The 44,695-nt window shown below is 72.4% G+C and carries 43 protein-coding genes; 24 read left to right on the top strand and 19 right to left on the bottom strand.

The window, feature by feature from the left end; all coding sequences use genetic code 11:
- Nucleotides 1-143: 143 nt before the first annotated feature.
- From ABT116_RS10395 to lgoX, 4 genes are all read right to left on the bottom strand, one after another.
- Nucleotides 144-1,637, bottom strand: a complete 1,494-nt coding sequence (locus ABT116_RS10395; protein ID WP_351630579.1) for a tripartite tricarboxylate transporter permease — start codon at nt 1,635-1,637, stop codon at nt 144-146.
- Between the two features lies 1 nt (nt 1,638).
- Nucleotides 1,639-2,178, bottom strand: a complete 540-nt coding sequence (locus tag ABT116_RS10390) for a tripartite tricarboxylate transporter TctB family protein (RefSeq protein WP_351630577.1) — start codon at nt 2,176-2,178, stop codon at nt 1,639-1,641.
- Entirely contained in the window at nt 2,175-3,158 is a 984-nt protein-coding gene (locus tag ABT116_RS10385; RefSeq protein ID WP_351630584.1) for a Bug family tripartite tricarboxylate transporter substrate binding protein, read from the bottom strand. Before ABT116_RS10385 ends, ABT116_RS10390 begins: the two co-directional genes overlap by 4 nt.
- Before the next feature lie 215 nt (nt 3,159-3,373).
- Nucleotides 3,374-5,386: an L-glutamate oxidase LgoX gene (gene lgoX / locus ABT116_RS10380; RefSeq protein ID WP_351630575.1), complete on the bottom strand. Its 2,013-nt coding sequence runs from the start codon at nt 5,384-5,386 to the stop codon at nt 3,374-3,376.
- A gap of 288 nt (nt 5,387-5,674) precedes the next feature.
- On the opposite strand from lgoX, the gene ABT116_RS10375 reads away from it, so the two are divergent.
- The 3 genes from ABT116_RS10375 to ABT116_RS10365 all read left to right on the top strand — a co-directional run bounded on the left by ABT116_RS10375 (nt 5,675) and on the right by ABT116_RS10365 (nt 8,463).
- Nucleotides 5,675-7,573, top strand: coding sequence for a CASTOR/POLLUX-related putative ion channel (locus tag ABT116_RS10375; protein ID WP_351630573.1), 1,899 nt, complete (start codon nt 5,675-5,677; stop codon nt 7,571-7,573).
- Nucleotides 7,574-7,703: 130 nt separating this feature from the next.
- Nucleotides 7,704-7,874: a DUF5670 family protein gene (locus ABT116_RS10370; RefSeq protein ID WP_184567467.1), complete on the top strand. Its 171-nt coding sequence runs from the start codon at nt 7,704-7,706 to the stop codon at nt 7,872-7,874.
- Between the two features lie 97 nt (nt 7,875-7,971).
- Complete coding sequence (locus ABT116_RS10365) at nt 7,972-8,463, top strand: hemerythrin domain-containing protein (protein WP_351630568.1); 492 nt, start codon at nt 7,972-7,974, stop codon at nt 8,461-8,463.
- A 94-nt stretch (nt 8,464-8,557) separates the two neighbouring features.
- Here ABT116_RS10365 and ABT116_RS10360 read toward each other — a convergent pair whose 3' ends face one another.
- Entirely contained in the window at nt 8,558-9,451 is an 894-nt protein-coding gene (locus ABT116_RS10360) for a DUF4436 family protein (protein WP_351630566.1), read from the bottom strand.
- A 429-nt stretch (nt 9,452-9,880) separates the two neighbouring features.
- On the opposite strand from ABT116_RS10360, the gene ABT116_RS10355 reads away from it, so the two are divergent.
- From ABT116_RS10355 to ABT116_RS10320, 8 genes are all read left to right on the top strand, one after another.
- Entirely contained in the window at nt 9,881-10,996 is a 1,116-nt protein-coding gene (locus tag ABT116_RS10355; RefSeq protein WP_351630564.1) for a Gfo/Idh/MocA family protein, read from the top strand.
- A complete protein-coding gene (locus ABT116_RS10350; RefSeq protein WP_351630562.1) occupies nt 10,993-11,916 on the top strand; it encodes a DUF6807 domain-containing protein in 924 nt (307 codons plus the stop codon). Before ABT116_RS10355 ends, ABT116_RS10350 begins: the two co-directional genes overlap by 4 nt.
- Complete coding sequence (locus ABT116_RS10345) at nt 11,910-12,674, top strand: cupin domain-containing protein (RefSeq protein ID WP_351630559.1); 765 nt, start codon at nt 11,910-11,912, stop codon at nt 12,672-12,674. Before ABT116_RS10350 ends, ABT116_RS10345 begins: the two co-directional genes overlap by 7 nt.
- A gap of 56 nt (nt 12,675-12,730) precedes the next feature.
- The gene (locus ABT116_RS10340) at nt 12,731-14,014 is read left to right on the top strand and encodes an ABC transporter substrate-binding protein (RefSeq protein ID WP_351630556.1); all 1,284 of its coding nucleotides are present in this window, start codon (nt 12,731-12,733) and stop codon (nt 14,012-14,014) included.
- Nucleotides 14,011-14,949, top strand: coding sequence for a carbohydrate ABC transporter permease (locus tag ABT116_RS10335; protein ID WP_351630555.1), 939 nt, complete (start codon nt 14,011-14,013; stop codon nt 14,947-14,949). Before ABT116_RS10340 ends, ABT116_RS10335 begins: the two co-directional genes overlap by 4 nt.
- Nucleotides 14,946-15,806, top strand: coding sequence for a carbohydrate ABC transporter permease (locus tag ABT116_RS10330; protein ID WP_351630552.1), 861 nt, complete (start codon nt 14,946-14,948; stop codon nt 15,804-15,806). Before ABT116_RS10335 ends, ABT116_RS10330 begins: the two co-directional genes overlap by 4 nt.
- 5 nt (nt 15,807-15,811) lie before the next feature.
- On the top strand, nt 15,812-16,405 hold the full coding sequence (locus tag ABT116_RS10325; protein WP_351630550.1) for a hypothetical protein: 594 nt from the start codon (nt 15,812-15,814) through the stop codon (nt 16,403-16,405).
- Nucleotides 16,406-16,521: 116 nt separating this feature from the next.
- On the top strand, nt 16,522-16,974 hold the full coding sequence (locus ABT116_RS10320; RefSeq protein ID WP_351630548.1) for a phospholipase: 453 nt from the start codon (nt 16,522-16,524) through the stop codon (nt 16,972-16,974).
- 62 nt (nt 16,975-17,036) lie between these two features.
- Here ABT116_RS10320 and ABT116_RS10315 read toward each other — a convergent pair whose 3' ends face one another.
- Complete coding sequence (locus ABT116_RS10315; protein WP_351630545.1) at nt 17,037-17,738, bottom strand: phosphatase PAP2 family protein; 702 nt, start codon at nt 17,736-17,738, stop codon at nt 17,037-17,039.
- A 136-nt stretch (nt 17,739-17,874) separates the two neighbouring features.
- Between ABT116_RS10315 and ABT116_RS10310 the strand changes: the two genes are divergently transcribed.
- The gene (locus ABT116_RS10310; RefSeq protein WP_351630543.1) at nt 17,875-18,531 is read left to right on the top strand and encodes a class I SAM-dependent methyltransferase; all 657 of its coding nucleotides are present in this window, start codon (nt 17,875-17,877) and stop codon (nt 18,529-18,531) included.
- Nucleotides 18,532-18,543: 12 nt separating this feature from the next.
- Here the strand turns inward: ABT116_RS10310 and ABT116_RS10305 are convergent, their stop codons facing one another.
- Together ABT116_RS10305 and ABT116_RS10300 are read right to left on the bottom strand one after the other, a co-directional pair.
- Nucleotides 18,544-20,790 carry a heavy metal translocating P-type ATPase gene (locus tag ABT116_RS10305; protein ID WP_351630540.1) on the bottom strand — a complete coding sequence of 749 codons (2,247 nt, stop codon included), beginning with the start codon at nt 20,788-20,790 and terminating at the stop codon, nt 18,544-18,546.
- 3 nt (nt 20,791-20,793) lie between these two features.
- Nucleotides 20,794-21,006, bottom strand: coding sequence for a heavy-metal-associated domain-containing protein (locus ABT116_RS10300; protein ID WP_351630538.1), 213 nt, complete (start codon nt 21,004-21,006; stop codon nt 20,794-20,796).
- A gap of 199 nt (nt 21,007-21,205) precedes the next feature.
- Here ABT116_RS10300 and ABT116_RS10295 point away from each other — a divergent pair, with 199 nt between their 5' ends.
- Nucleotides 21,206-22,165, top strand: a complete 960-nt coding sequence (locus ABT116_RS10295) for a DUF8832 domain-containing protein (protein WP_351630535.1) — start codon at nt 21,206-21,208, stop codon at nt 22,163-22,165.
- 4 nt (nt 22,166-22,169) lie between these two features.
- Here the strand turns inward: ABT116_RS10295 and ABT116_RS10290 are convergent, their stop codons facing one another.
- Complete coding sequence (locus ABT116_RS10290; protein ID WP_351630533.1) at nt 22,170-23,996, bottom strand: glycoside hydrolase family 15 protein; 1,827 nt, start codon at nt 23,994-23,996, stop codon at nt 22,170-22,172.
- 102 nt (nt 23,997-24,098) lie between these two features.
- Nucleotides 24,099-24,878 (bottom strand): DeoR/GlpR family DNA-binding transcription regulator, encoded by a 780-nt coding sequence (locus tag ABT116_RS10285; RefSeq protein WP_351630531.1) that lies wholly within the window; start codon nt 24,876-24,878, stop codon nt 24,099-24,101.
- 134 nt (nt 24,879-25,012) lie between these two features.
- Between ABT116_RS10285 and ABT116_RS10280 the strand changes: the two genes are divergently transcribed.
- Nucleotides 25,013-25,894, top strand: coding sequence for an SIS domain-containing protein (locus ABT116_RS10280; protein ID WP_351630528.1), 882 nt, complete (start codon nt 25,013-25,015; stop codon nt 25,892-25,894).
- A 118-nt stretch (nt 25,895-26,012) separates the two neighbouring features.
- On the top strand, nt 26,013-26,873 hold the full coding sequence (locus tag ABT116_RS10275; RefSeq protein WP_351630525.1) for a class II fructose-bisphosphate aldolase: 861 nt from the start codon (nt 26,013-26,015) through the stop codon (nt 26,871-26,873).
- Here ABT116_RS10275 and ABT116_RS10270 read toward each other — a convergent pair.
- Nucleotides 26,863-27,993, bottom strand: coding sequence for a methyltransferase (locus ABT116_RS10270; RefSeq protein ID WP_351630523.1), 1,131 nt, complete (start codon nt 27,991-27,993; stop codon nt 26,863-26,865). The two genes, ABT116_RS10275 and ABT116_RS10270, sit on opposite strands and share 11 nt — an antisense overlap.
- Nucleotides 27,994-28,061: 68 nt before the next feature.
- Between ABT116_RS10270 and ABT116_RS10265 the strand changes: the two genes are divergently transcribed.
- The 4 genes from ABT116_RS10265 to ABT116_RS10250 all read left to right on the top strand — a co-directional run bounded on the left by ABT116_RS10265 (nt 28,062) and on the right by ABT116_RS10250 (nt 31,507).
- Nucleotides 28,062-28,796 carry an alpha-ketoglutarate-dependent dioxygenase AlkB family protein gene (locus ABT116_RS10265; protein WP_351630520.1) on the top strand — a complete coding sequence of 245 codons (735 nt, stop codon included), beginning with the start codon at nt 28,062-28,064 and terminating at the stop codon, nt 28,794-28,796.
- Nucleotides 28,793-30,040: an ROK family protein gene (locus ABT116_RS10260; RefSeq protein WP_351630518.1), complete on the top strand. Its 1,248-nt coding sequence runs from the start codon at nt 28,793-28,795 to the stop codon at nt 30,038-30,040. The genes ABT116_RS10265 and ABT116_RS10260 overlap by 4 nt, the downstream gene beginning before the upstream one ends.
- Before the next feature lie 142 nt (nt 30,041-30,182).
- On the top strand, nt 30,183-31,073 hold the full coding sequence (locus ABT116_RS10255; RefSeq protein WP_351630515.1) for an NAD(P)-dependent oxidoreductase: 891 nt from the start codon (nt 30,183-30,185) through the stop codon (nt 31,071-31,073).
- Nucleotides 31,074-31,084: 11 nt separating this feature from the next.
- Nucleotides 31,085-31,507 carry a PPOX class F420-dependent oxidoreductase gene (locus ABT116_RS10250; protein WP_351630512.1) on the top strand — a complete coding sequence of 141 codons (423 nt, stop codon included), beginning with the start codon at nt 31,085-31,087 and terminating at the stop codon, nt 31,505-31,507.
- An 18-nt stretch (nt 31,508-31,525) separates the two neighbouring features.
- Here ABT116_RS10250 and ABT116_RS10245 read toward each other — a convergent pair whose 3' ends face one another.
- From ABT116_RS10245 to ABT116_RS10235, 3 genes are read right to left on the bottom strand one after another with little or no spacing between them, the layout of a single operon-like run.
- Nucleotides 31,526-32,434 carry a phosphotriesterase family protein gene (locus tag ABT116_RS10245; protein WP_351630510.1) on the bottom strand — a complete coding sequence of 303 codons (909 nt, stop codon included), beginning with the start codon at nt 32,432-32,434 and terminating at the stop codon, nt 31,526-31,528.
- Nucleotides 32,431-33,012 carry a DUF4865 family protein gene (locus tag ABT116_RS10240; RefSeq protein ID WP_351630507.1) on the bottom strand — a complete coding sequence of 194 codons (582 nt, stop codon included), beginning with the start codon at nt 33,010-33,012 and terminating at the stop codon, nt 32,431-32,433. The genes ABT116_RS10245 and ABT116_RS10240 overlap by 4 nt, the downstream gene beginning before the upstream one ends.
- A 10-nt stretch (nt 33,013-33,022) precedes the next feature.
- Nucleotides 33,023-33,601, bottom strand: coding sequence for a TetR/AcrR family transcriptional regulator (locus ABT116_RS10235; RefSeq protein WP_351630505.1), 579 nt, complete (start codon nt 33,599-33,601; stop codon nt 33,023-33,025).
- Nucleotides 33,602-33,765: 164 nt separating this feature from the next.
- Between ABT116_RS10235 and ABT116_RS10230 the strand changes: the two genes are divergently transcribed.
- Nucleotides 33,766-34,050, top strand: coding sequence for an SHOCT domain-containing protein (locus ABT116_RS10230; RefSeq protein WP_351630503.1), 285 nt, complete (start codon nt 33,766-33,768; stop codon nt 34,048-34,050).
- 163 nt (nt 34,051-34,213) lie between these two features.
- Here the strand turns inward: ABT116_RS10230 and ABT116_RS10225 are convergent, their stop codons facing one another.
- Together ABT116_RS10225 and ABT116_RS10220 are read right to left on the bottom strand one after the other, a co-directional pair.
- Nucleotides 34,214-34,756: an ATP-binding protein gene (locus ABT116_RS10225; protein ID WP_351630501.1), complete on the bottom strand. Its 543-nt coding sequence runs from the start codon at nt 34,754-34,756 to the stop codon at nt 34,214-34,216.
- Nucleotides 34,757-34,939: 183 nt separating this feature from the next.
- Nucleotides 34,940-35,263 carry a hypothetical protein gene (locus tag ABT116_RS10220; protein WP_351630499.1) on the bottom strand — a complete coding sequence of 108 codons (324 nt, stop codon included), beginning with the start codon at nt 35,261-35,263 and terminating at the stop codon, nt 34,940-34,942.
- A 504-nt stretch (nt 35,264-35,767) separates the two neighbouring features.
- Here ABT116_RS10220 and cds1 point away from each other — a divergent pair.
- Nucleotides 35,768-36,892 (top strand): L-cysteine desulfhydrase Cds1, encoded by a 1,125-nt coding sequence (gene cds1, locus ABT116_RS10215; protein WP_351630496.1) that lies wholly within the window; start codon nt 35,768-35,770, stop codon nt 36,890-36,892.
- A gap of 83 nt (nt 36,893-36,975) precedes the next feature.
- Here cds1 and ABT116_RS10210 read toward each other — a convergent pair whose 3' ends face one another.
- Entirely contained in the window at nt 36,976-37,806 is an 831-nt protein-coding gene (locus ABT116_RS10210; protein WP_053668592.1) for a DeoR/GlpR family DNA-binding transcription regulator, read from the bottom strand.
- 293 nt (nt 37,807-38,099) lie between these two features.
- Between ABT116_RS10210 and ABT116_RS10205 the strand changes: the two genes are divergently transcribed.
- Nucleotides 38,100-40,508, top strand: a complete 2,409-nt coding sequence (locus ABT116_RS10205) for a hypothetical protein (RefSeq protein WP_351630494.1) — start codon at nt 38,100-38,102, stop codon at nt 40,506-40,508.
- Nucleotides 40,509-40,516: 8 nt separating this feature from the next.
- On the opposite strand, the gene ABT116_RS10200 is transcribed toward ABT116_RS10205, so the two are convergent.
- The gene (locus ABT116_RS10200) at nt 40,517-42,952 is read right to left on the bottom strand and encodes a right-handed parallel beta-helix repeat-containing protein (RefSeq protein ID WP_351630492.1); all 2,436 of its coding nucleotides are present in this window, start codon (nt 42,950-42,952) and stop codon (nt 40,517-40,519) included.
- Between the two features lie 227 nt (nt 42,953-43,179).
- Nucleotides 43,180-43,785, bottom strand: coding sequence for an Rv1733c family protein (locus ABT116_RS10195; RefSeq protein ID WP_351630490.1), 606 nt, complete (start codon nt 43,783-43,785; stop codon nt 43,180-43,182).
- Nucleotides 43,786-43,999: 214 nt separating this feature from the next.
- Here ABT116_RS10195 and ABT116_RS10190 point away from each other — a divergent pair, with 214 nt between their 5' ends.
- Together ABT116_RS10190 and ABT116_RS10185 are read left to right on the top strand one after the other, a co-directional pair.
- Nucleotides 44,000-44,152 (top strand): anthrone oxygenase family protein, encoded by a 153-nt coding sequence (locus ABT116_RS10190; RefSeq protein WP_351630488.1) that lies wholly within the window; start codon nt 44,000-44,002, stop codon nt 44,150-44,152.
- Nucleotides 44,153-44,163: 11 nt separating this feature from the next.
- On the top strand, nt 44,164-44,695 hold a 532-nt coding region (locus ABT116_RS10185), incomplete at its 3' end, for an OB-fold nucleic acid binding domain-containing protein (RefSeq protein WP_351630581.1).

Genomic DNA, 44,695 nt, shown 5'->3' with positions numbered 1-44,695 from the left:
TGGGGAGTTGTGCTTGGCCTGGTTCTCGGCAAGCTCCTCGGCATCGGAGCAGCCACATACATCGCTGTCCGACTCGGAGCGGGCCGATTTCCGGATCCGCCGCCCTCACGGCCCCCGGCAACGGGCGCCCTGAGGGCCGGATCTCAGGCCTCGGCGCTGCTGCGTGTCACCGCTTTCCGCAGGAGCGGCCACACCAGCAGCAGCACGATCACCGCGTACACGGTCACCGCGAACGGCGTGTTGACCAGACCCGTGACACTGCCGTCACTGATCTGCAGGGCGCGCCGCAACTGCTGCTCGGCGTTCGGGCCGAGGATGACGCCGATCACGGCGGGCAGCACGGGCAGCCCGTAGCGGCGCATGCCGAAACCGATCAGGCCGATGATCAGCAGGATCACCAGGTCGATCACCTCGCCGCCGACGGCGTACGCGCCGACCGCCGCGAAGAACATGATCCCGGCGTACAGGTACGGCCGCGGGATGCGCAGCAGCTTCGCCCACACCGGCGCCAGCGGCAGATTGAGCGCGAGCAGCAGCACCATGCCGACGAACAGGGAGGCGATCAGGCCCCACACCAGGTCGGGCTCGCGCTCGAAGAGGAGCGGGCCCGGCTGGATGCCGTACTGCTGGAAGGCGGCCAGCATCACGGCCGCGACCGCCGTGGTCGGCAGGCCCAGGGTCAGCATCGACACCAGGGTGCCCGCCGCCGAGGCCGACGCCGCCGACTCCGGGCCCGCGACGCCCTCGATGGCGCCCTTGCCCCACTCGTCCTTGTGCTTCGACAGGCGCTTCTCCGTCACGTACGACAGGAAGGTCGGGATCTCCGCGCCGCCCGCCGGGATCGCTCCGAACGGGAAGCCGATGAACGGGCCGCGCAGCCACGACTTCCAGGTCCGGCTCACATCCCCGCGCCCCAGCCAGGGACGCCCCACCGGAATCGGCTCGGGCGGCCTGCGCCGCAGGTGCGCCGCCACCCACAGGGCCTCGCCGATCGCGAAGAGCCCGACCGCGACGATCACCACGTCGATGCCATCGGCCAGTTGCAGCGAGCCGAACGTCAGGCGCTGCTGGCCCGTCATCTGGTCCAGGCCCACCAGGCCCAGGGTGAGGCCGATCAGCAGGGAGGCGAGACCGCGGATGCGTGACGAGCCCAGCACCGAGGTCACCGCGATGAATGCCAGCACCATGATGGCGAAGTAGTCCGGCGCGCCGATGTCGACGGCGAGTTTCGCGACCGTCGGCGCGAGCGCCACCAGCAGCAGCGTGCCGATCAGGCCGCCCGCGAAGTGTCCGACGGCGGCCGCCGCCAGGGCCTGGGCGCCGCGCCCGGACTTGGCCATGGGGTTGCCCTCCATGGCCGCCACCACCGCCGCGCTCTCACCGGGCGTGTTGAGCAGGATGGAGGTGGTCGAACCGCCGAACATCGCGCCGTAGTAGATGCCCGCGAACATGATGAACGCGCCGATCGGGTCGAGCCCGTACGTCACCGGCAGCAGCAGTGCCACCGCCATGGCCGGGCCGATGCCCGGCAGCACGCCGATCGCCGTGCCGAGCAGCACACCGATCACGGCCCACAGGAGGTTGACCGGCGTGAGGGCCGTACCGAAGCCGTCCAGAAGGGAGTTGAAGGCATCCATGTCACAGCACTCCCATCAGCGGACCACCGGGCAGGGGCACTCCGAGCAGATTGTTGAAGACGGTGTAGGTGACGAGGGAGAGCCCGGCCGCGATGAGCGGATCGCGGTCGATCCTGCGGCTGCCCAGCGCGAAGGCCGCACCCCAGAAGAGCAGCGCGCCCGCGATGGGGAAGCCGAGCGGTTCGATCAGCACGGCCGCGCCGAGGAACACCCCGGCGAGCAGCAGCACGGTGCGCCAGTCGGCGGGCTCGGACAGGTCGATGTCCTCACCGCCCTCGGCCTGGCCCCGGCCGCCCCGCAGCACGTCCAGGGCGAGCAGGGCGGCGATGACCAGCAGGCCGGCGCCGACCACGATCGGCACGGTCTTCGGGCCGACCGGGCCGCGCTGGGCGATGTCGACGTCCATGGTGAGCGCGTCGGTCAGGACGAGGACGCCCAGTGCCAGCAGCAGGACGCACACGCCGAGTTCGGAGTGCTCCCGCAGCCATGAGCGCCGCTCGCCACCGGTCTCGGCGGGGGGAATGTCGGTCTGCGTCGTCACAGTCCCAGCTCCTTCAGCACCGAAACCACGCGCTTGTCCTCGGCGTCGAGGAACGCGCCGAACTTCTCGCCGGTGAGGAAGGCGTCGTCCCAGCCGTTCTGCTCCAGGGACCCCCGCCACTCGTCCGAGTCATGCAGCTCCTCGACGAGCTTCACGAGCTTGTCGCGCTCCCCGTCGTTCAGGCCGGGCGGGGCGACGATGCCGCGCCAGTTGGTGAAGTTCACGTCGTAGCCCGCCTCCTTCAGCGTGGGCGCGTCGAGCCCGCCGACGCGCTTCGGGCCGGTGACCGCGAGGAGGCGCAGCTCGCCCGCCTTGATCTGGTCCAGGTACTCGCCGACCCCGGAGACCCCGAAGGCGACCTTGTTGCCGAGGATCGAGGCGAGCAGTTCGCCGCCGCCGTCGAAGGGGATGTAGTTGACCTGCTTCGGGGGGATCCCGGCGGCCCGGGCCATCAGCATCGGCGCGAGGTGGTCGGGCCCGCCGGGCGACGAGCCGCCGCCCACCGGGAGCTTGCCGGGGTTCTCCTTCCAGGCGCCGATCAGGTCGTCGATCGTCTTGTACGGCGAGTCCTTCGCCACGACCACCACGTCCTGCTCCTCGGTGAGCCGGGCGATCGGCGTGGTGTCCTGGAGCGTCTTCGGCGCGTCGTTGGAGCGGACGGCGCCCACGACTCCGAGGCCCATGGACATGGCGAGCTTGCCGTTGCCGTGCTCGCTCACCAGCCGGCTCAGGCCCACCGTGCCGCCGGCGCCGGGCAGGTTGAACACCTCGATGTTGTGGGTGAGTCCGGCGTCCTCGGCGTTCTTCGCGGCCGTGCGGGCCGTGATGTCGTAGCCGCCGCCGGGCGTGTTGGGGACCATGAAACGCAGGCCGGGGATCTGTGTGCCGGTCTCGGAGCCGCTGCCGGTGGTCAGCAGCGGCGGTCCGACGAGCACGAGCACGGCGGCCCCGAGCAGGGCGAGGGGAGTGCGCAGGCGCACGAGTGCCACCACCTGTCGGTACGTCGATGCGGGTAGGGATACGCCCTGTGGGGGAGGGTGACGTGGGCCACATGGTGCCCGGGCTCCGGCGGGCTGTCTGCCTTCCGGAAGCAACGGAGGTTTTGGTCATTGCGGTCGCAGGAAGCGCCGCCACGTGCGAGCCGAACGCACGAGGGGCCCCGGCGCGTGCAGCGCCGGGGCCCCTCGATCAACGGTCACTGATCCGTGTGGACCTCCAGGGCGGTCCGCACGGCCGACTCCAGGGCCCCCTCGATCCACGCCGGTTTGACGGACGTGTGGTCCCCGGCGAAGTGCAGCGGCCCCTCACGCTCGGGGATGACGGGCAACAGCTCCGTGTGCTGCCCGGGCAGCAGCACCGACGCCTCCCCGTAGGCGTACGGGTCGCGCAGCCAGCTCTGGGTACGCCCGGCGCCGGTGTAGAACACCTCGATGCGCCGGCCGTAGACCTGCTGGAGACCGCACAGCGCGTGCGGATACCGCGCCTCGTCGTCCAGGGAGTCCCAGCGCAGGGCGTCGTCGGCCCAGCTGTAGGACGCCAGGACCACACCCCCCGCGCTGCCCGGGACCGGGTGGGACGGGTTGAACATGAAGCGGTTGGCGTTGTCCGACACCGAGCCGCCACCCACGACACCGGCCGCCTCAGGCTGGTCGCGGCCGATCGCGCGGTTCGCTGCGTAGTGGGTGCGCTGAGCCTGCGTGATGTGCCCGCCGGGCACCGAGGGGTGCGCGCCGAGCAGACTTCCGTCCGCGGGGGCCTTGCCGGTGCGGTAGGCGTCGTACAGGCCCGGGTCGACGGCGTTCAGCTCGCGCTTCCAGTCGTCCTCGTCGAACTGCCACCATCGGCGGCTGAACTCGAGCAGCACCTTGGTCGCGCTGTCGTAGTGCAGCTCGCAGACCGCGCGGCGCTTGCGGTAGGACAGGGGCGGGTCGATCTGCACATGGCGCAGCCCGGAGAACGGCACCGTGACCACGGCGACGTCGGCGGTGAACTGCTCGCGCACGACCGGGCCGTCGCGCCCCTCGGACACGGTGTCCACCCACACGTGCGGGCCCTTGCTCCGCACGTGCCCGCCGTCCGGGGACGGCCGGTCGGGGTGGTGGTACTGGATGCGCGTCACCCGGCGGTCGAACCGCACCTCCTTGCGCACGCGTTCGAGCAGGGCGTCCGGCAGTACGGCCGTGCCGCCCTCCAGCTCGTAGAAGGGCGTGTCGGGGCTGATGAGGGAAGAGCCGATGAAGCTGTGGATGAAGGACAGCGGGAGGCGTGAGGTGAGGTTTTCGAGGGTGCCGATCAGGTCGACGGTCCGTTCGTCGAGCCCCGCGTGCTCGGTGAGGAAGCGGAACATCGACCAGTCGCCGAACCGCTTCACCACCCGCGCCCAGCCCCGCAGCCGCTCCGGCAGCGGTTTGTCGACCCGCTTGCCGTCCCGGCCGACATAGCTGAACTCGTCGCGCACGGGGTCCAGCGCGGCACGCAGGATCGCCGCGGCGGGGGTGTCCCAGTGGGCCTTCGGGACACCGAAGGACCGGTTCACGCGCCGGGGAGAGCGGGCGTAGTCGGCGCGCCGCACGCGGATGCCGTTGACGTGGATCCAGGTGCGCGCGGCGGGACGTCCCTCCTCGTCGACGTCGACGTAGTGGAAGCGCCGCTTCTTCAGATCGAACCGGTCGATGAGTTCCATCACCAGCGGATGGCTGCCGGGGATGCGCATCGCGCCCGCCTCGGCGTACTGGCCGGGATCCGCGAAGGGCTGTCCGGCCCCTTCGTGGCCGCCCTTGCGGAAGGTCTTGATGCGGCCGCCCGCCCGGTTGCCGTTGGCTTCCAGGACGGTCACCCGGTGGCCCGCCTCCTTCAGCAGCCAGGCGGCCACCAGCCCGGACGGGCCGGCGCCGATGACGAGGACGTCCTTGGGACGGGTCCGTCGCGCCGGCAGTCCGTCTTTCAGGACGCGCCGGTAGCGCGGGACGAGGGGGCGGTCGTCGGAATCCAGGACGAGCAGGGCACGGGCGACGGCGAGGCACCTGTCGGAGTCGGCGCCGCGGCTGCGGTCGGGAGCGGCCGGGGCGAGCGGCGAGGCCGGCGCGGGCAGGGCCGTGGCGGTACCACCGGCCAGGGCCGTCGCGACCGTGGCCGTGCCGGCCACCGCCGCGAACTCCCGCCGGGAGAAACCACCGTCAGAGCGCACCACCGCGTGATCATCAGTCATGGCGATCTTTGTAACGGCGGACGTGACGGGCCGCCGCCGTTCGCCCGGGCGTTGCCCCTAAGGAGCGAATCAGGGGCAAAACCCTCACGCCACGGCGGACCCGCCCCCCACGGCATGCCGGGCGAACCCGAAGGAATGAATGCGCGGCGAACCGCGTCCGCCGCCGGGAACGAGCCTCCACACTGCCACTGCGTATCCACAACCGTGCTCTCCGGCCGTCCCGCCCGGCGCACCGCGCACGCGGCGCCGGCCGGCCGCACGAGAGCCCGGGACGACGGAGGGGGAAGGGTGGCGCAGCGGCGCACCGTGTGGGGTGAGCGGGTCCGTTACTGGTTCGACAGCACGCTGGCCCGCGGTGCCTCCGCCCTGGTCGGCTGGATGGCGCTGCTGTGTCTGGCCGTCGTCGTCCCGGCCAGCGCGCTTGTGGTGTGGACCGACCCGCACGCGCCGGAGTCCCTGCCGGACCGGCTGGCACAGGTGTGGCGCCTCACGGGGGAGACCCTGCGGCTGGGCGGGGCGACCGGCACGCCGCTGCGCGTGACGATGTCGGTGCTGCTCGCCCTGGTCGCGCTGCTGTACGTTTCGACGCTGGTCGGCCTGATCACGACGGCGCTCACGGAGCGGCTCACCGCGTTGCGGCGGGGCCGGTCGACCGTGCTCGAACAAGGGCACGTCGTGGTCCTGGGCTGGTCGGAGCAGGTGTTCACGGTCGTCGGCGAGCTGGTGGCCGCCAACGCCAACCAGCGGCACGCGGCGGTGGCGGTGCTGGCCGACCGCGACAAGACCGCGATGGAGGAGGCACTCGCCACGAAGGTGGGGCCCGTCGGCCGGACGCGGCTGATCTGCCGCAGCGGCCCCACCACCGACCCGGCCGTGCTCACCCTGACCAGTCCGGCGACGGCCGGTGTCGTGCTGGTCCTGCCCCGCGACGAGCCCGACGCCGATGCCGAGGTCGTCAAGACGCTGCTGGCGCTGCGGGCGGCCCTGGCCGGGGTGAAGAACCGCCCGCCCGTCGTCGCCGCCGTCCGGGACGACCGCTACCGGCTGGCCGCCGGCCTCGCCGCCGGCCCGGGCGGTGTCGTCCTGGAGAGCGACACCGTCACGGCCCGGCTGATCGTCCAGGCCGCCCGGCGCCCCGGGCTCTCCCTCGTCCACCAGGAGCTGCTCGACTTCGCCGGCGACGAGTTCTACCTGGTCGGCGAGGAGTCCCTGACGGGCCGCCCGTTCGGCGACGCGCTGCTGTCCTATCCGACGTCCAGCGTCGTCGGATTGATGCGCGGCGACACCCCGCTGCTCAACCCGCCGCCGCAGACGACCGTCGCCGCGGACGATCTGCTCATCGTCGTCTCCCGCGACGACGACACGGCCTGGCCGGGGGAGTGCGGGCAGTGGGTCGAGAAGGCGGCGATGGCCTCCGGGCCCGCGACGCCCGCGCGGCCGGAGCGGGTCCTGCTGCTCGGCTGGAACCGCCGGGCGCCGCTCATGGTCGAGCAGCTGCGCCGCCGTGCCCGGCCCGGGTCGGTCGTCGACGTGGTCGCGGACGGCGGCGAAGCGACGGTCCGGCAGGTGCGCGAGTCCGGAGCGCCCGACGGCACCGGCCTGGCCCTCACCCTCCACCCGGGCGACGTCACCCGCCCGGAGACCCTCCGGCGTCTGGACGTGCCCTCCTACGACAGCGTGATCGTCGTGGGCGAGGACCCAGCTCCCGGACAGCCCCCGGACCAACCCGACAACCGCACGCTCGTCACCCTGCTGTTGCTACGACAGCTGGAAGAACTCTCCGGGCGTGAACTCCCCGTCGTCACCGAGCTGGTGGACGACCGCAACCGGGCGCTGGCACCCCTCGGGCCCGGAGCCGACGTGATCATCAGCGGCAAGCTCATCGGCCTGCTCATGGCACAGATCTCCCAGAACCGGCACCTCGCGGCGGTCTTCGAGGAGCTGTTCTCCGCCGACGGCACCGGCATCCGCCTGCGGCCGGCCGGCGACTACGTGCTGCCCGGGTGCGAGACGGCCTTCGCCACCGTTGTGGCCGCGGCACGCGGGCGCGGCGAATGCGCCATCGGCTACCGCAGCCACGACGACGCCTCCACGAGTCCGGGTTACGGCGTGCGGGTCAACCCGCCCAAGTCCGAGCGCCGCCGCTGGACGGCCGCCGACGAGGTGATCGTCGTGGGGACGGACTGAGAGGGACGTTCCCTTTGCCTTCGCCAGGCACAAGCGATTCACGTGCCCGTGATCCTTGTGAAGAAACATGAAAATTCGACTGTGTGTTCGTCTATGTGCAGGGCACCAGAGGGAGCGGAGGTTGATAACTATGGTTCCCCTGCTTCTTGTTCTGCTGCTGGCCCTGGTCCTGTTCGGTGCGGGCTTCGCACTGAAGGCCCTGTGGTGGATCGCGGTGATCGTGCTGGTCCTGTGGCTGCTCGGCTTCGTGCTGCGTACCGCGGACAGTGGTGGCCGTAAGGGCCGCTGGTACCGCTGGTAGACCGATAGAGCGGTAGCGCGTCGGTGGCGAGCACATCGTCAGGAATGGGGTAGACGAAAGTGACCCGAAGCTCTCCCAGGAAAGGCGTTCCATTTCCATGGCCGACACGAAAGACGTCGTAGAACTCATTCTCCAGGACCACCGGCGCATGGAAGACCTCTTCCGTCGGATGCGGAGCGTCGAGGACGACCGGGCGGGTGCGCTGCGCGAGTTCGCGGACCTGCTGATCGCGCACGCGCAGGCCGAGGAGGCCAAGGTCTACCCGGCGCTCAAGCGGTACAAGAACATCGATGACGAAGAGGTCGAGCACGGCGAGCACGAGCACGACGAGGGCAACGAGGCCCTCCTGGAGCTCCTCGAGGTCGAGGAGGTCGGCTCCGAGGAGTGGGACTCGAAGCTCGAGGAGCTGGTCGAGGCCGTCACCCACCACGCCGACGAGGAGGAGCGCACCATCCTCAACGGTGCGCGGGAGAACGTGGCGATGGAGCGGCGCGAGGAACTCGGTCTGGCGTTCTGGCAGGAGCGTGAGCGCCAACTGAAGGCCGGGTGCGGTTCCGTGGAGAACGTGCGCAAGATCGTCGAGTCCTGACTCGGCCGGGCCGGCCCTGATGGTCACCGCTCGCGGGCGGTGACCATCAGGGCCGGTTCGCTTGTCGCGGTCCGGAAGGGGCGTGGTGGCAGTCCTAAGCGGAACGCTCGTCACCTGCGCGGAGAGCGGAGCGGATGCCGGCCGTGACCACGACGATCAGGCACAGGGCGATGATGGTCTCGGCCCAGAAGAAGGCGAACCAGTCCATCACGCAGCCGATCGGCGGTGCGCCGGGGGCGGTGTTGCGGAACGCGGCGAGCGCGAACAGCGTGGCGGCCATCCACGCGAGGGCCGGCCAGACCAGGCCCTGTCTGCGGGTCGTCAGAAACCAGGCTCCGAGGAGCACGGACGTCGCCAGCGCCCACATCACGACCATCATGAAGACCGCGAAGACGAGCAGGCTGCCCGACCGGGACAGCTTCAGCCCCAGGACGGCCTCCTGCCCCTGCCCCGGAGGTGGGGGTGTCACGGCGATGGAGAAGAGGGTGTCGTTGTTGGAGAAGAGCATCCGCACCGGCACCGGCTCGCCACCCAGCACCGCCCAGAACTCGATGTCGGTGTCATAGGTGTCGAACGGGTAGTCGCTGATCGACCCACCCGTGAGCGCGACCTGCACGTCCTTGGGCGCGAGCCGCTCGTGCGCCTCGAACGCCAGGTCACCGAGGGTCGCCACGGATGTCTGGAGGCGGAGACCGGCCACCGGGGCGGTCCCCTCCTCCTCGCCGAGAGCCCCGCGCGGGCGGACCCGCACCCGCAGGACGAGTTCTCTGGCCGCGGCGTCGACGCTCTGGGCGGTGACCTCCACGTCCACCCGGTCTGCGGCTCCGGATCCGACCGTGTGCACCGTGTCCTTCGCCTGCCGTTCGGTGAACTGCAGCCACGACCCCACGGACACCGCCACCAGGATGAGGACCGCCAGGGGAAGCAGGACGAGCAGGACGGACGTCCCGGAGCGGCGTGGGCCGGGCGACTGTGCGGGCGCGGCCATGGTGACTCCGACGAGGTGGGCGGGGCAACGGGCGTCCCGCCCGGCACCGGGAGCGGACCCTTCGCCCGTGCGGTCTGTGGGGGCGTGTCGGTCCGCCCTCCGGCACGGCGGACCGCGAAGTCACTCTTCGATCACAGACACACACTGTAGGTGCTGAGCGGTTCGGCCCCGCCCCACGAACCGCCGCACTGCCCAGCCGCCCGAGCCTCCCGCGCGCGCCGCGCAGTCGATGTGCGGGGAGAGGAGGAATACCGTTTCCATGGCGGTGGACGACAACCCGTATCTCCGCCCCGAGCTGGGACGATGCTCGGGCAGACCTTGTGCAGGTCGCGACAGGGGGGTTGTCCAGACATTCTCTCGCGCCTAGGGTCCCTTTCGAGTGCAAGCGCTTTCCAAGCGCCTGTCCGTTGGTTGCCCGAGGAGCGCCTCATGTCCTTGTCCCCCACCCGCCGCCGCGTGGCCGTCGTCGGCACCGGAGCCATCGTCAGCGGCAGTCACCTGCCCGCGCTGCGGGCCCACTCCGACCGGGTGGAACTGGTGGCCGCCGTCGACGTGGACCAGGAGCGCCTCGACGCCTTCCGCGAGCTGGCCGGTGAGCAGGTCGCCGGGTACACCTCGGTGGACGCGATGCTGGACGCCGTACGCCCCGACCTGGTCCTCATCGGCACGCCGCCCTCGCTGCACCGCGAGCAGACGGTGGCCGCGCTGAAGGCCGGCGCCTGGGTGCTGTGCGAGAAGCCGCTCACCCTGTCGCTCGCCGAGTACGACGAGATCGCCGCCGCCGAGGAGGCCTCCGGCGGGTACGCGTCGGTCGTGTTCCAGCACCGCTACGGATCCGGCGCCGTGCACGCCCGCGAACTGATCACCAGCGGCGAGCTGGGAGCCCCGCTGGTGGCGCACTGCCAGACCACCTGGCACCGGGACGCGGCGTACTACGCGGTGCCATGGCGCGGGAAGTGGGCCAGCGAGGGCGGCGGTCCGACCATGGGCCACGGCATCCACCAGTACGACCTGCTGCTGCACCTGCTCGGCGAGTGGGAGGAGATCCGGGCCATGGCCGCACGGCTGGTCCACGACACCGAGAGCGAGGACGTGTCCACCGCCCTGGTGCGTTTCCGCAGCGGCGCCCTCGCCACCGTCGTCAACAGCGTTCTCTCCCCGGACGAGGTGAGCCGCATCCGCATCGACTGCGCCGACGCCACGGTCGAACTCACGCACCTGTACGGCCACAGCAACGACAGCTGGGCCTACACCCCGGCCCCGCACGTCGCCTCCGAGCGGGCCACCGCCTGGCGCACCCCCGCGAGCGACGTGCCCAGCTCCCACACCGCCCAGCTGGGCACGCTCCTCGACGCCTACGACACCGGCACCCGGCCACCGGGCAGCGGCCACGACGCCCGCGCCACCCTCGAGTTCGCCGCCGCCCTGTACAAGGCGGCGTTCACCGGCCGCTCGGTGCACGCGGGGGAGATCGGCCCCGGCGACCCCTTCTACGAGGCCATGCACGGCGAGTATCCCGACTGGGCCCCCAAGGAGCGCGCATGACCATCCGCGTCACCCACACGCACGGCGAGGACATCGCCGTCACCGCAGGCGGCACGGAGATCCTCCGCTACGTCTACCGCCCCGACCCGGACCCCTTCGAGTCCCGCAAGCCCTACGCCCACCCCGTGCGCACCCTCTCGGGCCGCACCGTCACCGGCTACCGCCCGAACGACCACCGCTGGCACAAGGGCCTGCAGATGACGGCGAGCCATCTGTCCGGCCAGAACTTCTGGGGCGGCAACTGCTACGTCCACGGCCAGGGTTACCTCCCCCTGCCCGAGCGCGTCGGGTCGATGCGGCACGACGGCTTCGCGGACTTCACCGTCGAGGACGACCGCCTCGCCTTCACCGAGAACCTCACCTGGATCGAGAACGGCGGCGAGGAGTGGGCGCGCGAGGTGCGCGGACTGACCGTCCACGCGGTGGACGAGGAGGCCGGATCCTGGGCCCTGGACTGGTCGATCCGCCTCACCAACACCCGCTCCGAGCCCCTGGTCTTCGGCTCTCCGACCACCGCGGGCCGTGAGATGGCCGGCTACACCGGACTCCAGTGGCGCGGCCCGCGCGACTTCACCGGCGGCACGGTCTTCGCCCCGGACACCGACGCCGACGCGGGCAAGCTGATGGGCACCCAGGGCCCCTGGCTCGCCTTCACCACAGAGCACGACGAGGTCGACGGCCACTCGACCCTGGTCTTCGCGCACGCGCCCGAGAACCTCGACGGGACGTCCCCCATCCACGAGTCTCACTGGTTCGTCCGCTCCGAGCCCTTCCCGACGGTCGCGTTCTCCTGGGCGTTCTTCGAGGAGTTCGAGTTGCCGCCGGGCGAGTCCTTCGGATACCGGTACCGCATCGTCGTCGCCGACGGCGCCTGGGACCGTGACCGGGTCGGCACCCATCTGGAGGGCCTGCCGTGGTGAGCGAACCCGAGCCGACGGGGCTTGCGCACCCGCTGCCCGGCGCGATCGGCCTGTCCCACCTCAGCGCCTACGACTGGGAGGCCGCCGACGGCGTCTGCGGCGGCAGCCCGCACCTGCACCTGGTGTGCACGGAGGCGTACGTCGTCACCGGCGGCCGGGGCGCGGTCCAGACACTGAGCCCGGACGGCTACCGGGACATCCCCCTGGAAGCGGGCTCGATCGCCTGGTTCACGCCGGGCACCGTGCACCGCATGGTGCAGGGCGGCGATCTGCGCATCACCGTGCTGATGCAGAACAGCGGCCTGCCCGAGGCCGGGGACGCCGTGTTCACCTTCCCGCCCGAGGTGCTCGCCGACCCCGACCGGTACGCCGCAGCGGCCGCGCTGCCGCCCGGCGCGGGACCGGAGACGGCCGCGGCCGCCCGGCGCCGCAGGGACCTCGCCGTCGAGGGCTACCTCGTGCTGCGCGAGGCCCTCGTCGCCGGCGACAACGGCCCCTACCTGGAGTTCCAGCGGGCCGCCGCCCGGATCGTGCGCGACAAGGTGCCCACCTGGCAGGCCTTGTGGCGGGAGGGCGCCCTGGCCACCGCGGAACGCACCGGCGCCCAGCTCGACGCCCTCGCCGCGGGCGATCCCGCCTACCTCGGCGGGGCCACGGCCCACGAGGCCGCGCCCACCCGGCTCGGCGGCTTCGGCATGTGCGGCCGGCGCGACGAGTACACGCTGCCCGGCACCACGCTGCCGTACCAGGGGGAATAGCAGCAGGGAATTGAGGGGGGCTCAACCGAAACTCCGTCGAGAGGAGTGACCTCGGCATGCCCGGACACAGGACAAAGGGGTTCTGCGCGTCGGCCGCCGCACTGGCACTGTGTGCCGTGCTGGCGGGCTGCGGAGGATCCGGCGAGTCCGCGGGCGGCGGCAAGGTCGTGCTGCGCTACACGTGGTGGGGCAACCCCGACCGCGCGGAACGCACCGAGCAGGCCGTCGCGCTGTTCGAGAAACAGCACCCGGACATCGACGTGGCGACGTCGTTCTCCGGCTACGACGCCTACAAGCAGAAGCTCGCCACCCAGGCCGCCGGCGGTGACGCCCCGGACGTGATGCAGCTGGACTACCGCCAGATCGACCAGTACGCCTCCGGCGGGGTCCTGCTCGACCTGGCGAAACAGAAGTCCGTCCTGCGCACCTCCGAGATCGACCCGGGTCTGCTCGCCACCGGCCGCGTCGACGACGTCCAGTACGCGATCCCGCAGGGCCGCGGCACCGAGACCGTCGCCTACGACGTCCGGACGTGGAAGAAGTCGGGCGTCCCCCTGCCCGGCGAGAGCTGGACCTGGAGCCAGTGGGCCGACACCATGCGGGCCCTCGCGAAGAAGACCGGCAAGCCCGGGGCGACCGACCCCGGCCAGAGCGAGGACGCCTTCGAGGTCTGGCTGCGCGGCCGGGGCAAGGCCCTCTACACCGAGGACGGCGGACTGGGCTTCACCGCCGGCGACCTCACACGCTGGTGGACCTTCACCGACCGGCTGCGCCGCGAGGGCGCCGTCTCGCCCGCCGAGCAGACCACCCAGCTCGACGGCTCCGTCGAGAACACCCCGCTGGGGCGCGGCACGGCCGTCACCGACGCCAACTGGGACGCCCCGGCCAGCGGTTTCCTCGCCCTCGTACCCACGGGCGTCGCCCTCGCACCCATGCCGACAGGAGAGGACGGCACGCCCGGCCAGTACTTCAAGCCGTCGATGTTCCTCGGCGTCTCGGCGAACACCGGCCATCCCGAGGAGGCGGCCCAGCTCGTCGACTTCCTGATCAACGACCGGCAGGCCGCGAAGATCCTCGGCGCGAGCCGCGGCATCCCCGTCAACGAGACCGTCCGCGACGAGATCGGCCCGCAGCTCAAGGACTTCGACAAGACCATCGCCGCCTTCCAGGCGTCCCTGGAGGGCAAGCTCAAGGATCCGCCCCAGGCGCCGCCCTCGGGCGACAACGCCCTGCAGAGCACCTTCCAGCGCGACTACGACCAGGTGTCCTACGCGCGCATGTCGCCCCGCGAGGCGGCAGAGAACTACGTCACCGAGGCGAAGGCGGAGCTGAGGTCATGACCACCACCGCATACCCGCCGGAGGCGAGGCGCGCCCCGGCCGCCGCCCCGAAGCGCCGCCCCAGGCGTGAGCGCGAGGGCGCCGCCTGGGTGTTCCTCTCGCCCTGGGTGCTCGGCGCGATCGTCCTGACACTGCTGCCGATGGCCGTGTCGCTGTACCTGTCGTTCACCGACTACGACCTGTTCAACCCGCCCAAGTGGGTGGGCCTGCGCAACTACGTGCAGATGTTCACCGAGGATCCCCGCTACTGGCGTTCGGTCGTGACGACCCTGACGTACGTCGTCATCGCCGTACCCCTGCAACTCGCCCTCGCCCTCGCCGTGGCCCTCGCCCTGAAGGGCATGAAGCGCGGCAAGGGCTTCTACCGCTCCGCCTTCTACGCCCCGTCCCTGCTCGGCGCTTCGATGTCCATCGCGCTGGTCTGGCGGGCGGTCTTCAACGACGGCGGCACCGTGGACAACCTGCTCGGCACCGGTGGCTGGGTCAACAAGCCCGGCTGGTCCCTGCTGGCCGTGGCCCTGCTGACGGTGTGGCAGTTCGGCGCGCCGATGGTCATCTTCCTCGCCGGGCTCCAGCAGATCCCGGCCGAGCTGTACGAGGCGGCGGCGTGCGACGGGGCCTCGAAGGGGCGGCAGTTCCTGTCGGTCACCGTGCCGATGCTGTCGCCGGTGATCTTCTTCAACCTGGTCCTCCAGACCATCCAGGCCTTCCAGGTGTTCACGCCCGCCTTCGCGGTCAGCGCCGGCAAGGGCGGACCGGCCGACTCGACGCTCGTCTACACCATGTACCTCTACGACCGCGGCTTCGTCGCCTCCCACATGGGCTACGCCTCCGCCATGGCCTGGGCGCTGCTCCTCGTGATCGGTGTCGTCACGGCGGTGCTGTTCCGCACTTCACGCTCCTGGGTCTTCTACGCCTCCGAGGGGGACCGGTGACCTCAACGACCCTTGCTCACAAGCCCGTGCGGTGGGGCCGCGTCGCCGTGCACGCGGGCTGCCTGGCCGCGCTGCTGGTCATGCTCTACCCGCTGGCGTGGCTGCTGGCCACCTCGCTCAAGCCCGCCGACGAGGTCATCGCGAGCCTCAACCTGTTGCCCAGCCGCCTGGAGTGGTCGAACTACGCCACGGCCCTCGACGGCGTCAACGACGTCTCGATCTGGCGGCTGCTCGGCAACTCCCTGCTGATCGCGGGCGGCGCGGTCCTCGGCAACGTCATCAGCTGCTCGCTCGCCGCCTACGCCTTCGCGCGGCTCAGGTTCCGCTTCCGCGGGCCGCTGTTCGCGTTCATGATCGCCACGATCATGCTGCCGCACCACGCGGTGCTGATCCCGCAGTACATCATCTTCAACCAGCTCGGTCTGGTGAACACCTACTGGCCGCTGATCCTGCCGAAGTTCCTCGCCACCGAGGCGTTCTTCGTCTTCCTCATCGTGCAGTTCATGCGCAGCCTGCCGCGCGAGCTGGAGGAGGCGGCCCGGATCGACGGCTGCGGGCCCTTCCGCAGCTTCTTCCAGGTCGTGCTGCCGCTCACCCGGCCGGCCCTGATCACCACCGCCATCTTCACCTTCATCTGGACCTGGAACGACTTCTTCACCCAGCTCATCTACCTCTTCGATCCGGACAAGTTCACCCTCACCCTGGCGCTTCGCTCCTTCGTGGACGCCTCCAGCACCTCCGCGTTCGGCCCGATGTTCGCCCTGTCGGTGATCGCGCTGCTGCCGATCGTGCTGTTCTTCCTCGCCTTCCAGCGGTTCCTGGTGGAGGGCATGGCGAGCTCCGGACTGAAGGGGTGAGCGAGATGGCCACGAGGGACACGGGCGAGGTGTTCGGCCCGCGCATGACCCTGTTCGCCGACGTGCTGAGCGTCGGACTCGCCACGGCGGCGGCCTGCCTGCCCCTGGTCACGGTCCCGGCCGCGCTGTCGACGGCGTGCGCCGTGCTGCGGGGGGCGGGACTGGACCGACCCGTCACGGCGGGGCGGTACTTCGCCCTGCTGCGGCGGCGGTCGCGCGTCGGCGACCTGGCGGCGGGGGGCGTCGCCCTGGCGGGTCTGCTGCTGTTCGCCGCCGACCTCGCGCTGGCAGGCGCCGGACTGCCGGGGGCTCCGCTGTTCGCTGTGGCCGCCGCGGCGATCGGCGGATGCGCGGTGGTGGTCGGGCTGCGCGCCTGCGGGCGTCCGGAGTCGCTCACCGACTGGCGTGCGGCGGTGCGCGGGGCCGGCCGGGACGCCGTGGCGGACGTGGGCGGCAGCGGCCTGGTGCTGTTCGCCATGGCGACCGCAGCGCTGTGCGCCTGGATGCTGCTGCCGCTGGCCTTCCTCGCCCCCGGACCGCTGGCTCTGGCGCTCACCGCCGTCGACGTCCGCCGGTCCGCTGCCGTTCCCCTCCAATAACCCGAAATTCAGGAGCCATTGGGGCACATCAGGTGTGAGCACCGGGACGAGGTGGTCATCCTTTTGTCATGGACCTGCGGCTCGATGGGCGAGTCGCAGCCTCATGGAGGTGTGGGATGCACCGAAGACTCGCAACCGGTCTTGCCACTTCGACCCTGGCCCTCGTCACCGTCGTCGGAGCCGCCACGAGCGCGAGCGCCGCTCCCGCCGACAAGCCGCAGGTACTCGCGAACTGGACGCAGACCAGCGCGTCCAGCTACAGCTCCTGGGCCGCCGCCCGGGCCGACCAGGCCGCCTGGGCGGCGTACTCCTTCGACTGGTCGACCGACTACTGCTCCTCCTCGCCGGACAACCCGTTCGGCTTCCCCTTCTCGATGTCCTGCGCCCGCCATGACTTCGGCTACCGCAACTACAAGGCCGCGGGCACCTTCAGCGCCAACAAGTCCCGGCTCGACAGCGCCTTCTACGAGGACCTCAAGAGGGTCTGCGCGGCCTACAGCGGCGGCACGAAGACCTCGTGCACCAGCACGGCCTGGACGTACTACCAGGCCGTGAAGGCCTTCGGCTGACGGTCCGTCACCGCGAGGACACCGGGCGGCGGGGTGTGTCCCCGCGCCCGGCCCGCCGCCGCTCACCGGCGCAGGGCGCCGGCGATGCCGAGCCGCGGCCACGAACGGGCCGCCGCCAGGAGGGCCTGGGCCCTCGCGGACGGGGTGGCCGCTGCCGCCGCCAGGGCCGCTGCCGCGCTCGCGATGCCGAGGACCGCGCCCGCCGCCACGTCGCCCGGGTAGTGCACGCCCGTATGGACGCGGGAGTAGCCGACGGCGCTCGCCAGCGCGCCGAGCGGTACCGCCGCGGGCGGCAGGACCACGCCGACGGCGGTGGCGAAGGCGACCGCCGACGCCGTGTGCCCGGACGGGAACGAGGCGGAGGTCGGCATCTTGACGTGCCGGTCCACCGTCACCCTGGCCGCCTCCCGGTCCGGCCGCGCCCGGCGCACCAGGCGCTTGCCGAGCAGGTTGGCGGAGGCCGAAGCCACGGCGATCGCGCCGACGCCGGCGAGGGCGGCCTTGCGCGGTCGCTTCCCGGCCAGGGCCAGGCCGGCGGCGATGGCGAACGAGATCTTGGAGTGGTCGGCCGCGTGCGACAGGTGCCGCAGCGTCCGGTCCAGGGTCGGCGTGGGGGTGGCGGCCACCGCCGCGTACAGGGCGCCGTCCACGGCCCTGAGATCGCCGAACACGGCGCCCAGGAGCCGGCCGGGTCGGCTCGCGAAGTCCCGGGTGTGCTGAAGCGGACGGGGGGCGTCCGCGTCTGTGGTCGTCGGATCGGTCATGTGCTTCTCCCCGCAGTGGCCTTCCCCAGCAAGGTACCGGCTCACGCCCGGCGCACGCTCGGCGCCCCTGCGAGCCGGTACCTCCCGAGTGCCCAGACGGCGGACGACCACCCCGGTGAGCCGGAACACTGAGCACATGACACTGCTGCCCCGCCGGGCCCTGCGCGCACTGGAGCGTTTCCACGCCGCCCGACCCTGGGACCACAACGCCCACTTCCACCGCTGGATCCTGCGGCAGCTTCCCGGGCGGGTGGGCAGCGCCCTGGACGTCGGATGCGGCAGCGGCGACCTGGCCCGGCGGCTGGCCGGCCGGGCGCAACGCGTGCACGGGATCGACTCCGACCCGCAGATCACCGCCCGGGCGCGGGAGCTGACGCCGGTGTCCGCCGCGGTGACGTACACGGAGACCGACGCGCTGACCGGCCTGGGTGACCGGTCGTACGACGTCATCACCTGTGTCGCCGTCCTCCACCATCTGCCGTTCACCGAGGCCCTCGAGGCCTTTCGTGACCATCTCGCCCCCGGTGGCACCCTGGTGATCGTCGGCCTGGCCCGGGAGCACACGCCCGTCGACCACCTGCTCGGCATCGCGTCGATCCCGCTCAACATCCTCATGGCGTTGCTGAAGCACCGGGGCCGCCCGGTGCCCCGCCCGGTCTCGATGACCGCCCCCACTCGTCCGGCGGACCTGACCTTCTCCGAGATCGCGCGCGCGGCCCGGGCCGTCCTCCCCGGCGTACGCCTGCGCCGCCGTCTGTTCTGGCGCTACACGCTGGTGTGGCGGCGCCTGTGACCCGTCGGTGTCTCAGTCGGCCGCCCGGAAGGTGCGCAGCCGCAGCGAGTTGCCGACCACGAAGACCGACGAGAAGGCCATGGCCGCCCCGGCGATCATCGGAGTGAGCAGGCCGGAGGCGGCCAGCGGGAGGGCCGCCACGTTGTAGGCGAAGGCCCAGAACAGGTTCGAGCGGATGGTGCCGAGCGTGCGGCGGGCGAGCCGGATGGCGTCCGCGGCGGCCCGCAGATCGCCCCGGACGAGGGTCAGGTCGCCGGCCTCGATCGCGGCGTCCGTGCCGGTGCCCATGGCCAGACCCAGATCGGCCTGGGCGAGGGCCGCCGCGTCGTTGACACCGTCGCCGACCATCGCCACCGATCGGCCCTCGGCCTGGAGCCGCTTGACCACGTCGACCTTGTCCCGCGGGAGCACCTCGGCGATGACCTCCTCGATGCCCACCTCGCGGGCGACGGACCGGGCCACCGCCTGGTTGTCACCGGTCAGCAGGATCGGCGTGAGACCGAGCGCCCGCAGCCGTCCGACCGCCTCGGCGCTCGTGTCCTTCACCGCGTCGGCCACCTCCAGCACCGCGCGTGCCTGTCCGTCCCACGCGACAGCGATGGCCGTGCGCCCGGCGTCCTCGGCCGCCGCCCTGGCCCTGGCCAGGCCCTCGGGAAGCTCCATCGCCCAGTCGGCCAGCAGCCGCTCCCGGCCGACGAGCACCGCGTGGCCCTCGACCACGCCCTGCACACCGAGCCCGGGCACGTTGGCGAAGTCCTCAGGCGTGGGCAGCGCGCCCAGCTTCTCCAGTGCCCCGTCGGCGACGGCCCGGGCGATCGGGTGCTCGGAGGAGTGCTCCAACGCCCCGGCCAGCCGCAGTGCTTCGGCTTCTTCCGTGCCCTCGGCGGTGTGCACGGCCAGCAGCGCCATACGGCCGGTCGTGACCGTGCCGGTCTTGTCGAGGACGACGGTGTCGACCCGGCGCGTGGACTCCAGCGCCTCCGGGCCCTTGATGAGGATGCCGAGTTGGGCGCCCCGCCCGGTGCCCACCATCAGTGCGGTCGGCGTGGCCAGACCCAGGGCGCACGGGCACGCGATGACGAGCACGGCGACCGCCGCGGTGAAGGCGGCCGTCAGCCCGACGCCGTTGCCCAGCCAGAAGCCCAGCGTGCCGAGCGCCAGGGCGATGACCACCGGCACGAACACGGCCGAGATCCGGTCCGCGAGCCGCTGCGCGGCGGCCTTGCCGTTCTGCGCGTCCTCCACCAGCCGGGCCATCCGGGCCAGCTGGGTGTCGGCACCCACCCGCGTCGCACGGACGACGAGCCGCCCGCCGACGTTGATCGTGGCGCCGGTGACCGGGTCGCCCGCGCCCACCTCCATGGGGACGGACTCGCCGGTGAGCATCGAGGCGTCCACGGCGGAGGAACCCTCTTCGACCGTCCCGTCCGTCGCGATCTTCTCGCCGGGCCGGACCAGGAAGCGGTCGCCGGCCTTCAACTCCGTGACCGGGACGGTCTGTTCACGGCTGCCGTCCCGCAGCACCGTGACGTCCTTCGCGCCCAGCTCCAGCAGCGCCCGCAGGGCCGCGCCCGCCTTGCGCTTGGCGCGGGCCTCGAAGTACCGCCCGGCCAGGATGAAGGCGGTCACGCCCGCCGCGGCCTCCAGGTAGATGTTCCCGGCGCCGTCCGTGCGCTCGATGGTCAGCTCGAAGGGGTGTGTCATGCCCGGCGTGCCCGCGGTGCCGAAGAACAGCGCCCACAGCGACCACAGGAACGCGGCCGAGGTGCCCACCGAGATCAGGGTGTCCATGGTGGCCGCGCCATGCCGCGCGTTGGTGAACGCCGCCTTGTGGAAGGGCCACGCCGCATACGTCACGACGGGCGCGGCCAGGGTGAGCGACAGCCACTGCCAGTACTCGAACTGCAGCGCCGGGATCATCGCCATGGCCACGACGGGAACCGCGAGCACCACCGCCGTGATCAACCGCTCGCGCAGCGGCCGCAGTTCGTCGGCCTCTGCCGGGCCGGTCAGCTCGGCGGGAGGTGCGGGCTCCTCGGCGGTGTACCCGGTCGCCTCGACGGTCGCGATGAGGTCACCGACGGAGACGTCACCGGAGTGGCTGACCTTCGCCTTCTCGGTGGCGTAGTTGACGGTGGCGGTGACCCCGTCCATGCGGTTGAGCTTCTTCTCGATGCGCGCCGCGCAGGAGGCGCAGGTCATGCCGCCGATGGCGAGCTCCACCTCGGCGTCGGCGCCGGTCGTCGTACCGGTGCTCATGGCTCAGGCCCTTCCGGTCAGCTCGTAGCCGGCCTCGTCGACGACCTCCGCGATCAGGGCGTCGTCCGGTTCGGTGGCGCTGGTGACGGTGACACGGCCGGTGCCGGGGTCGACCTCGACGCCGCTGACGCCGTCCAGCTCCCCGATGACCTTGGTCAGTGTCGCCTTGCAGTGGCCGCAGGACATTCCGGAGACGGCGTAGGTGGTGGCGGGCATCGGGTGCCTCCTCTGGGCGATCCAACAGATGTGGTGCATACGGGGCGGGGGTATCTCCTCGCCGACTTCAGGTATACCCCTATGGGGTATACGCTGCAAGCGCCGGAATGACTTGACTCTATACCCCCTAGGGGTATGGTGAACTGCATGGAGTCCCCGCAGCCGAGCGGGAGGCCCGTATCTGAAGGAGCCGACGGCCATGAGCACCGGACTGAGGATCACCACCTTCGCCGCCGCGCTGGCGGCGACCTTCGGCGCGGCCTACGGCGTCGGCCAGGGCATCGACCCCGTCGTCGCCACCAGCCCCCCGGCACACGAGGACGACCACACCCGGCCCGGGCCGGAGGCGGAGAAGGGCGGCGGCCACGCCGGACACGACACACCCCCGGCCGGCGGACTGCAGATCTCCGAGGGCGGCTACACGCTCGACCTGGAAACCCCGCGCGTCACCGCGGGCAAGCCGGCCGACCTGCGCTTCACCGTCCGGGACGGCGGCAATCGCGCGCTCACCGCCTACCAGCGCGAGCACGACAAGGAACTGCACCTCATCGTGGCCTCACGCGACCTGGTGACCTACCGTCATATGCACCCCAACCGCGCCGCCGACGGCACCTGGAGCACCCCGGTGGACCTGCCCCGTGCGGGCGGCTACCGCGTCTTCGCCGACTTCACCCCGGCGAAGAAGGGCGCCGAAAACCTCACCCTCGGCGCGGACCTCGCCGCCTCCGGCCCGTACGAGGCCCGGCAACTGCCGCCCGCGAGCACCACGGCCCGGGTCGGCGGCTACGAAGTGAAACTGGCCGGCGCCCTGCGCCCGGGCAGGGCGAGCGAGCTGCAGCTGAAGGTCTCCCGCGACGGCAAGCCGGTCACCGACCTCCAGCCCTACCTCGGCGCTTACGGCCACCTGGTCGCGCTGCGCTCCGGCGACCTCGCCTACCTGCACGTCCACCCGAACGGCGAACCCGGCGACGGCACGACCAGGCCCGGCCCGGACATCTCCTTCACGGCCACGGCGCCCAGCTCCGGCTCCTACCGCCTGTTCCTCGACTTCAAGCACGAGGGCACGGTCCACACGGCGGCCTTCACCGTACGCGCCGGGGGAGCGGCGACCGCCTCCGATACCCCCGAGGGGCATGCGGAGGACGGCCACGGGCACTGAGCCGTCAGCCGAGCGCGCGGTCCAGGTTGAACGCCGCGCTGATCAGCGCGAGGTGCGTGAACGCCTGCGGGAAGTTGCCCTGCTGCTCCCCGGTGTGGCTGATCTCCTCGGCGTACAGGCCGAGGTGGTTGGCGTACGTGAGCATCTTCTCGAAGGCCAGTCGTGCCTCGTCGATCCGGCCGGCGTGCACCATCGCCTCGACGTACCAGAACGAGCAGATGGAGAAGGTGCCCTCGTCGCCGCGCAGCCCGTCGGGGCTGGAGCGGGGGTCGTAGCGGTAGACCAGCGAGTCGGACACCAGCTCCTCGGTGAGCACGTCCAGCGTCGACAGCCACTTCGGATCGGTGGGGGCGATGAACTTCGTCAGCGGCATCATCAGCACGGCCGCGTCCAGCACGTCGCTGTCCTCGTGCTGGACGAAGGCCCCGCGCTCCTCGGACCAGCCCCGGCTCATGATCCGCCGGTAGATCGTGTCGCGGCACTCCCGCCAGCGCGGCAGGTCGGCGGGCAGGCCGCGCCGGTTGGCCATCCGGATGGCCCGCTCGATCGCCACCCAGCACATCAGCCGCGAGTACAGGAAGTTCCTGCGCCCGCCCCGCGTCTCCCAGATCCCCTCGTCGGGCTGGTCCCAGTGCGCGCACACCCAGTCCACCAGCTCGCACACGTCGTCCCACTGGCCGCTGGAGATGGGCTTGGCCCACTTGTCGTAGAGGTAGATCGAGTCGATCAGCGCGCCGTAGATGTCGAGCTGGAGCTGGTCGGCCGCCGCGTTGCCGACCCGTACCGGCGCCGAGCCGTGGTGCCCCTCCAGATGGTCCAGGGCCCGCTCGGGCAGCTCGGTGCGTCCGTCGATGCCGTACATGATCTGCAGCGGACCGGAGACCTTGCCGTCGCCCGGGCTGATGTGCCGGGTCACGAAGTCCATGAACGCCTCGGCCTCCCCGGTGAAGCCCAACCGCAGCAGGGCGTAGACGCAGAACGCCGCGTCGCGCACCCACACGTACCGGTAGTCCCAGTTGCGCTCGCCGCCCAGCTCCTCGGGCAGGCTCGTCGTCGGCGCCGCCACGATCGCCCCGGTCGGCGCGTAGGTGAGCAGCTTCAGCGTCAGGGCCGAGCGGTGCACCATCTCCCGCCAGCGGCCCTTGTACCGGGACGCCGACAGCCAGCGCCGCCAGTACGCCACCGTCGCCGCGAACTGCTCCTCCGCCTCCGTGCGCGCACACCGGCGGGGCGTCACGTCGCCGCCGACCTTGTCCAGCGCGAACACCGCCGTCTCGCCCTCGGCGAGCTTGAAGTCGCCCCGCACGTCCGGCCCGTCCGCCTCCAGCGGCACGGTCGCGGTGAGCGCGAGTGCCAGCCCCTCGGTCTCGAACAGCGCGGTGTCGCCGGAAAGCCGGACGGTGTGCGGCAGGGAGCCGTAGTCGAACCGGGGCGCCACCCGCGTACGGAACGGGATCGAGCCCCGCACACACACCACCCGCCGGATCAGCCGGTGCCGCTCGGCCTCGGTGGCCCCGCCGCCCACCGGCATGAAGTCCTGCACCTCGCCGACCCCGTCCTCGGTGAAGAACCGGGTGATCAGGACGTTGGTGTCGGGGAAGTAGAACTGCTTGGTCCGGGCCGGCACCGACGCCGCCAGTTCGAAACAGCCACCGCGCTCGGCGTCCAGGATCGAGGCGAACACACTCGGCGCGTCGAAGGCAGGGCAGCAGTACCAGTCGATCGTGCCGTCGGTCCCCACCAGGGCCACACTGCGCAGATCACCGATCAGCCCGTGCTCCGCGATCGGCACGTACCGCCGCCCGCCCCGGTCCTGTGCCGCTCCGCCCATGACAGCCTCCCTGCCCGGTAGGCGCCTCAGCCCCAGCGTAGAACCGCCGACGGACGTGCGCTGTCGGACCGCCGCCGGACCGCCGCCGCCGGACGGCCGCCGTCAGACCGTGACGACCCGCAGCCCGGCCTCCTCGAAGCGCCGCACCGTCTCCGCGTCGGCCGCCGTGTCCGTGACCAGCGTGTCCACCGCCTCGGCCGCGCAGATCCGGGCGAACGCCCGCTGCCCGAGCTTGCTGGAGTCGGCGGCGACCACCACGCGCTCCGCCCGCTCGCACAGCAGCCGGTTGATCGCCGCCTCCGCCTCGTCGTGCGCCGCCGCACCGTGTGTGACGTCGAAGGCGACGACACCGAGTACCGCCACGTCGACCGTGATCTGCCCGAGCACCCCGTCCGCGAGCGGCCCGACCAGTTCGTAGGACTGGGCCCGCGCCACCCCGCCGGTCAGCACGATCTTGAACTGGGGCCGCACCGCCAGCTCGTTCGCGATGTTCAGCGCGTTCGTCACGACGGTCAGTGCGGGCGCCCCGGACACCAGGTCCCCGCGCACGGCCAGCGCTCGCGCCACCTCGGTCGTGGTGGTCCCCCCGGTCAGTCCGACCGCCTCGCCCGGCGCCACCAGCTCCGCCACCGCCTTGGCGATGCGCTGCTTCTCCGAGGCGTGACGGGCCGTCTTGTAGCGCAGCGGCAGCTCGTAGGACACGCCGTGGACGACCGCGCCGCCGCGGGTGCGCACCAGCATCTGCTGCTCGGCGAGCCCGTCGAAGTCACGGCGGATCGTCGCCGCCGACACCCCGAGCTCCGCCGCCGCGTCCTCGACGTCCAGCCGGCCGCGCTCCACGAGCAGTTCCAGCAGCGCCTTCCAGCGGGCGTCGCGCGACATCCGCACCTCCACGTCTCGATCTCCGGCGACCCTAGCGCACCTGATCCGGCCCGGATGCTTGATGATGCTTGAAAGGTGGCTATATCTTGCAGGAACAATCAGGTCGGCAGGACTCGTGGACCGGAGGGTGCGGGATGACGCATGTCGAGGACGAACTGACGAGTCAGCCCGAGTGCTGGGAACGCGCCGCGTCGGAAGCACCCCGGTTCCTGACGGCGCTGCCGGCGCCGGGGGAGCGGGTCGCGATCGTCGGCTGCGGCACCTCGTACTTCATGGCGCAGGCCGCCGCGGCCCTGCGCGAGGGCGCGGGCCAGGGCGAGACCGACGCCTTCGCCGCCTCGGAGTTCCCCCACGGCCGCCGCTACGACCGGGTCGTCGCCCTCACCCGCTCCGGCACCACGACGGAAGTCCTGGACCTGCTGACCCGGTTGAGGGGCGGCACCCGCACCACCGCGATCACCGCCGACCCGGACGCGCCCGTGATGACGGCCGCCGACGACCTCGCGGTCCTGGACTTCGCCGAGGAACGCTCCGTCGTGCAGACCCGGTTCGCGACCACGGCCCTCACCCTGCTCCGCGCCCACCTCGGCCTCCACCCCGGCACCGCCGTCACCGACGCGCGCACCGCGCTGACCGAGCCGCTGCCCGAAGGGCTGGTGGAATGCGGGCGGTTCACCTTCCTGGGACGCGGCTGGACCGTCGGCCTGGCCAACGAGGCCGGGTTGAAGATGCGCGAGGCCGCGCTGGCCTGGGCGGAGACCTACCCGGCGATGGAGTACCGGCACGGCCCCATCAGCGTCAGCACCGCGGGCACGGCGACCTGGATGTTCGGGGACGCGCCGGACGGACTCGCCGAACAGGTGCGCGGCACCGGCGCGTCGTGGATCGCAGGGCGCCTCGACCCGCTCGCCGAACTGGTCCGAGCCCAGCGCCTCGCGGTCGCCCTCGCCGCGTCCCGCGGACTGGACCCCGACCGACCGCGCCACCTCACGCGCTCGGTGATCCTCGCGCCCTGACCCAGGGCCTGTCGTCCGGACCGCGCCACGGGCAGTCGGCCCAGCACGCGCACGGCGACGACAGGCCGCAGCCGATGCCCCGCGACCTGACCCGGACAAGCAGGCCCCAGGAGACCCCGTGCCCCTCACCACCACCGGCGACCTCGTCACCCGCGCCGCGACGGCCGGCTCCGCCGTCGCCTCCTTCAACGTCATCACACTGGAGCACGTCGAGGCCGTCGTCGCGGGCGCCGAGTCGGTCCGCGCGCCCGTCGTCCTCCAGGTCAGCGAGAACGCTGTGAAGTTCCGCGGGGGTCAGCTGCTCCCGCTCGCCCGCGCGGCCGTCACCGCGGCCGAACGCGCCGCCGTGCCGGTCGCGTTGCACCTCGACCACGTGCAGAGCGACGCCCTGCTGCACCAGGCCGCGGACGCCGGTTTCAGCTCCGTGATGTACGACGCGGCCCGGCTGCCTTATGCGGACAACCTCGCGGCGACCCGGGCGGCGGTCGCCTGGGCGCACACCCAAGGGCTGTGGATCGAAGCCGAGTTGGGCCAGATCGGCGGCAAGAACGGCAGACCGCCGCTGGACGCGCACGCCCCCGGCGCCCGCACCGACCCCGACGAGGCACGGGCGTTCGTCGCCGACTCGGGTGTGGACGCCCTCGCCGTCGCCATCGGCAGCTCCCACGCCATGACCACCCGCACCGCCGCCCTCGACCACGCCCTGCTGAAACGCCTGTCGGCCGCACTGGACGTCCCACTCGTCCTGCACGGATCCTCCGGCGTCCCGGACGACGAACTCACGGCGGCCGTGGCGGGCGGCATCACCAAGGTCAACATCGGCACGGCCCTGAACATCGCGCTGACCGGAGCGATCCGGGAGTTCCTCACCGACCGTCCCGAGGCGGTCGACCCGCGCAGCTACCTGACCCTCGCGCGGGATGCGATGACACGAGCGGTGGCGAGGACTCTCAAGGCCCTCGGCACCGCTACCGCTTGACGGCCTTCAGCACGACGAACTTCGGGTCGCTCGCCACGAGCCGGCAGTTGCCGAACAGCTTCCGCAGCTTGACGTGGTAGCCCAGGTGCCGGTTGCCGACCACCCACAGCTCCCCGCCCGGCCGCAACGCGCGCCGCGCCCCCGTGAACATCCGCCGGGCCGTGGCGTCCGTCGTCGCCTGGTGGGAGTGGAACGGCGGGTTGTTGAGAACCAGATCGACACTGCCGGACGGCACGCCCGCCAGCCCGTCCCCGACCCGGAACTCGGCCTGCCCCGGCACACCGTTCGCCTTGTACGTCGCCTCCGCCGAGGCCACGGCCTGGAACGACTCGTCGACGAACAGCACCTCGGCCCCCGGGTCGGCCAGCGCCACCGACGTACCCACCACGCCGTTGCCGCACCCCAGATCCACCACCCGGCCGCCCCGCCCCTCGGGCAGATGGCGGAGGAAGAACCGCGTCCCGATGTCGAGCCGGTCGGCGCAGAAAACCCCGGCGTGGTTGACGACGGTGCCGTGCGCGGCGGGGCCGATGCCGTCCGGCAGCGTGTAGACGTACGGCCACGGGTTGGCGGGCCGCTCCAGCGTGGGGTCCGGCGTGCAGAAGATCAGCCGGGCCTTCTTCTCGGCGAGGGAGGTGCGCGTCGGGCCGAGGATCCGCTCGAACAACTGGAGCGTGGAGGTGTGGATCTCCTTCACCATGCCCGTACCGACCACGACCGTCCCCGCGTGCACCGCCGGCGCCAGCCGCAGCAACTGGTCCTCCAGCAGCGCCAGGCTCTTCGGCACCCGCACCAGCAGCACGTCGACCCGCCCGGGCGGCGGATCCTGCGTGGTGAGCAGCCGCACCGTGCCCGGCTCCACCCCGGCCCGCGCGAGGTTGGCCCGGGTCGCCTCCTGCGCGAGCCAGGAGTCGGTGATCTGCACCGGCCGGTGCGCCGCGAGCGCCGTGACCAGCGCACCCCAGCGGTCCCCGACGACCACGACCGAGCCGTCCAGCGGAACCCGCTCCGCGGCCAGATGCCTCAGCAGGTACTCGTCCGAGGCGTCCCAGGCACGCAGCCGGTCGCGCGGGTCCTCGGGGAAACGGGTCAGCGCCGGCTCGCCCCACGGCGTCGTCATACGGTCGTCCATCGTGCGACCAGGCTAGCCGAGCCGCAGCTCAGGGCGTGTCGGGCACCATGGAAGGCATGGACGCCGAGCTGTTCCCCAGGGCCCGTACGCAGGTCGCGCCCGGCGCCGTGCACCTGCCCGACTGGCTGGACGCGGAACACCAACGGGCGCTGCTCGACGCCTGCCGCGACTGGGCCCGGCCACCCGCCGGGCTGCGCACGGTCCGCACCCCCGGCGGCGGCACCATGACAGCCCGGCAGGTCTGCCTCGGCTGGCACTGGTACCCGTACGCCTACGCCCGCACGGTCGCCGACGGGGACGGCGCCCCGGTGAAGCCGTTCCCGCCGTGGCTCGGCGAACTGGGCCGCCGGGCGGTCCGCGACACCCTCGGCGGACCCGCGCCGGACTACGACATCGCACTGATCAACTTCTACGACGCCGACGCCCGCATGGGCATGCACCGCGACAGCGACGAGAAGTCGGACGCCCCGGTGGTGTCGCTCAGCCTCGGTGACACCTGCGTCTTCCGCTTCGGCAACACCGCGACGCGCACCCGGCCCTACACCGACGTCGAGCTGCGCAGCGGCGACCTGTTCGTCTTCGGCGGCCCCTCCCGCCTCGCCTACCACGGGGTCCCCCGCATCCACCCCGGGACGGCACCGCCCGGGCTGGGGCTGACCGGGCGGCTCAACATCACGCTGCGGGTCAGCGGCCTCCGGCACCCGGCGGACAGCGACCCCGGCCGCACGGCGGGGCCCGGCGGGCACGCTCGGCCACCAACCCGGCGGATCATGGGAGACTCGCCCTCATGAGCGGGAAGGCGGACCCCCGGCAGGCGGGGAACGGGAGCACTTCGAGAGCGCGGCTGGACCGGGGACGAGGAGCACTCGGACCCGCGCTGGAGCTCGTCCACACCGGACGCGCCCCGACCCGGGCCGTGCTCACCGCCGAGCTCGGGGTGACGCGGGCGACCGCCGGCGCGGTCGCCGTCGAGCTGGAGGCACTCGGCCTGATCCGCGTCGACGCCCGGCCCGGCGCGGCGGCCGGCTCGCAGGGCAGGCCCTCCCACAGACTGGCCGTCGCCGACGACGGGCCCGTCGCACTGGCCGCGCAGGTGCACGCCGACGGCTTCCGGGCGGCACTGGTCGGACTCGGCGGCCGGATCGTCGCCACCGCGCCCGGCTGCGAGGTCGTCGACGCCGACCCGGCCAAGGTGCTCGCCTCGGTCGTCACGGCCGGTGCCGAACTGCTGCGCACGACGGGACTGCGGTGTGTGGGCGCGGGCCTCGCCGTACCGTCCGCCGTCGCCGAACCCGAGGGACTGGCGCTGAACCCGCTCCACCTGGCATGGCCCGCGGGCGCCCCCGTGCGGGACATCTTCGCCGAGCAGGTGCGCGCGGCCGGCATCGACGGGCCCGCGTTCGCCGCGAACGACGTCAACCTCGCCGCGCTCGCCGAACACCGGCACGGCGCCGGCCGAGGCGCCCGCGACCTGCTGTGCGTGGCCACCGGCCACCGCGGAGTCGGCGGCGCGCTCGTCCTCGACGGCCGCCTCCACCGGGGCAGTTCGGGCCTCGCGCTGGAGGTCGGGCACCTCACCGTGCACCCCGAGGGCCGCCCCTGCCACTGCGGCAGCCGCGGCTGCCTCGACGTGGAGACCGACCCGCTGGCCTTCCTCACGGAGGCCGGACGCGAACCGGGCCCCGAGGTGTCCCTGCTCCAGCAGTCCATCGACCTGATCCGCCACCACTACGACGACCCGGGCGTCCGCACCGCCGCCGAGGCCATCGTCGACCGCCTCGGCCTCGGCCTCGCCGGTCTGGTCAACATCCTCAACCCGGACCGCATCATCCTCGGTGGCCTGCACCGCACCCTCCTCGAGGCCGACCCCGGCCGCCTGCGCGCGGTCGTGGCCGACCGCAGCCTGTGGGGCCAGAGCGGCGGTGTCCCCATCCTGCCCTGCACCCTCGACCACAACAGCCTGGTCGGCGCGGCGGAACTGGCCTGGCAGCCGGTCCTGGACGACCCGCTGGGGGCGCTGGCCCCGCGGGCGTGACCGGCCGCCGGGCGCGAGGCCGCGAGAGTGACGCCACCGGTATCAGGCTTGTCCGCGCCGCTTCCGGGAAGGCGCGCCGCTGAGCGGGCAGGCTGATCCGCAGGCAGTCCGCCCGCACCGCACCACCGAGGAAGTTGACGCAATGACCGACACACTCACCGTGAGCGTCCTGGGAACCGGCATCATGGGCGCCGCGATGGCCCGCAATCTCGCCCGGGCCGGACACACCGTCCACGCCTGGAACCGCACCCGGGCCAAGGCCGAGCCGCTGGCCGCCGAGGGTGTACGGATCGCCGACAGCCCCGCGCAGGCGGTCCAGGACGCCGATGTCGTCCTGACCATGCTCTACGACGGCCCCGCCGCCCTGGACACCCTGCGCGAGGCCGTCCCCGCCCTGCGCCCCGGCACCGTCTGGGTGCAGTCGACCACCGCGGGCATCGAGGGAGTCGCCGAGCTGGCCGCCTTCGCCCGCGAACACGGCCTGGTCTTCTACGACGCCCCCGTCCTGGGCACCCGCCAGCCCGCCGAGGCCGGGAAGCTGACCGTGCTCGCGGCCGGCCCCACCGAGGGCCGGGACCGGGTGACGCCGGTCTTCGACGCCGTCGGCGCCCGGACCGTGTGGAGCGGCGAGGACGGGGCGCTGGCCGGTGCCACCCGGCTGAAGCTGGTGGCCAACAGCTGGGTCCTGGCCGTCACGGCCGCCGCCGGTGAGGCCCTCGCCCTGTCCAAGGCCCTCGGCGTCGACCCGCACGGCTTCTTCGACCTCGTCGCCGGCGGTCCCCTCGACATGGGCTATCTGCGCGCCAAGTCCGACCTCGTCCTCGAAGACAGGCTCACACCGCCCCAGTTCGCGGTGGGCACCGCCGCCAAGGACGCCCGGCTCATCGTTCAGGCCGGCGCGGAGAACGGTGTCCGCCTGGACATCGCCGAAGCGGCCGCCGCCCGTATGGAGCGTGCCGCCGCCCAGGGCCACGCCGACGAGGACATGGTCGCGGCCTACTTCGCCAGCTTCGACGAGAAGACCGACTCCTAGGAGGTTCTCCCATGTCCAAGCCGCCGCTGCCGCCCGAGGCCGAGGCCCTGCTGAGCAAGCCCAACCCGTGCGTCATGGCCACCCTGCGCTCCGACGGCGCTCCCGTCTCCACCGCCACCTGGTACGCGTGGCGGGACGGCCGTGTGCTGATCAACCTCGACGAGGGCCGGGTACGCCTCAAGCACCTGCGCCGCGACCCACGCGTCACCCTCACCGTCCTCGCCGGCGACGACTGGTACACCCATGTCACCCTCATCGGCCGCGTCACCGAGATGCACGCCGACGAGGACCTGGCCGACATCGACCTCCTCGCCCGGCACTACACCGGCAAGCCCTACCCGGACCGTGTCCGTCCCCGGGTCAGTGCCTGGATCGAGGTCGACCGCTGGCACGGCTGGGGCTCGATGAAGGACAGCGACCAGGCCGGCGGCTGAGGCCGGTCACCGCGCCGGTCAGCGCCACTCGGTCCCGAACGCCCGGCCCGGGTTCTCCGTGAGGATGCGCGACACCAGCTCCTCGCCCACGGCGTGCACGAGCCGCGGCCGCACCCGGCGCAGCAGGTACGGCATGCCGGGGCCGCCGTCCACCGAGCGGGCGGCGGCCGTCGTGGTGTCCGCGCCCAGCAGCAGCCGCTCGCCGAACCCGGCGTCCGCGAGGGCCCGTACGGCGTCCGGCATACGCCAGTCCGTGGCGTGGTGGGCGAGGGACGGCCCGTCGAACGCCAGATAGCAGCCGTACTCCGCCGCCTGCCGGTGCACCACCAGGTCGGGGGAGCGGTTGAGGTGCCCGAGCACCACCCGCTGCGGCGGCACCCCCAACTGCCCGCACAGCAGGTCCAGTACGTCCAGCGCGCCGGTCCCCATCTCCAGGTGCACGGTGATCGTCGCGCCGGTGGCGTGATGCGCCTCGGCCGCCGCCGTCATGGTCCAGCGGGCGTGCGCGTCCAGGGCGTGGAAACCGCCCGCGACCTTGACGAGCCCCGCCCGCACGCCCGACGGCCCGATGCCCTCGGTGAGTTCGGAGACGAAGACCTCGGCGAGCCGGCTGCGCAGCCCCGCGAGAGTGTCCTCGTCGTAGTGCACGGCCTGGTGCAGACCGGTCGCGGCGACCACGTGCACACCGGTCTCCCGGGACAGCGGCGGCAGATCGGCGACCCGCCGCCCGAGCCCGTACGGCGTCCACTGCACGACGGCCCCACCGCCCTGCTCCCGGAACGCCGCCAGCTCCGCCCGCGCCGCCGCCACGCTGCGCAGCTCCTGGCCGGGCAGCCGTGGACTGCCGAAGAACAGATGGTCGTGGGCGTCGCACACCCCCAGGTCCGCTGGAGGCACGTCCCCCAGCACCGTGCGGACGGCGCTCACCACTGACGTCCCCGGGGCAGCCGGTCCCGGCCCGGCGTGGACAGGCGCAGCACCTCGAAGACGTCACCCTCGGCCTCGGGCGGCGCGTCCTGTTCCCAGAGGGAGAAGTGCACCAGCTCCCAGCGGCTGGTGTCGACGGCCGCGGCGGCGAGCAGGGCACCGTCCTGCGCCGCCAACCGCCCGGCCTCACCCACCGCCTCCTCCACGGCATCGGCCAACGGCCCGTCGTCCGGCACCGGTCGACGCCGCCGCACCGCGAACCGCGCGTGCGTAGCGCCCCCTTCCTCGTACGCGAGCCCCGTCCACTGCCGCGCCGACGGCCGCCCGAAGTCGTCACTGAGCCCCTGGAAGGGGCCGCCCCACAAAAAGGCGTTCATGCCGTCGACGGTGTTCCAGAGGTAGAAGGGCGCGTACTGGTTGACCGGCGAACCGCGCAGCCCGCGCTCGCGCATCAGATAGGCCTTGAGGCCGAGCCCGTCCCAGTCGTCGAGCAGATGACCCCGGCGGGCGACGCGGTCGCGGATGATGCCCATGTCATAGCACGCGGGCAGGGTGAGCTCGTACTGCATGGCGTGCATCGAAGTCTCCTCAGCAGGGCCGGGGTGCCAGCAGGGAGAGCAGGCCCCGGACCCCCGCGTCGAACGCGGCGGGGGAGCCGGAGGCGCGGGCGAGGACGTAACCGCCCTGGACGGTCGCGACGACCGCCGCCGCGATCTCCCCGGCGTCGAGGCCCGGCGCGAACTGGCCCTGGTTCTTGCCCTCTTCGAGGATCCCGGCGATCCGCCCGCGCAGCCAGTCGAGCGTCTCGTCGACCGGCGCCCGCAGTTCGGCGCTCGCGATCACGTCCGGGTCCATCGTCAGCCGGCCGACCGGGCAGCCCCGCAGCACGTCCCGCTCGCGCCGCAGGTACGCCTCGATCCGCTGATACGGCGTGCCCGGCCCGTCGAGTACTCCCGCGGCGGTGGCCCGCATCTCCTCGGCGGTCCGCCGGATCGCGGCCAGGGCGAGATCGGGCTTGCCCTTGAAGTGGTGGTACATGCTGCCCTGTCCGGCGTCCGCGCGCTCCAGGATCGCCTTGGGGCTGGTGCCCACGTAGCCGCGCTCCCACAGCAGTTCACGGGTGGACTCGATCAGCCGTTCCGGGGTGCTCATCCCGCCACTGTACATACCAGTAGTTACAGAAGTCGAGGGCGCACGAAACACTCGGGGGCCGCCCGCCTACTCCCCGCGGGGTACGCACGGTGCCGCTGGCCGTACGACGACCGGGGACCCCTCGCCGGACGACTCTCGAAAGCGACACACGACACGAAGCGATCGAGGAGTGGGACGACATGCAGACCCTGGCGAATTTCGGTGACGGTGGCGGGCCCGGCCCGTGGATCCTGCTCTTCCCGGTGATCTGGGTGCTGGTGATCGGCGGCGGCATCGCGCTGCTGCGCCGCACCGTGTGGCGCGGACGCCGCGGCGGCCCCGGTCGGCGGCCCACCGTCGGGAACGACTCGCCCATCGCCATGCTCGGACGCCGTTTCGCCTCCGGCGACATCGACGAGGACGAGTACTGGCGCCGACTGTCCGTGCTGAACGAGGAGTTCGGCCACAAGGGAGGCGTGGGCTGATCACGTGCGGCCGGCACCTCGCCGGGCAGCGGCCGGCCCGGCGCGCGGCACGCCGGGACGAGCCGCGCGCCGTCGCGTCACAGTGGCAGCGGCGTACACCCCGGGAGCGCACCCGACGGCGTACGCCCCCGGCGCGCCAGGGGGGACGGTGGTCACCGCCCGGTCAACCGGCAACGGCGGACCGGGCGGGAGCATGGTCGGGCCGGAGCCCGTCGATGGACGCCCCGACCTCGGCGAACCGGCGCTCGGGCTTCTCCTGCACCGTGCGCCGCGTTCGGAGCGACGGCGCCGTCATCACGGGGGCGGACGTCGGCAGGGTGAACCACACGACCTTGCCGGACTCGCCGTCCGGCCGGACGCCCCAGCTCTCGCTCATGGCGGCGACCATGGCGAGCCCGCGCCCGCAGGTCGCCATCGGTGCGATGTCGTGAGGGTCCTCCACCACGGGCATGCGTGGATCGCCGTCGCGCACCGAGACCATGAGCCGGTCGAGCAGCAGCTCTATCTCCACGGTGCACGTCTTGTCGGGCTGGGCATGCCGGTGGACGTTGGACAACAGCTCCGTCACGCCGAGCGAGGCCCGGTCGATCAGGGGATCCAGATGCCAGTAGCGCAATTGCGCAGAGACGATTCTGCGGACCTGGCCGATCCGCGACGGCAGGGCTTGGAGCTCCACCGTGCAGTGCCTGCTTGGGTAGCTGATCACGGCTGCGACTCCCCGACGTGAGGTCCGGAAGAACACGGGATTCGGATCCAGCAGGGCGCCTGCGTGACACTGCCGCCTGCTGTCGTGGCCGGCGGGCTGGTTCGCAGCGTTATCGCCGGTAAACCCAGAGTGACGTGAGACCAGAGTGACGCAGGGGGTGAGGTACCGCAACTCGCGGACATCTCAGTCGCCACGCCCCGCTGCCCTGCGCACGGCCTCGATGAAGCGCCGAGCGGCCGGCGGGCCCGGCTCTCCCGGCGCGGGGTCGTTCTCGCCCAGGGTGAGCAGGTACCGCTTGCCGTTGAGATCCGCCGTGGCCCGGTCATCGGGGCCGAACCAGGGCTTGGAGGCGCGTACGGCCTGCACCGGCGCGCTGTCGATCTCGCTGCCATAGCTGGTCAGTAGCTCGAGCCGGCCGTCGTTGATCCGGACCTGTCCGGCCCGGGTGAGCGAGCGCAGCCGCTTCCCGATCCGCACGCCCGTGGCCCTGAACTCCGGCTCTCCCATGCCACCCGCCCCCTGGTGCGCGTCGGTGTACCGGCTCGCTCCGCGCGATGCCCGGTACGGGCTCGTGTCCTGTTCCAGTGTGCCCCGTCCGCAGGAGTGCTCCCCTCCGGGTGGTGCGTCGTGCCCGGTCAGGACCCCGGCCCGGCACCGCGGTGTACTCCGCCGGCCTTTCTCCCGGGGTGCGGTGCCCGTGCCCGGAAGCCTGCTCCGGAAGACGCGTCGTACCCCTGCGGTCACCCCGTCCGGGGCCTTGGTCCCGCCGTGCAGTCTGCCCCCGCCCGGCGCCGAGCACCAGTGCCCGCGCCCCCCTCGCCGGGGGGCGCCCGCAGCACGCCCGTCAATGCGCTCCCGGGACCACGCGCCCCCTTGCCCCAGCTCTGCTCCTGGGGGCGCTTTGGGGGGCTCAAAGGTACGTTTATGCAGGTGAGAAGCGTGCGCGAGGCGCCTATGATCGGAGGTGTCGGCCGCGCGACGCGTCGTCGGCGCGCAGCGTTAGGAGCCCCCGTGAGCACTTCCCCCCAGACCCGGACCGGCGTGACCCTCGACGTCGACCAGAGCGACGCCGCCTACCGGACGTGGCTCAAGGAAGCCGTCCGCAGAGTCCAGGCCGACGCCAACCGCTCGGCCGACACGCACCTGCTCCAGTTCCCCCTGCCGGAGCGGTGGGGCATCGACCTGTACCTGAAGGACGAGTCGACCCACCCCACCGGCAGCCTCAAGCACCGCCTCGCCCGTTCCCTCTTCCTCTACGGTCTCTGCAACGGCTGGATCCGGCCGGACCGGCCGGTCATCGAGGCCTCCAGCGGTTCGACGGCGGTCTCCGAAGCGTACTTCGCGAAGCTGATCGGCGTGCCCTTCATCGCCGTCATGCCGCGCACGACGAGCGCCGAGAAGATCCGTCTCATCGAGTTCCACTCCGGCCGATGTCACTTCGTGGACGACCCTCGCTCGATGTACGCGGAGTCCGCCCGCCTCGCGGCCGAGACCGGCGGCCACTACATGGACCAGTTCACCTACGCCGAACGGGCCACGGACTGGCGCGGGAACAACAACATCGCCGAGTCCATCTTCCGCCAGCTGCGCCTGGAGCGGTTCCCCGAGCCGGCGTGGATCGTCGCCACGGCGGGCACCGGCGGTACCTCCGCGACCCTCGCGCGCTACGTCCACTACATGCAGTACGACACCCGCGTCTGCGTGGCCGACCCCGAGAACTCGTGCTTCTTCGAGGGCTGGACCACCGGCGATCCGGACGTCACCTGCGACTGCGGCTCCCGTATCGAGGGCATCGGCCGGCCCCGTATGGAACCGAGCTTCGTGCCCGGCGCGATCGACCGGATGATGAAGGTGCCCGACGCGGCCAGTGTCGCCGCCGTACGGGCCCTGGAGCGCGCCATCGGCCGCAAGGCCGGCGGCTCGACCGGCACCGGGCTGTGGAGCGCGCTGAAGATCGTCGCAGAGATGGTGTCCGACGGCCGGCAGGGCAGCGTCGTGACTCTGCTGTGCGACCCGGGGGACCGGTATCTCGACAAGTACTACTCGGACGCCTGGCTGGCCGGCCAGGGGCTGGACATCGAGCCGTACACGGCCGCGATCGACTCTCTCCTGAAGACGGGCGTCTGGCCCGACTGAGCCCGGGCTCTCGGCCCCGCGGCCGCCGGGCCCTCCTGGGCGGGAGCGGGTGACCCACGGTGCGTCACCCGGTCGAGGGGCCGTCAGATGTCTTCGGCGTCCTCGGGCTCCCCGGCCACCACCAGCCGCCGCAGATGGTCCGCGACCACCCCGCGCGCCTCTTCCGGCAGGCCGGCGTCCGTGACGAGCGTGTCGACCCGCTCCAGCGCGGCGAAGGAACTCAGGCCCACCTTGCCCCACTTGGTGTGGTCCGCGACCACGACCACTCGGCGGGCCGACTGTACGAGCCGCCGGTTCGTCTCGGCCTCCGCGAGATTCGGCGTCGACAGGCCGGCCTCGACCGATATGCCGTGCACCCCGAGGAACAACAGGTCGAAGTGGAGCGCCGCGATCGCCTGGTCGGCGACGGGCCCCACGAGCGAGTCGGAGGGCGTGCGCACCCCGCCCGTCAGCACGACCGTGGCCGCGCCCTGCCGCGGGCCCGAGGTGCGCTGCGCCGCGTGGAACACATCGGCGACCCGCACCGAGTTGGTGACCACCGTGAGGTCCGGTACGTCCTGCAACTGGTGCGCCAGTGCGAACGTCGTCGTACCGCCCGACAGCGCGATCGCCGCGCCCGGCGCGACCAGCTTGGCCGCGGCGCGTGCGATGTCCTCCTTGGCGGTGAGCTCCAGACCGGACTTGGCCTCGAAGCCGGGTTCGTGCGTACTCGCCTCGACCACCGGGACCGCGCCGCCGTGCACTTTCTCCAGCACGCCCTGGCGGGCGAGCGCGTCGAGGTCACGGCGGACCGTCATGTCCGACACGCCGAGCTTGCGGGTCAGCTCGTTGACCCGGACACCGCCCCGGCGGCGGACCTCGTCGAGGATCAGGGATCGCCGCTGCTCCGCGAGGAGGTTCTGATTCTCGCTCACGTACGCTCCGGTCCTTTCGCCTCAATGCCGTCGACACGCCCCGCACGTATCGGCTCTTACCAGGACATTCTTCCCGGCCGTGATGCGAGGACGCCCCATCCTCGCATGTCGGGGGGCGGACAGCGCCACCGACCGCTCGTCGCGCCCGTGCCACCCGCCCGCTCATCTCCTCGCTCGGCTTCATCACAGATCGGGGAGATTCCGTGACAGGGGGTGTGCCGCGCCGCGGAAGTGGAGATCCTTGTGCCCGCACGGACAGAGCCGACGGCGTGTCACGGGGGAAGTGCGAATCAGTGGAACGCGCGCAGGAACAGGCGTCGACCGGCGGACCGGACGGTCCCGCCACGAAGCGCGGCGAGAGCGGAACCGCCCTGGAGTTACTGGTCCACGGCGTGGGCGGCACCACACCGCAGGAGATGCTCAACGATCCACGGACGGTGCGGATCACCGGCGACCACACCGCGGCCGTCTTCCGGCGCGCCGACGACGTCGACGCCGAGCACAGCCCCGACGACCGCCGCCGCGACGGCCCGGTGCCCGAGGCCTACGTCTGGTGCAACCTCACCTCCGGCAACGGCACCCGTGCCCTGTGGCTGTTGCTGCTGCCGTTCATGGTCGTCAACCTCGCCCACTGGATGCGCCCCACCGCCCACGGCCGCCGCCGGACCGTGCGGCTGTACGGCCTGCTGGTACGGCTCGCGGCGCTCACCCTGACGGTGCTGCTCGTCGCGGCGGCCTGCGAGGTCGCCCTCGACCTGGCGGCCTGGCAGTGCGCGGGCACCACCGCCTGCGCCGACCGCCACTCCTGGCTGGGCTTCCTCTCACCCACCGTCTCGGGCGGCGGCTGGTGGAGCGCCCCCGGCCGCCGGCTCGCCCTCGCCGCCGCCGTGCCCACCGCCCTGACCGTCCTGCTGTGGTACCTGTCCCGGCGCACCTGGAGCGACTACGAGTCGCAGCAGCCCATCGAGCGTGCCCCCGAACCCGAAGGGGACGGCGGCCCGACGGCCCTCGGCCGGCCCGGGTTCTGGTACGGGCGCCGGCTGGTGGCCCGGCTGCGCGCCGCGCACACCGCCGCCGGCCTGATCACGGTCGCCGCCGCCGTCGGCAGCGCCGCCGCCCGCCACGACCGCCGCCCCGGCGGCCCCGCCGTACTCGGCACTTTGGGCCTGATCCTGGAAGCGGCCCTCGCACTCTGCGCGGTCGCCGTGGTGTGGGTGGTGTGCCGCCGCGGCCGCAGCGAGAGACGGCTGGACCGGAAACTCGACGAGCGCTTCGTACGGCGCCTGCCGCTCGCCGCACTCGTCCTGCTCGCCCTCGCCGTGGTGTACGCCGGGTGGGAGCGCCCGGGATGGACGTCGGAGGGCCGGCTGCCGGGTGACACGACCTTCGGCGGGATCGCCCTGGTCCAGGGCCTGCTCGTGATCGTCCTCGGGGTCGTCGCCCACGTTCTGCACCGCACCGACCCCGACCGCCGGGCGGTGCTGCGGGGCCTGGGCGGACCCGCGGTGGCGATGCTGGCCTGCGCGCTCGGCGGGGTGATGTCGGGCGGCGTCTCCCAGCGCGTGTCCGACTGGCTGGACGGCACCGGGGCGTCGATCGAGGGCCCGCCGGTGCTGCTGACCTGGCAGGCGTCCGTGATCCCGCCGCTGCTCGTCGTGCTGCTGGGGCTCTTCGGCTGGCTGGCCCACCGCGCCTGGCAGCTGGCCCGCGCCGAGCGCACCGCCGTGGCGCTCGACTACCCGGAAGAAAAACAGGACCGGGCCCGCACCCGCCGTATCGCCTACACCCGTGCGATGGCCTCGCTCACCGACCGAGGACCCCGCATCGTCGCCGTCACCTCGGGCGTCACCCTGCTGCTCGGCGCCGGAGCCCTCGTGGGCGCCCTGGCCACCGACGAGACCCCGGGCGAGGCCGCGCAGGGCACCTACCCCGTCGTCCACGGCGCCGCCGAGACCGCCCAGGCCCTCGGCTCCTGGCTGATCGGCCTCGGCTTCATACTCTTCGTCACCTGGGGCCGGCGCGCCTACAAGGACGCCGCGGCCCGCCGCACGATCGGCATCCTGTGGGACGTCGGCACCTTCTGGCCACGCGCCTCCCACCCCTTCGCCCCGCCCTGCTACGCCGAGCGCGCGGTGCCCGACCTGACCTGGCGGATGGCGACCTGGACGCGCGCCACCGGCGGACGGCTGGTCATATCCGGGCACTCGCAGGGCAGCGTCCTCGCCGCCGCCGCGGCCTGGCAACTCGCCCCGTCCGCCCGCAAGCGCGTCGCCCTGCTGACCTACGGCTCCCCGCTGGAGCGCCTCTACGGCCGCTGGTTCCCGGCCCACTTCGGGCCCGCCGCACTCAGCTCCCTGCACCGGGACGTCGACTGCTGGCGCAACCTCTACCGGCTTACCGACCCCATCGGCGGCCCGATGCGCCTGCCAGGCGACCTCGGCCCGCAGGTCGACCACACCCCCCTGATGGACCCCCTCGCCTACGGCCGCACCGACCTGCTGCCGCTGCCGGCGCCGATCCTCGGCCACTCCGACTACAAGGCGGACCCGGTGTTCGCCGAGGAGCGCCGCACACTGCTGGCCCGGCTGCGGCCCGAGGCGCCTTCAGGACTCCCGGAGGTGCCCGCGGAGCCTCCGGAAGGCCGCTCGGAGCATCCCGAGCTGCCTTCGCCACGCCACCAGCCCGAGCCGCCCGCCGCCTAGGCGGATCCTCAGCGCAGCTCGGGGAGATCGTCGTCGTAGAGCAGCGTCAGGTCGTCCTTGCTCGGCTCCGGGAGCTGGGCGACCCGGCTCGCGTGCCGCTCGACCATGGCCTCGAAGGTCTGCCGTGCGGTACGGCCGTTGCCGAACGCCGGGCCCTTGGGGAGCAGCGTGAAGTACTTCCGCAGGGCCTCCGCGGCCCCCGGCGCGAGCCGGTACTCGTGCTCCTCGGCCTGCTGCTCCACGATCCGCAGCAGGTCCTCGGGGCCGTAGTCGCTGAAGGTGATGGTCCGCGAGAAGCGGGACGCCACGCCCGGGTTCACCGACAGGAAGCGCTCCATCTCGGCCGTGTAGCCCGCGACGATCACCACGACCGCGTCCCGGTGGTCCTCCATCAGCTTCACCAGCGTGTCGATGGCCTCCTTGCCGAAGTCGCGACCCGCGTCCTCCGGGGACAGCGCGTACGCCTCGTCGATGAACAGCACGCCGCCGCGCGCCTTCTCGAAGGCCTCCTGGGTGCGGATCGCCGTCGAGCCGATGTGCTCACCGACCAGGTCGACCCGGGACACCTCCACCAGGTGGCCCTTCTCCAGCACGCCGAGGGAGGCGAGGATCTCGCCGTAGAGCCGCGCGACGGTCGTCTTGCCGGTGCCGGGGGAGCCGGTGAAGACCAGATGCCGCTTGACCGAGGCCGCCTTCAGACCGGCCTGCTGACGGCGCCGGCCGACCTCGATCATGTCGGTAAGGGCCCGTACCTCGCGCTTGACGCTGTCCAGGCCCACCAGCGCGTCCAGTTCACCGAGGACGTCCTTGGAGGTCCGGGCCGGCTGCTCGGGCTCAGCGGCCGGCGCCACAGGCTCCGGTTCGGTGCGCGGGCCCGGGAGGGCGCCCAGCAGGCCGGGGGAGTGACTCACCGTCTGCACGGCCGTCTCCCGCGCCGCGGGCGGGCGCAGCCCCGCGCTCTCGTCGCTCGTGCAGTCCTCGACGAGCGGACCCGCCCCGGACGCCCCGTCGGCGCCGCTGTCCGCGAACTCGTAACCTCCGCGCGCGCACCGCTCCGTGCGGCACTTGCGCAGCGTCGTAAGGCTGCCGTCGATGACGTGGAAGCCGTAGCCGCCGCTGCCCGTCACCCGGCAGTTGAGGAAGCTGCCCCGGCCGCCGGCCGAGACATAGACACCGGCCTCCGCGGGGGAGTCGATCGTGCAGCGCTCCACGGTGGGGTCGGCGCCCTTGGTGACGATCACGCCGGTCTGGGTGCCGTCGACCGTGCAGCCGCTGAGCGTGCCGCCGCTGCCGTGGTCGCGGAACCAGGCGCCCGTCGCCGCGTCCCGGATCCGGCAGTCGTCGAGCTGCGCGGTCGCGCCGTCGCTCACCGACACGGCCGTGTTGCGCACCTGCGACAGGTCGGTGTCGACGACGTCCGCACGCGAACCGCGGTCGAGGACGAACAGCGCGTCCGGCACGTCGTGCACCCGGCAGGAGTCCAGGACGGCGGTGGCGCCGTCGCTGACCCACACCGCCGGGTAGTCGCCCGTGCTGTCGAAGATCTCGCACTGGTTGGCGTCCACCCGTGTGCCCGGGTCCCACACCGACAGGCCGTTGCGCCCGAACTGCCGCACCGTGGTGCGGGTCAGGGTGAGAACGGAACGGGAACGCAGGTCGACCGCGTTCTCCGGAATGTCGTGGATACGGCAGTCGGCGAGGGTCAGCACCGCGTCCGTGTCGAGTGTGACCCCGTCGGACGTCGTGCGGTGCACATCGCAGTCGGTGAGGTGCGCGGTGGCCCGGCCGGTGATCTGCACACCGCTGCCCCGGACTTCGTACACCTCGCAGCCCACGGCTTCCAGCGCCGAGTTCTCCCCGGTCGCCGACAACCCCGAGCCCGAGGTGTGGTGCACGCGGCAGCGCTCCAGGCGCGGGTGGGCGCCGCCGCGCACCGCCACCCCCGCCTGGCCGGCCGCGACGACCTCGCACTCCTCGAACACCCCGCCCGCGCCGTCGACCACGGCGATGCCGATGCCCGCAGGGTTGTCGACCGCGCAGCGCCGCACCGTGGGCCGGGCGCTGCCGCGCACCTCGATCCCGGCCGCCGACCGCGTCACGACCCGCACGTCCCGCAGCTCCGGGGTGCCCTCCTCCACCAGCACGGCGGGGGCGGCCGCGTCCTGGCCTTCCACATGCAGGTCCTGAACCACCGCCGAGGCGCGCACGGTCAGCGGAACTCCGTCCACGGGCGCGATCCGCACCGAGCCGGGGGAGCCCTCGGGGCCGCGCAGGGTCACCGCGCGCTGCAGGACGAGGTTCTCCCGGTAGGTGCCGGGCGCGACGGTGAGGACGTCTCCGTCGGCCGCGGCCTCCAGGGCGGCGGCGAGCGATGCGTACTCACCCGTGCGGCGCCGCCACCGCGACGTGCCGGTGTGCGTCACCTGAACCGTGCCCTGTGCCATGGTGTAGCTGTGCCCCCACCTCGGTCGTACTGCTGGCTCGTCCGCCCTCGGGGCGCTCCGGCCGGGGTCGAGACCGCGACCGAGCCCGGCCCTCGGGGGCCCGGGCGCGCACGCGGCATCGACACCGGCGCGTCCCTGGCTCGCTCGCGCGCGGGTTGTGCCGAACGGTTCGGCCGGACCACCGTAGCGTGCGCGCGGGTGGTGGGTTGACCAGAGCCGGAAGGCCGTCAGCTGCCGGTGCCCGTCCTGCCCCAGTCCGGGCCCGCCTTGTCCCATGCCTGGTCCCAACGGGCGTACCGGCGGCGGGCCATGCGCCAGACGATCAGCCGTCTGCCGCCCTCTATGAGACCGCCCGTCGCCAGGGCCGCGCCGAAGCCGGCGAGGACCGCGTGCGTCGAGGCGGTCGCGGAGTCGAGCGGGCGGGGCACCATCCGGCCGTGCCGGTCGGTCCATATCCGGAACGTGTCGCCCTGCTGCGGGTCCTTGAGGCTCGCCAGGGCAGGGCCCCGGTGCGCTGTGCCGTCCGGCGCGGTCCAGTCGGCGAGGACGCGGGTGCGCAGATCCCGGCCGGACGAGGTCTCGGGGTCGGAGTCCAGCGGGGAGCGGTCCAGCTTGCGGACCACTGTGGCGGTCACCAGGTGCCGCGCCTCGTGCTGCGCCCGCACCGAGCGCTGCAGCGCGTCCTGAGCCGACCCCCCGACGAGCGAGCCGACCACCGGCGCGAGCAGCAGGATCAGCAGCAGGGCGGCCAGCGCCACCCAGGCCTCGGCCAGGTCGGTCGCGCGGCAGAGTGGATTGCGCCGCCAGCGCCAGAGTCCGCTGATCGCTCGCACCGCCTGCACCCCCTTCCCGCTCCGTGATACTCCCCGGCGGAGCCGTCCACGAACGGACCCGTCGAAGAGAGAGCGACGTCACCTCTCCCCAGGGCCTCTCACGAATTTCTCACACAAGCCCAAACGCCCGGACCTGCGGCACGGTTCCCGCCGCGCCCGAAGAGCTATTCGAGCCGCGATTTACCACGTCCCGCGTAACGACGCTTTTGCCTCGGTGAGCGCTACCGACGCAGCCGCATGGGCGTCGTACGAGGCGGGGTGGACGATGTGGAATCACGTCAGGGTCGGGCTGTACCTGCTGTCGGGAATCGTGCTCGCGGTGGCCGCGGTGCTACCAGCAACAAACGCGGTGGACACGGCCCAGTAGTCTTGTACCCCGTGAGTGATGTAGAAGCCCAGCCAGTCGACGACACCCCCGAGCAGCTCCGTATCCGGCGCGAAAAGCGTGAACGGATCCTCGCGCAAGGGCAGGAGGCGTACCCGGTTTCGGTCGATCGCACCCACACGCTTGCGCAGATCCGCGCGGAGTACCCGGAACTCGAGCCGGACACGGCGACTGGTGTGCTGGTCGGCGTCGTCGGCCGCGTCATCTTCATGCGCAACACCGGCAAGCTGTGCTTCGCGACTCTGCAAGAGGGCGACGGCACCCAGCTGCAGGCCATGATCAGCCTCGCCGGTGTCGGCGAAGAGGCACTGGCTGCCTGGAAGTCCGACGTCGACCTCGGTGACTTCGTCTTCATCCACGGCGAGGTCATCAGCTCCCGTCGCGGCGAGCTCAGCGTGATGGCCGACGCCTGGCAGATCGCATCCAAGTCGCTGCGCCCCCTGCCGGTTGCGCACAAGGAAATGAGCGAAGAGTCCCGGGTGCGTCAGCGCTACGCGGATCTGATCGTTCGCCCCGAGGCTCGCG

This window comes from Streptomyces sp. NPDC002130, assembly GCF_040296465.1.
Taxonomy (GTDB): domain Bacteria; phylum Actinomycetota; class Actinomycetes; order Streptomycetales; family Streptomycetaceae; genus Streptomyces.
Note: the sequence above shows the minus strand (reverse complement) of the source record. Positions and strands in the feature narration are given on the sequence as shown.

Coding starts and splice junctions, on each gene's coding strand:
- ABT116_RS10305 (WP_351630540.1), bottom strand. CDS start 20,790: ATGAGCACCGGTACGACGACCGGCGCCGACGCCGAGGTGGAGCTCGCC.
- ABT116_RS10280 (WP_351630528.1), top strand. CDS start 25,013: ATGACGCATGTCGAGGACGAACTGACGAGTCAGCCCGAGTGCTGGGAA.
- ABT116_RS10370 (WP_184567467.1), top strand. CDS start 7,704: ATGGTTCCCCTGCTTCTTGTTCTGCTGCTGGCCCTGGTCCTGTTCGGT.
- ABT116_RS10235 (WP_351630505.1), bottom strand. CDS start 33,601: ATGTACAGTGGCGGGATGAGCACCCCGGAACGGCTGATCGAGTCCACC.
- ABT116_RS10365 (WP_351630568.1), top strand. CDS start 7,972: ATGGCCGACACGAAAGACGTCGTAGAACTCATTCTCCAGGACCACCGG.
- ABT116_RS10265 (WP_351630520.1), top strand. CDS start 28,062: ATGGACGCCGAGCTGTTCCCCAGGGCCCGTACGCAGGTCGCGCCCGGC.
- ABT116_RS10290 (WP_351630533.1), bottom strand. CDS start 23,996: ATGGGCGGAGCGGCACAGGACCGGGGCGGGCGGCGGTACGTGCCGATC.
- ABT116_RS10200 (WP_351630492.1), bottom strand. CDS start 42,952: ATGGCACAGGGCACGGTTCAGGTGACGCACACCGGCACGTCGCGGTGG.
- ABT116_RS10255 (WP_351630515.1), top strand. CDS start 30,183: ATGACCGACACACTCACCGTGAGCGTCCTGGGAACCGGCATCATGGGC.
- ABT116_RS10270 (WP_351630523.1), bottom strand. CDS start 27,993: ATGACGACGCCGTGGGGCGAGCCGGCGCTGACCCGTTTCCCCGAGGAC.
- ABT116_RS10250 (WP_351630512.1), top strand. CDS start 31,085: ATGTCCAAGCCGCCGCTGCCGCCCGAGGCCGAGGCCCTGCTGAGCAAG.
- ABT116_RS10335 (WP_351630555.1), top strand. CDS start 14,011: ATGACCACCACCGCATACCCGCCGGAGGCGAGGCGCGCCCCGGCCGCC.
- ABT116_RS10285 (WP_351630531.1), bottom strand. CDS start 24,878: ATGTCGCGCGACGCCCGCTGGAAGGCGCTGCTGGAACTGCTCGTGGAG.
- ABT116_RS10300 (WP_351630538.1), bottom strand. CDS start 21,006: ATGCCCGCCACCACCTACGCCGTCTCCGGAATGTCCTGCGGCCACTGC.
- ABT116_RS10220 (WP_351630499.1), bottom strand. CDS start 35,263: ATGGGAGAGCCGGAGTTCAGGGCCACGGGCGTGCGGATCGGGAAGCGG.
- ABT116_RS10260 (WP_351630518.1), top strand. CDS start 28,793: ATGAGCGGGAAGGCGGACCCCCGGCAGGCGGGGAACGGGAGCACTTCG.
- ABT116_RS10315 (WP_351630545.1), bottom strand. CDS start 17,738: ATGACCGATCCGACGACCACAGACGCGGACGCCCCCCGTCCGCTTCAG.
- ABT116_RS10360 (WP_351630566.1), bottom strand. CDS start 9,451: ATGGCCGCGCCCGCACAGTCGCCCGGCCCACGCCGCTCCGGGACGTCC.
- ABT116_RS10395 (WP_351630579.1), bottom strand. CDS start 1,637: ATGGATGCCTTCAACTCCCTTCTGGACGGCTTCGGTACGGCCCTCACG.
- ABT116_RS10320 (WP_351630548.1), top strand. CDS start 16,522: ATGCACCGAAGACTCGCAACCGGTCTTGCCACTTCGACCCTGGCCCTC.
- ABT116_RS10340 (WP_351630556.1), top strand. CDS start 12,731: ATGCCCGGACACAGGACAAAGGGGTTCTGCGCGTCGGCCGCCGCACTG.
- ABT116_RS10310 (WP_351630543.1), top strand. CDS start 17,875: ATGACACTGCTGCCCCGCCGGGCCCTGCGCGCACTGGAGCGTTTCCAC.
- ABT116_RS10295 (WP_351630535.1), top strand. CDS start 21,206: ATGAGCACCGGACTGAGGATCACCACCTTCGCCGCCGCGCTGGCGGCG.
- ABT116_RS10350 (WP_351630562.1), top strand. CDS start 10,993: ATGACCATCCGCGTCACCCACACGCACGGCGAGGACATCGCCGTCACC.
- ABT116_RS10240 (WP_351630507.1), bottom strand. CDS start 33,012: ATGCACGCCATGCAGTACGAGCTCACCCTGCCCGCGTGCTATGACATG.
- ABT116_RS10230 (WP_351630503.1), top strand. CDS start 33,766: ATGCAGACCCTGGCGAATTTCGGTGACGGTGGCGGGCCCGGCCCGTGG.
- ABT116_RS10325 (WP_351630550.1), top strand. CDS start 15,812: ATGGCCACGAGGGACACGGGCGAGGTGTTCGGCCCGCGCATGACCCTG.
- ABT116_RS10355 (WP_351630564.1), top strand. CDS start 9,881: ATGTCCTTGTCCCCCACCCGCCGCCGCGTGGCCGTCGTCGGCACCGGA.
- lgoX (WP_351630575.1), bottom strand. CDS start 5,386: ATGACTGATGATCACGCGGTGGTGCGCTCTGACGGTGGTTTCTCCCGG.